Source organism: Paraliobacillus zengyii (assembly GCF_003268595.1).
GTDB classification, from domain to species: domain Bacteria; phylum Bacillota; class Bacilli; order Bacillales; family Amphibacillaceae; genus Paraliobacillus_A; species Paraliobacillus_A zengyii.
On sequence record NZ_CP029797.1, the window covers coordinates 2,684,579 to 2,742,249 of the forward strand.

Annotated in this window: 65 protein-coding genes and 2 riboswitches (2 of these 67 running past the window's edge); of the genes, 15 read left to right on the plus strand and 50 right to left on the minus strand. The window is 34.4% G+C overall.

Annotation, left to right across the window (positions count from 1 at the left end; all coding sequences use genetic code 11):
• From DM447_RS13630 to DM447_RS13650, 5 genes are all read right to left on the minus strand, one after another.
• Positions 1-83: the 5' end (the start) of a molybdenum cofactor biosynthesis protein MoaE gene (locus DM447_RS13630; protein ID WP_112181741.1), read on the minus strand. The gene continues 394 nt to the left of window position 1, outside the view; only the first 83 of its 477 coding nucleotides appear in the window; its start codon is at positions 81-83; the stop codon falls past the left edge of the window.
• Complete coding sequence (locus tag DM447_RS13635; protein WP_112181742.1) at positions 80-1,366, minus strand: molybdopterin molybdotransferase MoeA; 1,287 nt, start codon at positions 1,364-1,366, stop codon at positions 80-82. The genes DM447_RS13630 and DM447_RS13635 overlap by 4 nt, the downstream gene beginning before the upstream one ends.
• 13 nt (positions 1,367-1,379) lie before the next feature.
• Positions 1,380-2,390 carry a MoeB/ThiF family adenylyltransferase gene (locus tag DM447_RS13640; RefSeq protein ID WP_112181743.1) on the minus strand — a complete coding sequence of 337 codons (1,011 nt, stop codon included), beginning with the start codon at positions 2,388-2,390 and terminating at the stop codon, positions 1,380-1,382.
• Between the two features lie 4 nt (positions 2,391-2,394).
• On the minus strand, positions 2,395-3,411 hold the full coding sequence (gene moaA, locus DM447_RS13645) for a GTP 3',8-cyclase MoaA (protein WP_112181744.1): 1,017 nt from the start codon (positions 3,409-3,411) through the stop codon (positions 2,395-2,397).
• Between the two features lie 119 nt (positions 3,412-3,530).
• Positions 3,531-3,806 carry a YutD family protein gene (locus DM447_RS13650; protein ID WP_112181745.1) on the minus strand — a complete coding sequence of 92 codons (276 nt, stop codon included), beginning with the start codon at positions 3,804-3,806 and terminating at the stop codon, positions 3,531-3,533.
• Positions 3,807-4,034: 228 nt separating this feature from the next.
• Between DM447_RS13650 and DM447_RS13655 the strand changes: the two genes are divergently transcribed.
• Positions 4,035-4,997, plus strand: coding sequence for a M23 family metallopeptidase (locus tag DM447_RS13655; RefSeq protein ID WP_112181746.1), 963 nt, complete (start codon positions 4,035-4,037; stop codon positions 4,995-4,997).
• 163 nt (positions 4,998-5,160) lie between these two features.
• On the plus strand, positions 5,161-6,864 hold the full coding sequence (locus tag DM447_RS13660) for an IS1182 family transposase (protein WP_112181747.1): 1,704 nt from the start codon (positions 5,161-5,163) through the stop codon (positions 6,862-6,864).
• Here DM447_RS13660 and DM447_RS13665 read toward each other — a convergent pair.
• The 17 genes from DM447_RS13665 to DM447_RS13740 all read right to left on the minus strand — a co-directional run bounded on the left by DM447_RS13665 (position 6,848) and on the right by DM447_RS13740 (position 24,066).
• Entirely contained in the window at positions 6,848-6,946 is a 99-nt protein-coding gene (locus DM447_RS13665; protein WP_112181748.1) for a methionine/alanine import family NSS transporter small subunit, read from the minus strand. The two genes, DM447_RS13660 and DM447_RS13665, sit on opposite strands and share 17 nt — an antisense overlap.
• A 32-nt stretch (positions 6,947-6,978) precedes the next feature.
• Positions 6,979-8,448 (minus strand): sodium-dependent transporter, encoded by a 1,470-nt coding sequence (locus tag DM447_RS13670; RefSeq protein WP_112181749.1) that lies wholly within the window; start codon positions 8,446-8,448, stop codon positions 6,979-6,981.
• Positions 8,449-9,485: 1,037 nt separating this feature from the next.
• A complete protein-coding gene (locus DM447_RS13675) occupies positions 9,486-11,042 on the minus strand; it encodes a Na+/H+ antiporter NhaC family protein (RefSeq protein ID WP_112181750.1) in 1,557 nt (518 codons plus the stop codon).
• Between the two features lie 203 nt (positions 11,043-11,245).
• On the minus strand, positions 11,246-12,028 hold the full coding sequence (yunB, locus tag DM447_RS13680; RefSeq protein ID WP_241964526.1) for a sporulation protein YunB: 783 nt from the start codon (positions 12,026-12,028) through the stop codon (positions 11,246-11,248).
• Between the two features lie 59 nt (positions 12,029-12,087).
• Positions 12,088-13,167 carry an HD-GYP domain-containing protein gene (locus tag DM447_RS13685; RefSeq protein ID WP_112181751.1) on the minus strand — a complete coding sequence of 360 codons (1,080 nt, stop codon included), beginning with the start codon at positions 13,165-13,167 and terminating at the stop codon, positions 12,088-12,090.
• A gap of 96 nt (positions 13,168-13,263) precedes the next feature.
• Positions 13,264-14,655, minus strand: coding sequence for a bifunctional metallophosphatase/5'-nucleotidase (locus DM447_RS13690; RefSeq protein ID WP_112181752.1), 1,392 nt, complete (start codon positions 14,653-14,655; stop codon positions 13,264-13,266).
• An 11-nt stretch (positions 14,656-14,666) separates the two neighbouring features.
• A complete protein-coding gene (locus tag DM447_RS18570; RefSeq protein WP_232824110.1) occupies positions 14,667-14,948 on the minus strand; it encodes a sulfite exporter TauE/SafE family protein in 282 nt (93 codons plus the stop codon).
• Positions 14,949-14,992: 44 nt separating this feature from the next.
• A complete protein-coding gene (locus DM447_RS18575) occupies positions 14,993-15,484 on the minus strand; it encodes a sulfite exporter TauE/SafE family protein (protein ID WP_241964527.1) in 492 nt (163 codons plus the stop codon).
• A gap of 146 nt (positions 15,485-15,630) precedes the next feature.
• Positions 15,631-17,028: a Fe-S cluster assembly protein SufB gene (sufB, locus tag DM447_RS13700; RefSeq protein ID WP_112181753.1), complete on the minus strand. Its 1,398-nt coding sequence runs from the start codon at positions 17,026-17,028 to the stop codon at positions 15,631-15,633.
• 69 nt (positions 17,029-17,097) lie between these two features.
• Positions 17,098-17,541: a Fe-S cluster assembly sulfur transfer protein SufU gene (gene sufU / locus DM447_RS13705; protein WP_112181754.1), complete on the minus strand. Its 444-nt coding sequence runs from the start codon at positions 17,539-17,541 to the stop codon at positions 17,098-17,100.
• The gene (locus DM447_RS13710) at positions 17,531-18,751 is read right to left on the minus strand and encodes a cysteine desulfurase (RefSeq protein ID WP_112181755.1); all 1,221 of its coding nucleotides are present in this window, start codon (positions 18,749-18,751) and stop codon (positions 17,531-17,533) included. The genes sufU and DM447_RS13710 overlap by 11 nt, the downstream gene beginning before the upstream one ends.
• The gene (gene sufD / locus DM447_RS13715; RefSeq protein ID WP_112181756.1) at positions 18,751-20,058 is read right to left on the minus strand and encodes a Fe-S cluster assembly protein SufD; all 1,308 of its coding nucleotides are present in this window, start codon (positions 20,056-20,058) and stop codon (positions 18,751-18,753) included. The genes DM447_RS13710 and sufD overlap by 1 nt, the downstream gene beginning before the upstream one ends.
• Before the next feature lie 17 nt (positions 20,059-20,075).
• Positions 20,076-20,861, minus strand: coding sequence for a Fe-S cluster assembly ATPase SufC (gene sufC / locus DM447_RS13720; RefSeq protein ID WP_112181757.1), 786 nt, complete (start codon positions 20,859-20,861; stop codon positions 20,076-20,078).
• Positions 20,862-21,123: 262 nt separating this feature from the next.
• Positions 21,124-21,309, minus strand: coding sequence for a YuzK family famiily protein (locus DM447_RS13725; RefSeq protein WP_112181758.1), 186 nt, complete (start codon positions 21,307-21,309; stop codon positions 21,124-21,126).
• A 185-nt stretch (positions 21,310-21,494) separates the two neighbouring features.
• Entirely contained in the window at positions 21,495-22,316 is an 822-nt protein-coding gene (locus DM447_RS13730) for a MetQ/NlpA family ABC transporter substrate-binding protein (RefSeq protein WP_112181759.1), read from the minus strand.
• A gap of 63 nt (positions 22,317-22,379) precedes the next feature.
• A complete protein-coding gene (locus DM447_RS13735; RefSeq protein ID WP_112181760.1) occupies positions 22,380-23,048 on the minus strand; it encodes a methionine ABC transporter permease in 669 nt (222 codons plus the stop codon).
• On the minus strand, positions 23,038-24,066 hold the full coding sequence (locus DM447_RS13740) for a methionine ABC transporter ATP-binding protein (RefSeq protein WP_112181761.1): 1,029 nt from the start codon (positions 24,064-24,066) through the stop codon (positions 23,038-23,040). The genes DM447_RS13735 and DM447_RS13740 overlap by 11 nt, the downstream gene beginning before the upstream one ends.
• Before the next feature lie 95 nt (positions 24,067-24,161).
• Positions 24,162-24,276, minus strand: a riboswitch (SAM riboswitch).
• Between the two features lie 124 nt (positions 24,277-24,400).
• On the opposite strand from DM447_RS13740, the gene DM447_RS13745 reads away from it, so the two are divergent.
• On the plus strand, positions 24,401-24,820 hold the full coding sequence (locus DM447_RS13745) for a TlpA disulfide reductase family protein (RefSeq protein ID WP_112181762.1): 420 nt from the start codon (positions 24,401-24,403) through the stop codon (positions 24,818-24,820).
• Between the two features lie 5 nt (positions 24,821-24,825).
• On the opposite strand, the gene DM447_RS13750 is transcribed toward DM447_RS13745, so the two are convergent.
• The 4 genes from DM447_RS13750 to DM447_RS13765 all read right to left on the minus strand — a co-directional run bounded on the left by DM447_RS13750 (position 24,826) and on the right by DM447_RS13765 (position 26,403).
• Complete coding sequence (locus tag DM447_RS13750; RefSeq protein ID WP_112181763.1) at positions 24,826-25,128, minus strand: thioredoxin family protein; 303 nt, start codon at positions 25,126-25,128, stop codon at positions 24,826-24,828.
• Positions 25,129-25,138: 10 nt separating this feature from the next.
• Entirely contained in the window at positions 25,139-25,495 is a 357-nt protein-coding gene (locus DM447_RS13755) for a toprim domain-containing protein (protein WP_112181764.1), read from the minus strand.
• Between the two features lie 130 nt (positions 25,496-25,625).
• Positions 25,626-26,012, minus strand: a complete 387-nt coding sequence (gene gcvH, locus DM447_RS13760) for a glycine cleavage system protein GcvH (RefSeq protein ID WP_112181765.1) — start codon at positions 26,010-26,012, stop codon at positions 25,626-25,628.
• 34 nt (positions 26,013-26,046) lie between these two features.
• Positions 26,047-26,403, minus strand: a complete 357-nt coding sequence (locus DM447_RS13765; RefSeq protein WP_112181766.1) for an arsenate reductase family protein — start codon at positions 26,401-26,403, stop codon at positions 26,047-26,049.
• A gap of 189 nt (positions 26,404-26,592) precedes the next feature.
• Between DM447_RS13765 and DM447_RS13770 the strand changes: the two genes are divergently transcribed.
• The 5 genes from DM447_RS13770 (at position 26,593) to DM447_RS13790 (ending at position 29,409) form a co-directional block, all read left to right on the plus strand.
• Entirely contained in the window at positions 26,593-26,880 is a 288-nt protein-coding gene (locus DM447_RS13770; RefSeq protein ID WP_241964528.1) for a hypothetical protein, read from the plus strand.
• Positions 26,881-26,895: 15 nt separating this feature from the next.
• Positions 26,896-27,216, plus strand: coding sequence for a spore coat protein (locus DM447_RS13775; RefSeq protein ID WP_112181767.1), 321 nt, complete (start codon positions 26,896-26,898; stop codon positions 27,214-27,216).
• 157 nt (positions 27,217-27,373) lie between these two features.
• Entirely contained in the window at positions 27,374-28,129 is a 756-nt protein-coding gene (locus tag DM447_RS13780) for a metal ABC transporter ATP-binding protein (protein WP_199286607.1), read from the plus strand.
• Between the two features lie 21 nt (positions 28,130-28,150).
• Positions 28,151-29,005, plus strand: a complete 855-nt coding sequence (locus tag DM447_RS13785) for a metal ABC transporter permease (RefSeq protein WP_112181768.1) — start codon at positions 28,151-28,153, stop codon at positions 29,003-29,005.
• Complete coding sequence (locus DM447_RS13790; RefSeq protein WP_112181769.1) at positions 29,002-29,409, plus strand: Fur family transcriptional regulator; 408 nt, start codon at positions 29,002-29,004, stop codon at positions 29,407-29,409. Before DM447_RS13785 ends, DM447_RS13790 begins: the two co-directional genes overlap by 4 nt.
• 55 nt (positions 29,410-29,464) lie before the next feature.
• Here the strand turns inward: DM447_RS13790 and DM447_RS13795 are convergent, their stop codons facing one another.
• Positions 29,465-30,262 (minus strand): VLRF1 family aeRF1-type release factor, encoded by a 798-nt coding sequence (locus DM447_RS13795; protein ID WP_112181770.1) that lies wholly within the window; start codon positions 30,260-30,262, stop codon positions 29,465-29,467.
• Positions 30,263-30,373: 111 nt separating this feature from the next.
• Between DM447_RS13795 and DM447_RS13800 the strand changes: the two genes are divergently transcribed.
• Positions 30,374-30,823, plus strand: a complete 450-nt coding sequence (locus tag DM447_RS13800; RefSeq protein ID WP_112181771.1) for a GtrA family protein — start codon at positions 30,374-30,376, stop codon at positions 30,821-30,823.
• Positions 30,824-31,204: 381 nt separating this feature from the next.
• On the opposite strand, the gene DM447_RS13805 is transcribed toward DM447_RS13800, so the two are convergent.
• On the minus strand, positions 31,205-31,624 hold the full coding sequence (locus DM447_RS13805) for a universal stress protein (protein ID WP_112181772.1): 420 nt from the start codon (positions 31,622-31,624) through the stop codon (positions 31,205-31,207).
• Positions 31,625-31,730: 106 nt separating this feature from the next.
• The gene (locus tag DM447_RS13810; RefSeq protein ID WP_112182757.1) at positions 31,731-33,005 is read right to left on the minus strand and encodes a voltage-gated chloride channel family protein; all 1,275 of its coding nucleotides are present in this window, start codon (positions 33,003-33,005) and stop codon (positions 31,731-31,733) included.
• Between the two features lie 59 nt (positions 33,006-33,064).
• Positions 33,065-33,126: riboswitch (Fluoride riboswitch) on the minus strand.
• Between the two features lie 158 nt (positions 33,127-33,284).
• On the opposite strand from DM447_RS13810, the gene DM447_RS13815 reads away from it, so the two are divergent.
• On the plus strand, positions 33,285-34,430 hold the full coding sequence (locus DM447_RS13815) for a glycosyltransferase family 4 protein (protein ID WP_112181773.1): 1,146 nt from the start codon (positions 33,285-33,287) through the stop codon (positions 34,428-34,430).
• Position 34,431: 1 nt separating this feature from the next.
• Here DM447_RS13815 and DM447_RS13820 read toward each other — a convergent pair whose 3' ends face one another.
• From DM447_RS13820 to DM447_RS13865, 10 genes are all read right to left on the minus strand, one after another.
• Positions 34,432-35,349: a M14 family metallopeptidase gene (locus DM447_RS13820; protein ID WP_112181774.1), complete on the minus strand. Its 918-nt coding sequence runs from the start codon at positions 35,347-35,349 to the stop codon at positions 34,432-34,434.
• A 97-nt stretch (positions 35,350-35,446) separates the two neighbouring features.
• A complete protein-coding gene (locus DM447_RS13825) occupies positions 35,447-36,604 on the minus strand; it encodes an acyl-CoA dehydrogenase family protein (RefSeq protein WP_112181775.1) in 1,158 nt (385 codons plus the stop codon).
• Positions 36,605-36,716: 112 nt separating this feature from the next.
• Entirely contained in the window at positions 36,717-37,949 is a 1,233-nt protein-coding gene (locus tag DM447_RS13830; RefSeq protein ID WP_112181776.1) for a methyl-accepting chemotaxis protein, read from the minus strand.
• A 128-nt stretch (positions 37,950-38,077) separates the two neighbouring features.
• The gene (locus DM447_RS13835; protein WP_112181777.1) at positions 38,078-38,434 is read right to left on the minus strand and encodes a response regulator; all 357 of its coding nucleotides are present in this window, start codon (positions 38,432-38,434) and stop codon (positions 38,078-38,080) included.
• A 23-nt stretch (positions 38,435-38,457) separates the two neighbouring features.
• Entirely contained in the window at positions 38,458-38,925 is a 468-nt protein-coding gene (locus tag DM447_RS13840; RefSeq protein WP_112181778.1) for a chemotaxis protein CheW, read from the minus strand.
• A 201-nt stretch (positions 38,926-39,126) separates the two neighbouring features.
• Positions 39,127-39,663 (minus strand): chemotaxis protein CheX, encoded by a 537-nt coding sequence (locus tag DM447_RS13845; RefSeq protein WP_338418762.1) that lies wholly within the window; start codon positions 39,661-39,663, stop codon positions 39,127-39,129.
• Positions 39,664-39,802: 139 nt separating this feature from the next.
• A complete protein-coding gene (locus tag DM447_RS13850; RefSeq protein WP_112181780.1) occupies positions 39,803-40,780 on the minus strand; it encodes a siderophore ABC transporter substrate-binding protein in 978 nt (325 codons plus the stop codon).
• A 193-nt stretch (positions 40,781-40,973) separates the two neighbouring features.
• On the minus strand, positions 40,974-41,732 hold the full coding sequence (locus DM447_RS13855) for an iron ABC transporter ATP-binding protein (protein ID WP_112181781.1): 759 nt from the start codon (positions 41,730-41,732) through the stop codon (positions 40,974-40,976).
• Positions 41,726-42,673, minus strand: coding sequence for an iron chelate uptake ABC transporter family permease subunit (locus DM447_RS13860; protein ID WP_112181782.1), 948 nt, complete (start codon positions 42,671-42,673; stop codon positions 41,726-41,728). Before DM447_RS13860 ends, DM447_RS13855 begins: the two co-directional genes overlap by 7 nt.
• On the minus strand, positions 42,666-43,616 hold the full coding sequence (locus DM447_RS13865; RefSeq protein ID WP_112181783.1) for an ABC transporter permease: 951 nt from the start codon (positions 43,614-43,616) through the stop codon (positions 42,666-42,668). The genes DM447_RS13860 and DM447_RS13865 overlap by 8 nt, the downstream gene beginning before the upstream one ends.
• A gap of 201 nt (positions 43,617-43,817) precedes the next feature.
• Between DM447_RS13865 and DM447_RS13870 the strand changes: the two genes are divergently transcribed.
• A complete protein-coding gene (locus DM447_RS13870) occupies positions 43,818-44,246 on the plus strand; it encodes a BrxA/BrxB family bacilliredoxin (RefSeq protein ID WP_112181784.1) in 429 nt (142 codons plus the stop codon).
• A 48-nt stretch (positions 44,247-44,294) separates the two neighbouring features.
• On the opposite strand, the gene DM447_RS13875 is transcribed toward DM447_RS13870, so the two are convergent.
• From DM447_RS13875 to DM447_RS13900, 6 genes are all read right to left on the minus strand, one after another.
• A complete protein-coding gene (locus DM447_RS13875) occupies positions 44,295-44,597 on the minus strand; it encodes a hypothetical protein (protein WP_112181785.1) in 303 nt (100 codons plus the stop codon).
• Between the two features lie 141 nt (positions 44,598-44,738).
• Positions 44,739-45,986, minus strand: a complete 1,248-nt coding sequence (locus DM447_RS13880; RefSeq protein WP_422385902.1) for a coiled-coil domain-containing protein — start codon at positions 45,984-45,986, stop codon at positions 44,739-44,741.
• Between the two features lie 257 nt (positions 45,987-46,243).
• Positions 46,244-46,996: a type I 3-dehydroquinate dehydratase gene (gene aroD, locus DM447_RS13885; RefSeq protein WP_112181787.1), complete on the minus strand. Its 753-nt coding sequence runs from the start codon at positions 46,994-46,996 to the stop codon at positions 46,244-46,246.
• Between the two features lie 79 nt (positions 46,997-47,075).
• Complete coding sequence (locus DM447_RS13890) at positions 47,076-47,957, minus strand: DMT family transporter (protein WP_112181788.1); 882 nt, start codon at positions 47,955-47,957, stop codon at positions 47,076-47,078.
• 99 nt (positions 47,958-48,056) lie between these two features.
• Positions 48,057-48,473, minus strand: a complete 417-nt coding sequence (locus DM447_RS13895) for a universal stress protein (protein WP_112181789.1) — start codon at positions 48,471-48,473, stop codon at positions 48,057-48,059.
• Positions 48,474-48,512: 39 nt separating this feature from the next.
• Positions 48,513-49,973: a SulP family inorganic anion transporter gene (locus tag DM447_RS13900; protein ID WP_112181790.1), complete on the minus strand. Its 1,461-nt coding sequence runs from the start codon at positions 49,971-49,973 to the stop codon at positions 48,513-48,515.
• 283 nt (positions 49,974-50,256) lie between these two features.
• On the opposite strand from DM447_RS13900, the gene DM447_RS13905 reads away from it, so the two are divergent.
• The 4 genes from DM447_RS13905 (at position 50,257) to DM447_RS13920 (ending at position 53,413) form a co-directional block, all read left to right on the plus strand.
• Positions 50,257-50,439: a helix-turn-helix domain-containing protein gene (locus DM447_RS13905; protein WP_112181791.1), complete on the plus strand. Its 183-nt coding sequence runs from the start codon at positions 50,257-50,259 to the stop codon at positions 50,437-50,439.
• A gap of 171 nt (positions 50,440-50,610) precedes the next feature.
• Positions 50,611-51,282 (plus strand): haloacid dehalogenase type II, encoded by a 672-nt coding sequence (locus DM447_RS13910; protein ID WP_112181792.1) that lies wholly within the window; start codon positions 50,611-50,613, stop codon positions 51,280-51,282.
• A 70-nt stretch (positions 51,283-51,352) separates the two neighbouring features.
• Complete coding sequence (locus tag DM447_RS13915) at positions 51,353-51,856, plus strand: peroxiredoxin family protein (protein ID WP_112181793.1); 504 nt, start codon at positions 51,353-51,355, stop codon at positions 51,854-51,856.
• Between the two features lie 108 nt (positions 51,857-51,964).
• Complete coding sequence (locus tag DM447_RS13920; RefSeq protein ID WP_112181794.1) at positions 51,965-53,413, plus strand: aldehyde dehydrogenase family protein; 1,449 nt, start codon at positions 51,965-51,967, stop codon at positions 53,411-53,413.
• Between the two features lie 93 nt (positions 53,414-53,506).
• Here the strand turns inward: DM447_RS13920 and DM447_RS13925 are convergent, their stop codons facing one another.
• From DM447_RS13925 to DM447_RS13940, 5 genes are all read right to left on the minus strand, one after another.
• On the minus strand, positions 53,507-55,207 hold the full coding sequence (locus tag DM447_RS13925) for an aryl-sulfate sulfotransferase (RefSeq protein ID WP_241964529.1): 1,701 nt from the start codon (positions 55,205-55,207) through the stop codon (positions 53,507-53,509).
• 232 nt (positions 55,208-55,439) lie between these two features.
• Positions 55,440-55,844, minus strand: a complete 405-nt coding sequence (locus DM447_RS13930) for an Rrf2 family transcriptional regulator (protein ID WP_112181795.1) — start codon at positions 55,842-55,844, stop codon at positions 55,440-55,442.
• A 67-nt stretch (positions 55,845-55,911) separates the two neighbouring features.
• Positions 55,912-56,232, minus strand: coding sequence for a heme oxygenase (gene isdG, locus DM447_RS18580; protein ID WP_232824116.1), 321 nt, complete (start codon positions 56,230-56,232; stop codon positions 55,912-55,914).
• 15 nt (positions 56,233-56,247) lie between these two features.
• Entirely contained in the window at positions 56,248-57,021 is a 774-nt protein-coding gene (locus DM447_RS13935) for an ABC transporter ATP-binding protein (RefSeq protein ID WP_232824117.1), read from the minus strand.
• Positions 57,022-57,671, minus strand: partial view of a FecCD family ABC transporter permease gene (locus tag DM447_RS13940; protein ID WP_112181796.1) — the 3' portion only. 346 nt of this gene lie beyond the right edge of the window; the window shows 650 of its 996 coding nt (coding positions 347-996); the start codon falls outside the window, past its right edge; the stop codon is at positions 57,022-57,024. It abuts the gene before it with no gap.

Below are 57,671 nucleotides of genomic sequence, written 5' to 3' on the forward strand. Positions count from 1 at the left end.
CCAGCTTCTCTTCTTTCTACCTTATTAACAACGTCGTCTAATTGAATAGCCTGATCCGTTACCACGTACAATTCTGATGTCATTGGTAATCATCTCCTTCATCATCCTTTAAAAAGTCAACTGTACCTTCTTGATCATCTAATAGTAAGGCCTTAACTAGTTCACCTGCTTTATAGCCTACTTCATTACCAGGTAACACCGTAAGTGCGTCAGCCATTGCTAATGACGTTACTGCATTTGATTTATCTAGACCTGAAGGAACCACAGAAATAGAACCTTTTTTATACATTAATTTACTACGAACAAATCGATCAAATTTATTTGGATTTGCAAAATCTATTCCTAAATGAACAGTAACAACCTTTGGATATACATTGTCAGCATGTAAAAAACGACGAATTACTGGTTTGGTAAAGACTTCAAATCCAACAAAACAAGAGGATGGATTACCCGAAAGGCCAAATAATAATTTGCCATCAACTGCAGCAACTGTTGTAACACTGCCAGGACGCATACTTACTTTATTAAATAATACTTCTGCTTCAAGCATCTGATATATTTCAGGTAGATAATCATAATCACCAACCGATACTCCACCAGTTGTGAGTAAGAAATCTACTTTTCCAAGCCCCTCTTTTACTTGTTTAAAACAAAGCGCTAAATCATCACTAAACTGTCCTAGATTGATTGGCTCGCCACCAGCTCTTTTTATTTGCGCTTCTAACATAGTAGTATTACTGTTACGAATCTTACCTGGCTCCATTTCCTGATCTATCTCTAGTAATTCACTGCCTGTTGCAATAATACCAACTTTGGGCTTGATAATTACCGGGACAGTCTTATAACCAAAAGTAGCTAATAAGGCAACAACGCCCGGCGTAATATAGGTACCTTTTCTTACAAGTGTTTCTCCCTTTTTTGTATCTTCTCCTTGAAAAGAGACGTTCTCATCTTTATTTACCTTTTGACTTATAATGACGCGATCTTTTGTTTGATTCGTTGTAACATGTTCTAACATAATTATTGCATCACAGCCTATTGGAATGGCTGCACCCGTCATAATTCTAACTGCTTGCCCTGATTCAACTGATTGAGTAAAAACAGTACCAGCGCCTATTTCACCAATGACTTTCATTTCAATAGAATTTCCTGTCGATGCATCTGCCGTATCTGAAGCATTGATAGCATAGCCATCATATGGGGAACGATTAAATGGTGGTACATCATGATCAGCTACAATATCTTCTGCTACAAAACGCTGATAACTTTGTTCAATTGGAACCTGTTTCATAATTCCTTGTTTTTTCATAAAAGACATAATTCGATTTAAAGCAATAGATACTTTTATCGGGTTTCTGCTTTCCAATTTAATCGCCCCTTTAACCAACTAACTGGTAATAAATCTTTTTTGCTAACTCAATTGAATTTGTACCATGAATAAATGTTCTACCATCTTTAAAGAAGACAAGACGATACGATTGATAGTGTAAAACCAATAGAAAACCATTTTGACTAACATCTCCAACCTTTTCTAGATGTTTCGCTAAATCTTCTAGTGATATTTCCCGATTGTTTCGAATTTGAACGGTGTCACGACCACATAATATTTCGGTTTTTGTTTGCTTGTCATATTGTAAATAGGGATAACTTGGATTACTCCCACAAGTAGGACAATCTGGATCTTTAGCTCGATCCATTTTAATTGTTTGGAATTGATTGTGCCATAAATCAAATGTAACCAAATTAGATCGAAGTGTTTCTCTATCCTCGACGAGTAATTTCAAGACTTCCGTTGTTTGATGTGCAACAACCATTTGAACAGTAGGACCAATTATGCCAACCGCATCACATGTCGCACCCACAAGTGGAATCGCAGGTAATAAACAGTTTAAACATGGTGTTTCTCCAGGAATAACAGTAAAGCTCATCCCCGTACTACCAACGCATGCTCCAAATATCCATGGTATTCGTAACTGCTGTAGTAAATCATTTAAGATAAATCGGGTATCGAAGTTATCTGTCGCATCAATAACAATATCAACATTATCCAATAAGGGGCGTAATGTATTGCTAGTCGCATCCATCACATGGCTGTCAATATGAACTGTTGAATTGATTTGCGTTAATTTATTTTTGGCAGCTATTACTTTTGGCAAGCTGGAGCGTGCATCTTCTTCTGTAAATAACTGTTGGCGCTGCAAATTACTAAATTCGACATAGTCACGATCAATAATAGTTAAATGTCCTATTCCAGCACGTACTAAAGCTTCTGCATTTGCAGAACCTAGGGCACCACAACCAACTAATAAAATGTGTTTATTATTTATTTTTTCTTGACCTTCCATACCAATAGGCCGAAATAGGACTTGCCTGGAGTATCTATCATCCACGTTATCAACCACCTATATAGGACATTTCAATTTTTTTGCGATTCTTAACTGTTTCTTCTGTTCGTTCATCTGAATAGCGATCTGTTCTTTTTTCCCATGTAGGAACAATCGCTTCTGTTAGATCTTGATCTGTTACATTAGAGCGAATAATCTCTTTTAAATCTAAACCTTCAACAGCAAATAAACAGGTGAAAAATTTTCCATCAGCAGAAAGTCGTGCCCTTGTACATGTGGAGCAGAAAGATTCTGAAACAGATGTAATGAATCCGACTTCACTGTCTGTACCAGCATATTTATAGCGTTTAGCCACCTCACCTAAATAGTCAGGATCAACAGGTGTTAATTCGAAATATTTCGATAATTCATCATGTAATTCTTTCTTAGTAATTACTTGACTAAAATCCCAACCATTTGATTGACCTACATCCATAAATTCAATATAGCGTAAAGTAATTCCCTTATCTTTAAAGTACTTTGCCATCGGTACAATTTCTTGGTCGTTCATTCCTTTTTTAACAACCATGTTCACTTTCACACCTAAACCAGCTTCCAGTGCCTTATCAATGCCTTTTAATACTACTTTAGTAGGGACAGCTGTATCATTAATAGAATGAAAAACCTCATCATTTAAAGCATCTAAACTAACATTTACACGTTTTAATCCTGCATCTTTTAGATCTTTTGCCATCTTCCCTAAAAGTACGGCGTTTGTAGTTAAACCAATATCATCTAACCCATCAATAGCATTTAACTTTTTTATTAATTTCGGTAGATCACGTCTCAATAGAGGTTCTCCACCAGTTAATCGTATTTTTTTAACGCCTAATTGAACAAAAACGCGTGCTAATCGTTCTATTTCTTCAAAATTTAAAAGTTGATCTTTTTGCATAAAGACATAATCTTTTCCAAATATTTCTCTTGGCATACAGTAGCTGCAACGAAAATTGCAACGATCTGTTACTGAAATCCTCAAATCTTGCAGAGGTCGTCCAAATTTATCTTCTAATTGCTTGATTTTCATTAAACAATCACTCCTTAAGATTTTAAGTTATATTATACCAAGAAAACACCATTTATTAAAGTAACAAAATAATAATTTGGTTATATTTGTAAAATAAAAAACACATTATTCAGTTGGATTTACTGAACAATGCGTTTTGCAATAAAATAAGCACAACCAAAATTACAATATTCGTATAAGTAATCATCAATCGTACTTATTTTTGTATCAAAGGCAGCTTTTGGGTTTTGATCATCATAAAATCCTTTTAATCGAAGTTGTTCATAACCCCAATCACCAACTATAAAGTCGTATTTCGTTAGAATTTCACTGTAACGTTCTTCGAAAGCCTCTTGCTGAAAACCTTCTTTTACATCTTCTATAACTTCATATTGTTGTCCTGCTACTTCAATCATATTTATTCATTCTCCCTTTGTCATCAATCCTCTAACAATATTCAGTAAACCTGTTAATAGCTTGTTTATAGTTTATCATATTCTTACTTCTAAACACTAGACGCTCCTCACTAAAAAACAAACTTTTACTAATAAATTGATAATTGGTTAGTTTTTCATCTCATCTTTTACAAAAGGTCGTACAAACTATAGTTACTTGTATCCATCTATTTACAGGAGTTGAATGACATGTTTAAACGCGTATTAGTTGCCACTTTTCTACTACTATCTTTTTCGATCCCGCATACATTGGCAACGGATGCAACTGATCAAGAAGAGGATAACGAAAAAATGGCATTATTTAAAAAGACTGAAGCACTTACTCAGATCCCTTGGTATTACCTTGCAGCAATCAATCAATATGAAAAAAATATTGAGAAAGAAACGGATCCGAAAAAGCGCATTAAAATCAAGTTTTCTGAAGAAAGCTGGTTTGGCATTGCAAATCCAAGCAAAGATACAAATCCTAGTCTAATTAATCTATTTGAGGGTATTGGTAAAGATGGAAATGGAGATAATCAAGCAGACCGATCAAATGACGAAGACGTAATTTATTCAATGGCAAGTATGCTCGCAAAAGAAGGAAATACAAAGCAAGATATTAAGATTGCATTATGGAATTATTATCAACGGGCATTAACTGTTCAATCCATTATGCAAATAGCTTCTGTTTATAAAACATTTGAAACGATTAGTCTCAATGACAGCGATTTTCCTATTCCACTTCAATACAATTACAGTTATCGGAATACATGGGGAGATGCACGTGGATTTGGTGGTAGACGCATACATGAAGGAACAGATATCTTTGCAAATTACGGAACACCAGTCAAAGCAACAAGGTACGGTGTTGTTGAAATAATGGGTTGGAATAAATTCGGTGGATGGCGTGTAGGTATTCGTGACATTTATAATAACTACCATTACTATGCTCATTTAAATGGTTTTCAAGACGATTTAAAAGTTGGAGATGTAGTAAAACCAGGAGATGTGATTGCATCTGTTGGCGCAACAGGGTATGGTCCACCAGGAACATCTGGTAAGTTCCCCCCTCATCTTCATTATGGTATTTACAAAGATAATGGCTATAGTGAATGGTCTTTTGATCCCTATCCATACTTAAGTAGATGGGAAAAGGAAGCAAAAAAATAAAGTAAGAGGCGGGGACAAAACTCAGATAAACAATAAAAAGTTGCATCTTCCAACGGTAGTTGGAAGATGCAACTTTTTTATAAAACCGAAAATTTTAGTAAGTAAAAAAGGATACCTTCTGATAAAATTAAAGTACCACACAATAACAATCGGAGGTATCCTTATGTTTAAAGATTATAACATGAATAAAGTAATTTTGCCGTTAGATTTTGAAATGAAATTACAAAAAAATGATATTGCCTATACGATCCATGACTTAGTAGAACAAATACCTGATAAAGCATTTTCTGTTTTCTTACATGAAACAGGTTGTCCTGCTTATCATCCACGCATGATGATGAAGGTTATTTTATGTGCTTACACGCAATCTGTTTTCTCTGGAAGAAAAATTGAATCATTACTGAAAGATAGTGTACGTATGATGTGGTTAGCGCAAGGTTATGAGCCAAGCTATCGAACGATTAATCGTTTTCGAGTCAATGAAGAAGTACAAGAACTGTTACGCCAATGTTTTGTACAATTTCGATGCCAACTGGTGAAAGAAGAGCTGATTGACCAGGAAGCGATCTTTATTGATGGCACCAAAATAGAAGCAAATGCCAATAAATTTACGTTTGTTTGGCGAAAAGCGATTGAAAAATACAGTGCGAATTTGGTGGAGAAATCAAATCAACTGTACGATGAATTATTGGCAAACGAAATTATTCCAGAAATAGAACGCGAAAGTACGGAAGAACTATCCACTAAAGAACTCGAAAAAGTAGTTGAGAAACTAGAGAAGACCGTTGAAGGATACGACAAACAGATCGAAGAAAGTAAAGATGCCAGCAAACGGAAGCAGCTTCGCTCTGCAAGGAAAACACCAAAAAAATACCGCAAACAGTTTAAAGATTACGTAGCACGCAAACAAAAATACGAAAAGGATAGGCTTATATTTGAAGCGCGCAATAGTTATTCAAAGACAGACCATGATGCCACCTTTATGCGCATGAAAGACGATTATATGAATAATGGCCAATTAAAAGCAGGTTACAATGTACAAATTGCGACCGAAGGACAATATACACTCGCATATGACGTATTTCCCAATCCAACTGATGTACGCACATTCACTCCTTTTCTAGATAAAATCGAGGAAAGCTTCTTTGAACTTCCCACCTACATCGTAGCTGATGCAGGGTATGGAAGTGAACAGAATTATGAAGATGTCCGCATTAATCGGGAGCGCATCCCGCTGATTACATACAATATGTATCGAAAAGAGAAGACAAAGAAATATAAGCAAGACCCTTTTAACACAATGAACTGGGCGTATGATGAAGCGAGTGATTCTTTCCGTTGTCCAAATGATAAAAAAGTGGCTTTCCAGTATCTATCTAATCGAACAGATAAAGATAACTTCACCCGATCCTTTAAAGTCTATGAATGTGAAGACTGTTCGGATTGTCCGTTGCGTTCCCACTGTACAAAAGCAAAGGAAGGAAAGAATCGAAAAATTTATTATAATGAAAAATGGGAACAACAAAAAGCATACACAAAACAGCAGCTTTCAGAAAAAGAAACCGGTAAAATTTATGGCAAACGAAAAATAGATGTAGAACCAGTCTTCGGATTTTTGAAGGCTAATTTGCGTTTCACTCGTATGTCAGTAAGAGGCAAGAAGAAAGTGGAAAATGAATTAGGATTTGCATTCATGGCGGTGAACTTGAGAAAGTACACGGCTAAGCATGCGCATGGTGCAACAAATTCTGAAAATAATCCAACAAAAAAAGATTCCGACCATCTTCCTAAGATGATCGGAATCTTTTTCGTTATTTTGGCTAGTTATGTCCCAGCCTCTTACTTCTTTTTTATTTCGAAGCCCTAACAGCATGCATAATACTTGCTGCTAAACCTCCCCAAATAATGACTACACCTATAACAAACATTGTAATAGCAGCTCCAGACATGAGTCTTTCACTCCTTTCCTTTCATTATTTTACTATTCTTTCGGCCACTTTTTGGTTGTCATTAATGCACCAAAGAACATGGCACCAATCGCAACTACCCAACCAAAGTTAAATAAAAATTCGATTGGATATCCGCCATAAGCTTCTTTGATATCTGTTTGTAAGTTTTGTAACATCATATAACCAAGTACAATTGGCGTAATGACACTTAGACAAAATCTCCACCAAGCTCCAAGTCTTATATCTGATACATCATTTGCATATGCTTGTAAATCTTTCAGAGAACGCGCAAACCAAGCAATTGCAACAACTTCAAATAATCCAGCTAACGCTACTCCATAATTATTAATAAAGTAATCCACTGTATCAAGAAGATTTAAACCACCTTGATTAGCGTAGAATAACGATATAATTGCTGCAAGTCCCCCACCAATTGTTACTGCTAAACCACGTGAGATATTAAATTTTTCTTGGACACCTGCAATATATGTCTCCGAAATAGAAACGAGCGATGATAATCCCGCTAATACTAAAGAACCAAAGAATAAAATACCGAAAAATCCGGATGCTGGCATTTGACTAATGATTTCTGGAAAGACCATAAAAGCAAGACCAACGCCACCTGTAGCAACGTCAGAAACCAATTGACCTGTCTCATTTGCCATAAAACCTAATGCCGCAAAAACACCAATACCAGCTAACAATTCAAATGATGAGTTAGCAAAACCAGTAATAAATGCATTATTTGTAATATCTGCTTTTTTCGGTAAATAAGAAGCGTATGTGATCATAATTGCAAATGCAATTGATAAACTGAAGAATATCTGTCCATATGCCGCCACCCATACTGATCCATTGGTAATCATTGACCAATCTGGAGCGAAAAATGCTTCAAGACCATCCAAAGCGCCTGGTAATGTAATAGCGCGAATAACTATGATGATGAAAGTAACAGCTAATAACGGAATGAAAATTTTATTTGCAACTTCAATTCCCTTTTTAACACCCTTACCAAGAATGAGAAAAACAATTGCCCAAACCGCAATTAATGGAAATAGAACCGCTGGTACCATTGAACCAAAAGTACCTGCCTCTGCTACTTGTAAAAAATCTCCTACGAAAAAGCCTGTAGGATCATCTCCCCAACTTTGTCCAATTGAAAAATAAGCATACATGATTGCCCACGCAACAATAATTGGATAATACGTTGAGATAATGAATGAAATAGCAATTTGCCACCAACCTATCCATTCCATTCCTTTACTGATTCGTTTAAATGAACGTGGAGATGAACTACGATATTTATGGCCTATTGTGTACTCCATAATTAACAATGGAATACCTGCTGTTAATAAGGCGAATAAATATGGTATAAAAAAGGCTCCTCCTCCATTTTCATATGCTGTTGCAGGGAATCTCCAAATGTTTCCTAAACCAATTGCTGATCCCATTGCCGCAAGTAGGAAGCCTATACGAGTTCCCCACTGAGACCGATTTTCCATAAAAACTCTCCTCTCAAAATGAACACATCCCCATTAACAATAGAAAATTATAAAATTGCACTAAAATAATACATACTTTTTAAATATGTACGTTTTAAAATGGAATGTTTCAAATTTTTATTTTTTTCTGATATTTACTGATTATAACGAGACTGCTTGCTTCTGTCAAAGGAAGATTTATGAACATTTATTGAATTTAATTATCTAAACTTCCTCATCAAAAAAAAAAAGGGCTAATCGTCGACTCTTTTAAGTTTGGCTATACGTGATAAACTACATTACAGCCTCTAAAAAAGGCTGCATCCTTTTTTTATTACCGAATAAACATATACTCCGGCATAACATTACTTGCGTCGGAATTGTCATCAACTGTGACATAACAGAATCTCCTGACCCGCTACTCAAGTGAAATTGACTCCCTTTCCGCAGGCACGGCTTCAGCTAACTTGGAAGCAAAGAACGCTTCCAAGTGGATCTTCAGCCCGCGCTGTTCCTGCAGGAGTGTCGCCAATTTCATTTGATACGCTAGTTAGGAGAAATAAACAACAATATTCACTATGAAGAATTAGGTTATCTAGGGAATGAAGCAAGTTTGAAGAAAAACAGTAATTGTAATGTAGAATATAAACAATTGATAAGCTTGTCTAGCTAAAGTGTCATTATTCCATACTCAATCATCATGTAGATTCTGAACTAGCTTTGGAAATATACGTAGACTCCTGTGGGAACAGCGCGGGCTGAAGATCCACTTAGTAAAGCGCTATTTGCTTTACTAAGTTAGCTGAAGCCGTGCCCACGGAAAGCGAAGTATATTTCCAAAGCGGTATGTTATGTCGCAGTTTACCTCAAGTGAGTTAGATCAAACGCATTGATGATTACCCTAGAAGCGTGAAGTCAATTTTTTTTGGATTGCTAGACTTCCTTGTTATACAAAGGTTTAAGGGCCTGTTTTACACTGCAAAGGTTAAGTAATTATTAAAAAAATAGAAAAAACGGATCATTTCAATGAAATGATCCGTCCTACATCTTTTAACAGATTATGCTGTTTTCTTATTGTTTGAAATAACAACTAAAAAAGCAATGACTAAAATAGTTGCTAATGTAGCTACTAATCCAATACTTACTAGACCTGTTAAACCTAAAACAAGATAGCCAATACCAGCCGCAAATGCACTAATAAAAGCATAAGGTAGTTGTGTTAAGACGTGGTCAATATGATTTGAACCTGCTCCAGTCGATGACAAAATCGATGTATCAGAAATTGGTGAACAATGATCTCCAAAAACAGAACCAGCTAGTACAGCAGCCATTGCTGGCAGTATTAGATCCACATCAGTTACCACAGCAATCTGTGCGGCGATTGGAAGCATAATTCCGAATGTCCCCCAAGATGTACCTGTTGCTAAAGCCATAAATCCTGCCACTATAAATAGTAGTAATGCTAGATAATTTGGACTTATAGCAGCTTTTTCCACAAGTTCAGCTAAATAAGCTCCAGTATTTAGGCGGTCAATAATTGTGCCGATCATCCACGCTAAAATTAAGATATATATTGCTGGGAGCATTGAACGTATTCCCTCTTTATAAATAGAAAAGAAAGTTGTTTTTGGATGTTTTTGAAAGCCATAAAGAATGGATGCAAAAATTACTGCTAATAAACCACCAATAAAAAGTGATAAGTTAACATTCGTATACTCAAATAGTCTAAGAAGAGTAACTTGTCCCTGTATCTCTAAATATCCAGTCATTAGCATTGCAATGATCGTACCAATTACTAGTAATCCGATAGGTATAATCAAATGCATAATCTTACCACTTTCATGTGCACGTATATCCGATTTAAGATCCCCAGCAATATTCCCTTTGGCTTCATCAAATAATTCGCCAGTTTTAATAGCTCTCGTTTCATGCTTCTTCATAGACCCTACATTGATATTAAATAGTGCTACTAAAAAGACGAGTAAGATTGCAGCAAAAGCATACATATTCATCGGGACCATTTTCACAAATGCCTCTAAAGGTTGATATGTTGTTACATCATTTGCTATAAAGATTCCACCTATTGTTCCAATAATATAGGCACCCCAACTTGAAATTGGTGTAATGACAGTTATAGGTGCAGAAGTAGAATCAATAAAATATGCTAATTTAGCACGTGATACTTTATGACGGTCCGTTACAGGACGCGCAACTTGACCAACAGCTAGGCTATTAAAATAGTCATCAATAAATATTAAAATACCTAAAAATGAAGGAAGCAATTGTGCACCTCGACGTGATTTAACCTTCTGAATTGCCCAGTCGCCAAACGCTTTACTACCACCAGATGCGGTCATAAAGGCTGTAATGATTCCTAATAGTAGTAAGAATGATAATAAATATAAGTTCCCTACTTCAAAACCACTTTCTGCCTGATAGAAAATGTTTCGAAAAGCGATGCCCACTTCTTTGATTGTTTCAACTATATTAAAGTTTTGAAGCATTAGTGCTCCCACAATAATTCCTGCACCTAATGATAACAAAACTTTTCTAGTAACTAACACTAGTACTAACATTAACACTGCTGGAATTAAGGAATAAATTTCTCCTTCCATTTGTTAACCTCCCATTGTATTTGATTAAAAGAAGTAAAACCTAGTCTTGATATAGAAAACATAAAAAATCAGCAATAGCAACATTAACTATTACTGATTATAGGCAACAAATTTCTTTAGCGCTTTGTTGCCCTTCTATTTTTTTAAAAGGATAGGTTACTTTTTTCAATTCTTATCTACAATAGTTTACCAAGCAACAAACTTTATTGCAAGGGGTCAATTGGAACAGATAAATTAGTATTATCATCTTTGTTTGGACTGTAATATTGTGGAACGTCTCCATTATATCCACCACTACCTATTGGAATTTCTTGCTCAATTCTAGCGGTCTTTGTTCCAAATGGAATTATGGTACGAATTTCGACTTCAATATGTACAACCGGTTCAATATGTACGCTATTAATTTGCACGTCACTAACTTTTGTTTCAACTTCTGTGTTCACGTAACCAATTAACTCTAAATTAACAGGTATTTTGGGGCCTAAATTAGCTAGTAACGGCAAGCCTAATACCTGCCCAAGTGGAATCTCTATTAAATTTGATTTATCTTGTATTGCTTCAATTGTTGTTTGTTCCTCTGACTCAATGTCTACATCTAAAGGTGCACTTGTATCAGGCACAATACCTCTTTCAAGCTGGTGTATAAAATTCTCCACCCTATACTGGATATTCCTTTGTACTCTATTTTCCATAGCTGCATTTATTTGATAACTTACGACTTGACCACTATCGTCATATTGAAAGTCAATAAGGTTTTCAACTTCTAAATCTTCATTTAACTTTTTATTTACAGCGATCCCCATTGCCATATTCGCGTAATTCTCATTACGTGTTTCAGCAATTTCTAATAAAACGGGTTTAATGCCCCTATTAACAATTACAATACTGGCCAACGTTGCGATAACAAATAATATCGTAGTAATAAAAAGAAGATGTCTACTAGAAGGTGATATGTGTAATCTTTTATGGTTAGTTTTTCTTCGCACAAAAATCCCCCCTAGAAAACAATATGCTGTTCAATGGGAGGATAGTATTCAAAATGCATTTAAATATTATATTCAATAATCATAACATCCAATGCAACTGATAAATCAAGATCGTATGGTGTTACTTCTATGTTATTTTCTTTTAGTACCCGAACTATCGGTCGTTCTTGTAAAGGTGTATTTTGTTTAACGACAATTGCTGTCCGGTTGTCACTTAATTGTACTGTAACTCCATTGGGGTAAATAGCTATTGTTTCCCGAAAAGTTCGAACCATTTCTTGATCAAATAGCGTACCACTACCAGCATATAATATCTCTAAGCCTTCCTGAGGCAACATTGCATCGCGATACACTCTATTACTCGTTACAGCATCAAAAACATCTGCTACACCAAGAATTTTCCCGAACTGATGAATTTCATTGCCTTTTAATCCTCGGGGATATCCCGATCCGTCTAATCGTTCATGGTGTTGAAAAGCGCAATGAGCAACCAATAACGGCACTGAAGAAGATTGGCGTAAGAATTCAAACCCCATTTCTGGATGTGCTTGAATAATAGCAAATTCTTCTTCCGTTAACTTTCCAGTCTTATTTAAAACGCCTTCTGGAATAAATACTTTACCAACATCATGAAGCATAGCTCCAAGACCTAGGCTTTTAATTTTTTTATTATTCAGTTTCAATTCATTAGCAAGTGCCAACGAATAAATGGTCACATTAACGGAATGTGAAAATACATAATCGTCGCTAATAAATATGTCTGACATAATAGATAATACTTCGTCATTTCTCTGTATTTGATTGACCATTGTGTTAACCAAGTTGTCCATTTTTACATTTGTTTTTTCAAGAAGAAATGCATTCTTACCAAATCCCTGATTTCGATAACCTGCAAATGATTCTTTCACAGTTTGGATCGCTTCCAATCGTAATTCATCCGGAATCGGCGAGTTGATCATGATATCTTCAGTAAGGGCATCCTTGATATATACATATGTAATACCTAATTGCTTTAAACGTTGAATCATAGAGAATGTTAGCTTTACATTCTTTTGAATTAGGATTTTACTTTTACCATTATAAATAGGCTTAGCGAGTTCACTACCCTCTTGAATTGATCTTGTCGCGACTAGTCTCATTACGATCTCCTTACTCATTACGAAGTCTTTCGTTATTTAATCAAATACTATCAGACTTTCCAACAATTATCTACATAATATGATAAAAATTTTATATTAATTATTATCCCTTAGCGTCTTAACAAGTAAATCACGGATGAACTCAGGCATAAAGAATTTTTTTGACTTTGAACGCGCTATTTCTGGTGAAAGATGCCCAAAAGTAAACATATCTGCTGTAGCAAGCGTATACGTTTTCTTCGGGTCAATGGGACTATTCCCAAAGCTTACTTCGTTTAGTCTTTCTTCGCCATCCTCATCCATCCCTGTTTTTATCTCTAACCCTGCATAAATCATCTTACCTATTACTTTTCCACGAAATCCAAATCCCTGAACCTCTAATTCCTTGTAGGCTTTAGTTAAGTTTACACGGATTACTTCGATTAGTTGTTGTCCTTTTAATGTTACAACGCAAGGATTAATTGGATGAGGGCAAATGCGATGAATATCAGCATAAGTAACACGTCCCTCAGGTAGTGACTCTAATAATAAACCAGTATTTAACATTGCGATATCAGCTTTTGTCCAATCTAACAATGTTTTTGTCAAATCCTTAATTAAAGTGGTTTCTTGATCCCAATTTACGGCTAATGGTTTTGTTAGCGTGGTGATCGGCTGTTCTAAGCGTTTATTTGCAATTGTTGTCTGCTGATCAACAAGTTTTTGTGTATCGCTATCTTCTTCTAAATGGTCAATTTGAGTCGCATACGCTTGTTTATTAATCACCTGTTGCAATTGATGGTCCCATGTCAGGATAATCTCTCCTACATAGTGACCATACTTTCCAGCTGCGGTTAAGATCGATTTATTACGAGTGTATCCATCTCGAAATAAGTGGTGTGTATGCCCACCAATTATCACATCCACAGTTGGATAATGGTCAGCAATCCACTCATCTTCATTAATGCCTAAATGAGATAAAAGTATAATAATATCCGTTTCATCTTTTAATTTAATTAACTCCCTTTCTAATACCTCAAACGGATCCTCTACTTGCCAACCGAGCGGATTATAAAAGGCATGAAATGGAGCTGTTAGTCCAATAACACCTACTTTTACTCCGGAAAGTGTTTCAAATTGATCAGTCGCCTTAAGCCAGTTAGGATTTGCACCATCCAAACTAGACAAATTTGCACAAACAACAGAAAATTCGGCATCATCATATAGTTGAAATAAATCAGCATGCTCCAATGTAATGCCTTCATTATTACCTAGCGTTGCAAAATCATACTTTGCTTGATTTAATAACGCAACATTTCCTTGCCCAAGTAGAGCTTCCGATATGGGATGAAATCGATCCATATGATCTCCATTATCAAATAACCAATAGGATTGTTTTTCACGAATTCTTTCGGCTCTTTTATTGTTTAGAAAACGTGTTATTTTAGGCCAATTTTCGAAATGGCTATGTAAATCGCTTGTATAGTAGAAAAAAATATCTTCACTCATCTATAACCCCTCTATTCTATCCCTTGCCAAATCAATCGGATACTTATAATTAATAATAAGGCCCTTAACAGGAATTCAACTGTACCGCTCTTCATTTGTTGATTTACTTTTGCACCAAGTATACCACCAAACCACGCACCAGCTATAAACAACCAAACATATTCCCACATGATATTTCCTAACATTATATGTGCAACAGAACTTGAAATGCTTGTAAAAAGTATCATAAACATGGATGTTGCTGTTGCCGTATGAGCGGGAAAACGGAAGATTAATACCATAATTGGAACCATTAATGATCCCCCACCAATTCCAAACATACCAGAAAGCGTACCCACTATAAAAGCAGCAGAAAACCGGCAAAAATTGAAAATTGATATGTATATGTTTTCTGATAGACTTTTGTCGTTCGATTTATTTGCCAACGTTTATTTGTTGTCACTGGTTCTGTTGTTTTCCTAAAGAAGAATAAGCCAAACATACATAGCATAATTATTCCTAAATATATTGAAAATCTCTCCGAATCAAAGAATTGATTGGTCCAAGATCCAATAATTCCACCTGGAACACTACCCATAACGAAAAGAAACCCACTTCTAAAATCAATTCTTTCTTTTTTATAATATGTATAACTTGATGAAAAAGCCGTGAAAATCATAACTATTAGTGATATACCTACAATATGCTGTGGACTTGCCCATTCAAAGCTTAAGAGAAATTTATTTAATATTAGTAAAATTGGTACTAGTATTACACCACCACCAAGTCCTACAATACTACCAACAAAGGTAGCTACGAAACCAATTAGAATGCAAATAAGAAAAAACATTCGTTCACAACCGTTCTATTTAATATAATCTTTTTCCTATTTCAACACTATTTATAATCAATTAAGAATACATATCCTTATTCATTATATCTGAAAATTTTAAAAGAAAAAAGAGCCCGAATTAACGGACTCTCTAGCTATTACTATTAACCAATTGAGCCTTCCATTTCAAAGCTGATTAGACGGTTCATTTCTACGGCATATTCCATAGGCAATTCTTTCGTAAATGGTTCAATGAATCCCATTACGATCATCTCAGTCGCTTCTACTTCGGAAATACCACGACTCATTAGATAGAAAAGTTGTTCTTCTGATACTTTAGAAACTTTCGCTTCATGCTCTAATGAAATATTTTCATTAAGAATTTCATTATAAGGAATAGTATCAGATGTTGATTTATTATCCATGATTAACGTGTCACATTCAATGTTTGAACGTGCTCCGTGTGCTTTTCGTCCAAAATGAACAATACCACGATACGTCACTTTTCCACCTTGTTTTGAAATGGATTTCGAAACAATTGTTGATGACGTATTTGGAGCTAAGTGGTGCATTTTCGCTCCAGCATCTTGGTGTTGCCCTTTACCTGCAATAGCAATTGAAAGGGTCATACCACGAGAACCTTCACCTTTTAAAATAACAGCTGGGTACTTCATTGTTAATTTAGAACCAATGTTTCCATCTACCCACTCCATTGTTGCATTTTCATCACAAATTGCACGTTTTGTTACAAGATTATAAACATTATTAGCCCAGTTTTGAATCGTTGTATAACGGCAATACGCATCTTTTTTAATAAAGATTTCTACAACAGCACTGTGTAGTGAGTTAGTTGTATATGTTGGTGCTGTACAACCTTCTACATAGTGTACGGAAGCACCTTCATCTACGATAATAAGTGTACGTTCAAATTGACCCATATTTTCTGAGTTAATACGGAAGTATGCTTGTAATGGTGTATCGACCTTAATACCTTTAGGAACATATATAAATGATCCACCAGACCATACAGCAGAATTCAATGCTGAAAACTTATTATCTGCAGAAGGAATAACTTTACCAAAATATTGTTTAAACAGATCTTCATTTTCTTTCAATGCAGAATCCGTGTCTTTAAAAACAATACCTTTGTCAGTTAATTCTTGTTTCAAACTGTGATAAACCACTTCAGATTCATATTGAGCAGAAACACCAGAAAGATACTTCTGTTCTGCTTCTGGAATTCCTAATTTATCAAAAGTGTTTTTGATCTCTTCAGGTACTTCATCCCATGTTCTCTCAGAACGTTCTGATGGTTTTACGTAATACGTAATTTCATCAAAATTCAATTCAGCTAGATCTCCACCCCATTGTGGCATAGGCATTTTATAAAATTGTTTTAAAGCTTTCAAACGGTAGTCTAACATCCATTGGGGTTCTTCTTTCATGTTCGAAATTTCTTCCACAACTTTTTGTGTTAACCCTTTTTCAGTTCGGAAGATTGAAACATCACGATCATGAAACCCATATTTATATTCTCCGACTTCCGGTGCGTTTTTAGCCATTATTAAACCCCTCCTGTTCAAGTAGTTTGCTTAACTAAACTAGAAAATAAGCATTTGCTAGTTTCAACGTTATGCTTCCTCTTGTTCTTTAATACCTTTTTCCATTGCCTTCCAAGCTAATGTTGCGCATTTAATTCGTGCAGGAAACTTTGCAACACCTTGAAGGGCCTCTATATCACCAAATTCATGTTTCTCTGTGTCAACATCTTTTCCTAACATCATGTCAGAAAACATTTGTGACATTTCTAATGCTTCGTTTACTGTTCTTCCTTTAACCGCCTGTGTCATCATTGATGCAGATGATAAGCTAATAGAACAACCTTCTCCGTCAAATTTAGCATCTTTCACTTGATTGTCTTCTACTAAAAGATGCAATTGAATTCGATCACCGCAGGTAGGGTTATTCATATTAATTGTTAATGACTCTTCTTCAAATGAACCACGATTTCGCGGATTTTTATAATGATCCATAATTACCTGACGATATAATGTTTCCAGATTATCAAAAGACATCACCAAAAAACTCCTTCGCTTTATTTAACCCAGTAACGAAACGATCCACGTCATCAGTTGTATTATATAAATAAAAACTTGCACGAGCAGTTGCTGTGACTTCTAACCACTTCATTAGCGGTTGTGCACAATGATGCCCTGCACGTACTGCTATACCTTCAGCGTCTAATACTGTTGATGTATCGTGTGGATGAACATCATCTAGATTAAACGTAATTAATCCAGCACGTTCTTTTGGACCATATGTTGTTAAACCATCTATTGTGCGAATTTGTTCCATTGCATACGTAACAATTTTATTTTCATGTGCTGTAATTTCATTTAAACCAATATCTTGTAAGAAATCAATCGCTGCGCCTAAACCAATTGCACCTGCAATGATCGGTGTACCAGCCTCGAACTTCCAAGGCAAGTCCTTCCAGGTTGAATCGTAAAGATTAACAAAATCAATCATCTCTCCACCAAATTCTACTGGTTCCATTCTTTCAAGTAACGCTTTCTTACCATACAATACGCCTATACCTGTTGGACCACACATTTTATGACCTGAAAATGCATAAAAATCACAATTAATATCTGTAACGCTAACTTTCATATGTGGTACTGCCTGTGCACCATCTACAAGTATAACCGCACCATGTTCATGTGCAATTGTAGCAATTTCTTTAACTGGATTAACAGTTCCTAAAACGTTGGATACATGCATTACCGCCACTATTTTAGTCTTACTTGTTATAGTCTGGCGTACATCATCTAATGTGATTGTTCCATCAGACTGAAGTGGTATATATTTTAGTTTAGCACCTGTAGATTTAGCCAACTGTTGCCATGGAATGATATTACTATGATGTTCCATGTAAGTGATAACAATCTCATCACCTTCAGAAAGATTAGTACGACCATAACTGTTAGCAACTGTGTTAATTGATGTAGTCGTACCTCTTGTAAAGATAATTTCTTCTGTTGATTTTGCATCAATAAATCCTCTTACTTTTTCACGAGCGCCTTCATATTTATCAGTTGCACGCGTACCAAGGGTATGAACTCCTCGATGGACATTTGAATTATCTAGACGATAATAAGCATTAATTGCTTCAATTACCTGTAATGGCTTTTGCGATGTTGCAGCAGAATCAAGATATACTAAAGGACTTCCGTTAACGTTTTGATCTAAAATCGGAAATTGTGAACGGACAGCTTTTACATCCATCAGTATACTTTCCTCTCAATAACTTCAGTTAATTGTTCTCTAACTGCTGCAATTGGTATTGCATTAACAACAGGTGCTAAGAAGCCGTGAATTACTAAGCGTTCTGCTTCTCTTTGCGAGATACCTCTACTCATAAGATAATACAATTGAATCGGGTCAACACGACCTACTGATGCAGCATGGCCTGCTGTTACATCATCTTCATCAATTAATAAAATCGGGTTTGCATCTCCTCGTGCATCTTTGCTAAGCATTAAAACACGGGATTCTTGTTCAGCATTTGCTTTTGTACCACCATGTTCAATTTTTCCGATACCATTAAAAATGGCAGAGGCACTATCTTTCATTACTCCGTGCTGTAAGATAAGTCCTTCTGAACGTTTTCCATAATTGACAATTTTTGCAGTAAAGTTTTGGATTTGATCTCCGCGTCCAACTGATACTGCTTTAGCATAAGAGAAGGAATTATCTCCAATCAAATGCGTTATATTCTCTGAAACCGTATTACCATCATTCATTTGACCTAATGCCCATTCAATCTTCGCGTCACGATAAGCAATTCCACGTCGATTCATATAAACGGTAGTACCATGTGCAAAGTTATCAACAGAACCAAAAGAAATAGATGCATTGTCATGTGCAATTACTTCTGCTACAACATTTGCAACAGTTTCTTCATCTTTGTTAAAAGAAATATAGTTTTCTACATATGTTAGGGAACTATTTTCTTCTGCTACAACAATAACATGATTAAATAAAGCAAAATTATTATCTTCTTGCCAAAAAATTGCTTGAAGAGGTTCTTCAACAACAACATTTTTGGGTACATAAACAAAAATACCGCCATTCATTAATGCTGCATGTAGAGCTGTTAAACGATTTTCGTCAAATGCAACAGCATCTTTCATATAATATCTTTGAACTAGTTCCGGATATTTTTGTAGTGCAGTGAAAATGTCAGTTAAGATAACACCTTGATCTGCTAATTTATCTGAAATCATTTCATAAGCATTATATTGATTACGAAGGATGACTAAATTATGATCATCTTTATCCGTATCAACGAATACTTTGATATCATCTGGTAAATCTTTTAACGAATCAAGTTTATTTATTTCAGCTTCTAAATTAAATTTCGTAAAATTCCATTTAGATATATTCGTTTTATCAGGTCTTGGCATCTCCAAGTTCTTAGAAATTTCTAATGCTTGGGTGCGAAATACCTTCATCCATTCTGGTTCGTTTTGTTTTTCAGAAAACTGTTCGATATATTCTTTTTCATATGGTTGCTTCGTTTCAATAGCCATGTAATCCCTCCTTACTATTACGCGTTGTTACCAACGGTTTCTTCTTCAATGCCTAGCTCTTTTTTAATCCAATCATAACCTTCAGCCTCTAAGCGTTTAACTAATTCTGGTCCACCAGACTTAACAACACGTCCTTGCATCATTACATGTACATAATCAGGTGTAACATAGTCTAAAAGACGTTGATAATGTGTAATAATTAGGCAACCAAAGTTTTCATTGCGTAATTTATTAATTCCTTTTGATACAACTTTCAATGCATCGATATCTAATCCAGAATCAATTTCATCTAATATACCAATCGCAGGTTTTAACATCATTAATTGAAGAATTTCATTACGTTTCTTCTCTCCACCAGAAAAACCAGTGTTTAAATAACGTTGCGACATATTTTTATCCATCTCTAAGTAGTCCATTGAACTATCCATTTCTTTAATAAACTTCATTAAAGGAATTTCGTCTCCTTCTGCACGATGTGCATTAACAGAAGAACGTAGGAAATCAGATGTTGTAACACCGCTAATCTCACTTGGATACTGCATCGCTAGAAATAGTCCAGCTTTTGCACGTTCATCAACTTCCATTTCTAAAACATCTTCACCATCTAAATGTATACTACCACTAGTTATTTCATAATTAGGATGCCCCATGATTGCTGATGCCAACGTTGATTTACCAGTACCGTTCGGCCCCATTATCGCGTGGAATTCGCCACCTTTAATCGTTAAATTAACACCTTTTAATATTTCTTGATCTTCAATTTGAACGTGAAGATCTTTAATTTCTAGAATAGATCCTGCCATTTCGATACCCCCAAAAAAATTATTATTTATGTTGTGTGGAATGAACAATATAATTTTTATTCATTCTCAGTTTATTCTCATTACAATCTTATACTATTTCGAATCTATAATCAAGATTTTCACTCATAATTCCAACTTGTTTTCAAACTTTTTCTTATTAATTGTATTATAATGAAGAAACTAATTTACATGTTTCTATTCTATTATAACGCAAACATCCCTTGCAAATGTATTCGCAAGGGATCTTAATATTTTTCTTTTATTAACGATGCACTTTTCGTTTCATCTCTGTTACTGCTTTCAAGCCATTTCGATGACTTTTCTCTCGTGCTCTTTCAATTTCTAAACGTTGATTTAGTTTTCTTTCGTATTCAGCGAATCCTAAACCGTGATTTAATTGCATCGCCTTTTCCATTTCACTTGTATAAGTTAAAGCTAGATTATCCATGGTTTGTTAAAACCCATCCTTTCTTTATTTGAACAAATTTATTATATCATTTGTAAGATGATGTAACAAAAGAGTTGACAAATCGTTTGGACTAATAAATAACCTTTTCGCTTCACCTATAGAATTGAGTTTAAAATTAGTTAAAGTACATCAAATATTCTTTGAATTCATTTGAATTTCTCGAATTATTCTTCTGATCCACCAACAGCAATTACTTCTCCATTATAATTTTCTGTAATGAAATTTTGAATTTCCTCTGATTGCAAAACTTCTACTAATTTATTTAAGTTTTCATTATTCTCATCTTCTGCATTTGCAACCACAATATTCACATATAAAGAATCATCACTTTCAATAAACAAAGCATCGTCTACTGGTGATAAATCTGCTTCAATTGCATAGTTAGTATTAATTGCAACTAGTACATCTTCTTCACTTTGGTATGTTTCAATTAAAAATTCAGGATTTACATCTGCTGAAAAAGTTAAATTTAATGGATTATCAACAATATCATCAACAGTCGCTTCTGATTTTTTAACGTCATCAGCTAATGTTATTAGACCATTTGATTCAAATAAAGAAAGGATACGACCATGATCTGGTACATTACGACTAATAACTACTTCTGTTCCTTCTTCAATGTCATCAATACTTTCAATACTTTGAGAGTAAACACCCATTGGTTCTAAATGAACGCCACCTAAATTAACAATATCATAGCCCTTTTCTTCAATTTCAGTTTCCATGAATGGAACATGTTGGAAGTAGTTAGCATCAATTGTGCCATCCACTAAATCCTGGTTTGGTAAACTATAATCTGTATATTGTTCGATTTCTAATGTTATACCTTCTTCTTCTAATAATGGTTGAGCTTCCTCTAAAACTTCAGCATGTGGCACACTTGTTGCACCGACCTTAATCACATTGTCCTCTGAATCTCCGTTTCCACATGCCGCTAATATAATCCCAACAGATACTAACAATATTAATGTTACAAGTTTTTTCATTTTGCATTGCTCCCCTTTTTTTGTTTTATATATAATTCCCAACATAGTGGGTATTATTAACGGTTACCTTTTATCCATTTTATTGGTGATCGCATCACCAATAAATTGGAAGATGAATACAATTATTACAATTAAGACTGTACAAACAAAAACAACATCAAAGTCTCTACGCATAAATCCATGGAAATAAGCAAAGTCACCTAAACCACCTGCACCTATAACTCCGGCAACTGCGGTGTAACCAATTAAGGCTATAGCTGTTACCGTTAAACCTGAAACGAGTGCTGGAGTGGATTCCTTTAACAACACTTTATAAATAATTGTTGTTGTTTTTGCACCCATTGATTTAGCTGCTTCTACTACTCCCTTGTCCACTTCTCTTAAACCTATTTCCACCAACCTAGCATAAAATGGTGCTGATCCAATAATTAAAGCTGGCAAAGCCGCATTGGGACCACGTATCGTTCCAATTAGAAAATCAGTAAATGGAATAAGTAATAATATCAAAATAACAAATGGAATCGCGCGAAAAACGTTAACGATTGACGATACAATGAAATTCAATAGTTTATTTTCCCAAATGCCGTCATTCGCTGTAAGATATAATAATAACCCTAAAATAACACCAAAAATTAAGGTTCCAATTAAAGCAAGCATTGTCATATAGAATGTTTCACCCATTGCAAATAATAGATCCATCCAGTCAACGTTCGGAAATGGATTAGTTAGCATTATTTTTCACCTCCACTTCAACAGATGTAGAAGTAATAAATCTTAGTGCTTCTTCTATTACTTCTTCTTCACCTATTACATTCACAAATAAGGTACCGTAAGCCCCTGCCTGCGTTTGCTTAACGTTACCGTGCAAGATATTTACTTCCACATCAAACCTTTTAGCAACTTGACTTATAACAGCTTGATTTGCTGTTTCACCAACAAAGTGTAAACGTAAAACCTTTCCTTTTGTAACAGACTTTATTAATGTTTCTTCTGTAACTTCATCATCCGGTTTCCCCATAACTTGTTCAACAAATTTCTTCGTAACACCCTGTTTCGGATGCGAGAAAACCTCTACTACATCACCTTGTTCAACAATTCTACCTTCTTCCATTACTGCAACACGATGACAAATCTTTTGGATAACGTGCATTTCATGTGTAATAAGGATAATAGTTAAACCAAGTTTTTGATTAATATCTACTAATAAAGAAAGAATAGAGTCTGTTGTTTCTGGATCAAGTGCTGAGGTTGCTTCATCACACAAAAGTACTTTTGGATTGTTAGCTAGAGCTCTTGCTATGCCAACACGTTGCTTTTGACCACCGCTCAATTGCGATGGGAATGCATCTTCTCTGCCTGTCAAACCAACAAGTCCAATTAATTCATCAACACGCTTATAACGCTCTTGCCTTGATAAACCAGCTATTTCTAGTGGTAAGGCAATATTATCTCGAACTGTTCTTGACCATAACAAATTAAAATGTTGAAAAATCATTCCAATTTCTTGACGTGAAAGTCTTAATTCATTTTTAGATAATGACGTTATTTTTTGATTGTCAATAATTATATCGCCAGTTGATGGTTCCTCCAGTCGATTTATTAAACGGATAAAGGTACTTTTACCAGCTCCGCTATATCCAATTACACCAAATATTTCGCCTTTATCTATATTTAAACTTAAATCATCTACTGCTTGAATAGTTGAAGATTTGGTTTTATAAACTTTTGACAAGTGTTGAATTGATATCATACTATTCCTTCTTTCTACACAAATTAAAAAACACGACTTTCTGTTCAAGAGAACAGAAAGACGCGTTTTTGGCTGGCGAATATAACTTTCCTGTTCTCTCATCTGCCAAAGCAATTGCTCTGCAGGAATTGGCACCTTTTTAAACACAAATAAATGTTTAACGGTTGCCGGGTTTCATCGGGCCAGTCCCTCCACCTCTCTTGATAAGAGATAATGTATGTAATTATTTTAACTAAATGTAATTTTAGCATATGCTAATAATCAATGTCAACATATTTTAACGCCATAAAATGTGTTAGAATAATAGCAATATTCTATTAAAAGGATGATTTAAATGTTAGCACCAAATTTTGTATTACCCTATTTAAATAAAGAAGGTAATTATCATTTACACGATGACCTTGGCAGTATCATTATTCTTACTTTTTGGGCTTCATGGTGCCTAGATTGTAGCATCGACTTACCAAAGAAGGAACAACTTTACCGATCACTAGACAATCCAAAAGTGAAAATGTTGACTATTAATGTTACAGGTAGAGAACGCGATCAATCAGCAGCTGTAGATTTCACTAAAGAATTTTTGGAACAGCCAACTTTAATGGATAAAGGAACAGAAATATATAACTTATATCAATGTCAGGGTGTTCCAACTACTGTATTAATTGATTCAACCGGAACTATTTATAAACAATTTAATGATAAAGCCAATTTCTTAGATATCGTTACAGCAGTAGGTAATATCATGCCTAAATGATAGGTTCAGCGATTTGAATGTAATAAATTATTTAACTTACCTAACGATTCGAACGAGTATATTTTACTCGGCTCTCCATTATTGGTCATCAATAGACAAGGAACACTTTCTATTCTTTCTTGTTGCATCACCTCAGGAAATAAACCTGCATTTAGCTCATAAAATATAACAGCTCCATTTGAAGCTTCTTCAATTTCTTCTAGTATCCTTCTCGCTAAATGGCACGTTCCACAAAAAGGGGTATAAATAAAAATCATTTTATCTGGTTGCACTACTGTACGTATTGTTTCACGCGTTATTGGTATCATATTTCCCACCTTACATAAGATAACTAGGGTTTACAGTAATTCCTCTACTTAATAATGCTGTCGCTAGTTCTAATTCTGGGGTTGCTGCAACTTCTCTAAAAGTCTTGTCAATAAAAATGTGTATTGCGTGTGGTAATTCTATTGATAATTGCTTTCGTAATTTATTACCCGAATGGTCTTCATCAACCAAGATAAAAACGTCTCGATTGTCTAAGTCATAATCTAGTATTAACTCTTCCATCTTCTCAACACCCAGCGTCCCATTTGTACAAATTATCGTAACTGATTCGTCAATTAATTTTTCGATTTGTTTTTTATCTGTACGTCCTTCAACAATAATGATCTTTTTAGTATCATTTGAAGACATGAGCTTCACCTACTTTACTAATTAACGTTATTTACAAGTAATCCCTTGTTACTGCATTTGTAACAAGGGATTATAACTTATACTGTCTGTAATATTGTATGAAAAAGGAAAAAAAACATGCAATAATTAATTATTCGTCATCTTCAATCATTGCTTGGTATTCTTCTGGAGTCATTAATGCCTCAATCTGAGATGAATCACTTGGTTCTATTACAACCATCCACGCTTTATCATATGGAGATTCATTAACAAATTCAGGACTATCATCGAGTTCCTCGTTTACTTCAACCACTTTCCCGCTAATTGGAGCATATAACTCAGAAACAGTTTTAACAGATTCTACACTACCAAATGGCTCATCTGACTCTATATCGTCACCTTCTTCAGGTAATTCTACAAATACAATATCACCTAATTCGTCTTGCGCATGGTCTGTTATACCAATTCGTACTTTATTTCCTTCTACTTTAACCCACTCATGTTCTTCGGAATAACGCAAATCTTTTGGTAAACTCACTCTAACTACCTCCATAAATGTATTTTAAATTAACCTATTTCCAAGTCTGTTCAAATTCTTCTAGTTTAAATCCTAGTGTAACCTTTTCATTATCAGTTGTTAATGGTCGTTTTATAAGCATGCCATCAGAAGCTAACCAGTCCAATTTCTCTTCATCCGTTGCATCCAATAACTTATCCTTTAATCCAAGCTCTCGATACTTTAAACCACTTGTATTAAAAAACTTTTTAATTGGCATGTCACTTTTAGATATAATCGAACGTAATTGTTCTTTGGTTGGTGGGTTTTCTACTATATGTATTTCAGTATACGCAGCTTGTTCTTGTTCAAGCCATTTTTTTGCCTTTTGACACGTACCACACTTTGGATATGCATAAAAAGTAATCGTCATTGTATGTCACTCCTTTATTTCTAGTTTATCATAATAACCTCTTTTAATTGTTATAAACCCTGATTATTTCCTATTAGTATATAAGAAAAATGCACACCTGACTAGTAGTATGCCTCTAAATCATCACTGTATAATTTCATTAGTAATGGTGACATTACAAATGCACAAATTAAAAGGAGGACACCACATATGCAACAGCAACAGCAACAGCAACAACAAGCAACAAATATGAACCCTGCTCAAACTGGTCAAATTATGCAACAACCACCTACTGTTGTATCTTCAAAAGACTTATTATATTTAACTGACATGATGTCATGGAATTTAAATGCAACAAAAAAGGCACATTTTTTTGCTGAACAATGCACTATCCCTGAGCTCAAATCTGCTTTGGAACAAGTCTGTCAGATGCACCAAAAACATTATCAAAAGATTTTACAACATACAAATCAACAACCAAATTCAATGATGCAATAATAAGGAGGATAAGATATGAATCAGCAAAAGGTTCAGAACCCTGAAACACAAGTTAACAAAACACCTGAAATGAATGACCGCGACTTTATTAATGACATGTTATCTACAGAAAAATATATGACACAATCATACAGTATTGCATTAAACGAAGCCAGTAATCAAACGTTTTATCAGGATTTACTAGCTATTTTTAATGAAACGCAAGATTGTCAGAGAAATTTGTATAATTTGATGTTCAAAAATGGTTGGTATAGCATAGATAAAGCTGATCAACAAAAAATTCAGCAAGCAAATCAACAATATAGTGGTTACACTAATCAATTTCCAGTCCATTAATCTTAATAAAAACGTGCTTTTCCTAATGGAGAAGCACGTTTTTTAATTCGCCTAACTTACAGCATACTTAAAACGTAATTATTCTTATTTACAAAATGCAATCATTAAGATACAATAGGCTATAGTGAATTTTGTAAGAGAATCGGGGGTTCATAAATTGTCCAAACCACTTATAACAATGGAGAATGTTAGCTTTGCATATGATAATAAACATGCATTAAAAGATATTAATCTAGAAATTAATACAGGTGCTTTTTTAGGTCTTGTTGGACCAAATGGTGGTGGGAAAACGACACTTATAAAGCTATTGCTCGGTCTTGAAAAGCCACAACAAGGATCGATAAAACTTTTTGACAAAAATATTACCGACTTTAAACAGTGGAGTAGAATTGGATTCGTATCACAAAAAGCAAATAGTTTTAATCGAGGTTTTCCTGCAACAGTAAGAGAAGTTGTTTCTACAGGAATTACTGCTAAATTAGGTTATTTCCACTTCTTTAAAAAAGCAGATAAACAAAAGGTTGTAAATGCAATTAAAATGGTTGGGATGCAAGATTATATCAATAGAAACATTGGCGATCTTTCAGGTGGACAGCAACAGCGTATATTTATTGCGCGCTCTCTAGTAAGTGATCCTGCCTTATTGATTCTTGACGAGCCAACAGTAGGAATTGACACTGAAAATGTTCAAAAATTTTATGGCTTACTGCATCGTCTGAATGAAGAAAATAATATTACACTATTATTAGTCTCACATGACATAGGAACAATGACTGAGCATGCAGATGGTATTGCTTGTTTAAATAAATCCTTGCATTTTCACGGAGACACGAAATCATTCTCAAATTTGACTGATAGAGAATTATCGCACTTTTATGGTCATGATCTAAACCTTGTCACACATCAGCATTAAATTAGTTAAGGAAGTGTACTTATGCTCACGCAATTTTTTACGTATGAATTTTTACAAAACACCTTTTATACCGGCTTACTAATTGGCTTCATTGCCCCATTACTAGGAACATTTGTCGTTGTTCGGCGCCTATCGTTAATTGCTGATGCGTTATCTCATGTAACCTTAGGTGGCATTGCCTTTGGTTTACTAATGGAAAAGAAATATGGATTAGCCATTATCTCCCCATTTTATTCTGGGATGTTTTTTTCTGTTATAGGATCGATGTTTGTTGAACGCCTGCGCAGTGTTTACAAGGCATACCAAGAATTAGCAATACCTATTATTTTATCTGGTGGTGTTGGCCTTAGTGTCATTTTCATCTCCCTTGCAGATGGATTTAATACGGATTTATATAGTTATTTATTTGGGTCTGTATCAGCTGTTAGTCGTAACGACCTATGGAGTATTTTAACCATTACCATTATTGTTCTCTTCGTAATAATATTATTTTACAAAGAGCTTTTTATGCTTTCTTTTGATGAAGAGCATGCGGTAGTATCTGGAATTCATGCAAAACGAATCCATTTCATATTTATTGTATTAGTTGCACTTGTCATTTCAGCGTCTATACGAATTGTCGGTGTCTTACTCGTTTCAGCTTTAATGACCTTACCTGTTGCTGCGAGTATTAGAATTGCCAAAGGGTTTAAACAAACAATATTTTATTCTGTCATTTTTGGTGAATTATCTGTTATTATAGGATTAGTAACAGGATATTACTTTGAAATCCCGCCTGGTGGTACGATTGTTATGACTTCTATTTTTATTTTACTTATTACAATTGGTCTAAAAAAAGCATGGGATTATTTCACTAGAAGGAAGGCGATCATATGAAAGTACAAGAAGCGTTATCCGTGTTGAAAGAAAAAGGCTATAAATATACTGATAAACGTGAAGTTATATTAGATTATTTCTCCAATGAAGATCGATATCGTACAGCTAAAGATCTATTACAACATATGGAACCTAATTTCGTCGGTATTAGTTTTGACACGATATATCGTAACTTACATTTATTTGACCAGCTTGATATTCTTGAATCTACAGAGCTTGATGGTGAAAAGCTTTTTCGCATGAAATGTGATCAGCATCATCATCATCATTTTATTTGCAAAGAATGTGGTGTTACAAAGGAAATTCTAAGTTGTCCAATGGATGATATACAAGAAGAATTAAGTAACTTTATGATTGATGATCATAAGTTTGAGATATATGGAAGATGTCCTGAGTGTCAGTAACTGCATCACGTTGAAAGGGCTTCTCTTACATTTTTTGTAAGAGAAGCCCTTTTTGTTAAGCAAGTACTTTTTCCAATACCTGTGATTCTTCATGATCTAATATATTTTGATAAAAGATACTATCTACTTCTTTTTGCATGTAACTAGCCAAATCAAGTGCTTCTTCTTTTTCACCTGCTAAATAAATCTTTTTCCAGTTATGATTCTTAGCTACCTTGTCCAAGGTTGGTGCCAGGTTTTTATACCAACGTTTTTGATTAGCTTCAAATCGCTTATCAAACAGATCAGTTTGTAGATTCTTTCCGCTTGTGCTAGCTCGTGGACCAGCAAACTGTCGCCAATCTTCTGTGTCTAGATCTAACTCGAATAGTTCCGTATTTACTATTTTTCCTAGCTCTGCTTCAATAATCTTCACTTGGTTTTGCTGTGCTAAAACGATGCCCAGTTTTGGATATGATTGATTCAAATTCTTCAATTGATCTAATACTGGCGTTTCTTGCCAATAAAACATTGACTCAACGCGTAATTGTAAAATCTCAGCAAACCATGTTGATTGATCTGACGAGGCAAAGATAATCACACTTTTTTTGAGATTTTTTTGATTTTCGAACATAAAGTTTTCCACTTGTTTACGTACTTTTTTAAACTTATCTAGTTCTTCCTTATCGTCACTTTGCTTTAAGTAATTCTCAAAACTATTCATACTATTCTTCAGTTGGATTTTCCACTCTCCACCACTTTGTTCTGGGTCTGATGGATCTGTATTTAAATACATCGTTAAAATACCCTCTGGTTTTACCACTTGTAATGATTCTAATTCTTTTAGTTCTTTTAGTTCTTTATTCAATCGCATTTGCTATAATCCTCCTCTTATTAGATTTGAAATTATGCTTATTTATCTGTATCCTAATTAAAGAGTTATTAAACTTGTATAAAAAAAGTTTCTAGAAAGGCGATTATTCGAATGGCAAAGAAAGTTAAATGGCAAGCATTACAATTTAGTACTATAGGAATCAGCAATGCCGTTGTGGATATTGCACTTTTAAATATATTACTATGGATTTGGCCTACAACAGATTCCAATTTACTACTTATTTTTAATACTTTTGCATACACGTGCGCAATTATTAATAGCTATATTTGGAATACAAAATACACGTTTAGTCATCGTGCTTACTTCAACAAAAAGGAACTAAGCTGGTTTATCTTTCAGGCATTTATTGCATTGTTAATTAATAACGGAACATTTATTGGCTTAATGGATATATTTGCAATCCAAACTGTTATTACAATCCCGTCGCTTCTTGCTCGCAATATTGCTAAGGGAATGGCAATGTTTCTATCTTCAACCGCAAGCTTTTTTCTGATGCGCTACCTTGTTTTCAAAAAAGAAAAAGAGTCAGATGTACAATAAAAATACATCAGACTCTTTTTTAGTGCTTATCAAAAAAATGTTCAACCTCTACGTCAAAATAGAGTCAATTTCACTTCCTACGCTGGATAGGCGTTAAAATTAATACGTGGTCTACTGGTCATAAATTTTAATTGTGCTATGACAACAGCTATTCAGGTTAAGCTGATTGATTGTAGCGTAGGACAGTCGACTCCTGCGTGAAAAGCAACAGCTGAAAATCCCGCAGGAAGCGTATTTTGCTTCCGAGGAAGTTGAAGCGTTGCCCGCGGAAAGCGACTGACCGAAGCGAAAATCAACATGGCGGTTTATGTCACAGTTGATGTTATTACGACGAAAGGTAATGTGAATTTTATAAGATTAGGATCTTATCCTTATGAGTTATTATTTAACAATTAAGACTGGGCATTCGGCTCGTTTGGCTACTTTATGACTTACACCGCCAAGAACCATTTCCTGTAAACCATTTAATCCCCTACTACCAATTACACAAATATCAACCTGCTGCGCATTTGCATATTTCACAATTGACGGCCCTGGATCACCGTGCAAAATTTTAATTTCATAATCAATACCTTTTTCTTTAATCTTTCTCTCTGAAATTTGCAACTTAGCTTTTCGACTTTGATCTAAATCAATGGAGTTCCACTGGTGTAACACATCTGTTTTTGAAGTGGTACCATCTACAACATACGCTATAATTATCTTTGCTTGTGGATTATTCTCTGCTAAAACAAGTGCTTTTTCACAAGCTCTAATTGCATGTTCAGATCCATCTGAAGCTAGTAAGATTTGATTAAACATAGCATTTCTCCTCATTGATTATTTTCTTCTCTATATTATACCAATTATTCACTTGTTTTGTATACGTTTTCATTTAAAGTCATTCTTCATTTTTTACTTTATTTTGTTACAAATCAGAAAGTATCCGCTTTTCATCTTTAATAAGCTGACGACTTTTTGAAGTTCCTATTTGTTGAGATGAATAAATGCCCGTATGTCCTGAAAAAAGATAGCTAATGATACATGCAAGAAATAAATATATTGCAGCATCTGCCCCAAATAATTCTATACCCATAATAAAACAAGCTAAAGGCGTATTAGTTGCCCCACTAAAAACCGCAATGAATCCTAAAGCAGCTAAAAATCCTAATGGAAGGTTTAGTATACCTGCTAACATATTGCCGAGTGTTGCACCAATTGCAAACAATGGGGTTACTTCACCACCCTGAAATCCAGCACCTAGTGTAATAGATGTATAGATAATCTTCCACAAAAATGCTAGTGGGTTTACTTCGCTATTAAAGGAATCCTCAATTAGAGGTAGACCTAAACCAAGATAATCTCTTGTGCCCATTATGTATACAAGTATTATAATGACTGTACCACCTACAAAACTTTTTAACATTGGGTTTTTAAACGTATTACTAAATGTTTTCTTAAAGAAACCAGTTAATCTACTAAATAACCCTGCAGCTAAACCAAATAGAATTGACGCAATAATCACTTTCAATACCACTATGATTGAAAATGCTGGTATGCTATCAATGATATAATGTGCATGCGGAACATTAAATCCTCTTGTAACTTGATCACCAACGATACTAGCTAAAAATGCTGGTATTAATGCTTGATAGCTAACTAAACCTAATGCAAGTACTTCTATACCGAAAACCGTACCAGCTAATGGTGTCCCGAATAAAGAACTAAATCCAGCACTTATCCCAGCTATTAAAATAATCTTTCGGTCTATTCTGTCTAAACGAAATATTTTCCCTGTGAAATCAGCAAACGTACTCCCCATTTGCACAGCTGTACCCTCTCGACCAGCTGAACCACCAAACAGATGTGTCATTATTGTACCAAATAAAACAAGTGGTGCCATACGTAGTGGAATACCCTCTTTACGATCTCTTATTTCTTCTAAAATTAAATTATTTCCTTTAATTGCGCTACCACCAAATCTCATATATAAAAAACTAACGAACGCACCCGCAAAAGGTAAGAAAAATAAAAGATAAGTATATGATTCACGCGTTGTCGCTGCCCAATTTAAGCTAACAAGGAAAAATGCAGAGGCAGCTCCAGCTAAAGTTCCAACTATACTAGCTAAGCATATCCATTTAATTAAATAAATTAATGAAACAAAATGAAAGCTATTTTTAAATCGCTCTATGTAATGCAGTGTACTGTTTCTCACTTACATTTCCTCCTCAAATAAACAGACTCCTACCAGTAGAACTTATACTGGTAGGAGTCATTAGCATTTTGCGGTTTATTTGGTGAACTCCATCACCTATTTTAATATTTCACTCATTATATAACAGTAGAAGTAATTGGTCAAATAGCTTCATTCACTCTAAGTGATAAAATTTTTACTTATTTTTTACAAAAAACGCATCGTATTTTGTATGAAATTTGTATATCTTTACAGTAGAGCTATTAAGATAAAAGGAGGGAAAATATGCGTATCGCTATTTTTACTGACACCTTTTCTCCAGATGTAAATGGGGTTGCGACAACACTAACTAACTTTATTAGCTATTTAGACCAAAGCGAGCACACGTATCATATCTTTAAACCTAGTCTTGATCAAAGCCAACCCCTATATATTCATCCTCTCTTAAGTATGCGTTTTTTCTTGTATCCCGAATATCAAATTCATCTTCCTAACTACGCACAAATTAAGCAATCATTAAAAGCATTCAAACCGGATATTATTCATGTTGTAACACCTTTTTCAATTGGTTTATATGGAATAAGATATGCGTTAAAAAATCAAATTCCTTTAGTTGGTTCTTATCATACTAATTTTGATCAATATTTAAGATACTATCATTTACGCTTTTTATCGCAAGCTGTATGGAAGTATTTACATCGTGTACATGAACCAATGCAAAGGATTTTCGTTCCCTCGCCTGATACAATGCAACAATTAAAACGGAAAGGATTTACCAACTTACGATTGTGGCAACGTGGTGTAGATACCAATGCCTTCAAGCCAAGTATTCATAATGAGACATTTAGAGAAAAATATAACATTACAACTCCATTCATATTGAGCTACGTCGGACGATTGTCTCCAGAAAAAAATATTGATTCTCTCATACAAATTATTAGCGGTTTACAAACTTCATTTTCAAACAAAATACATTGGTTAATTGCTGGAGATGGTCCTGAACGCCAACGCTTAATTGAACTTAATATCCCGAATATAACTTTTACTGGCTACGTACATGGTCAAGAATTAACTGATGTCTATGCTAATTCTGACTTATTCGTCTTTCCATCTGCCACCGAAACATTTGGAAATGTTGTTTTAGAATCGCTAGCATCTGGAACTCCAGTTATTGGTGCCAACACAGGAGGAGTAAAGTATCTATTAGAAAAGCACACATACGCTCATGGAATAGCATGTGACCCTAATAAACCTGATCAATTTGTTAAGGCGATCACTGAACTCCTAACAAATCGTTTAAAGAGAAAACAAATGGAGACTTCTGCTAGAGTTTTTGCCAAAACAAAAAGTTGGAAAAAAATATTTGACCAACTTTTAGATGATTATGCTGAAGTATTACAAGAGAAAATTGACCAGATGAAACAGGCATAAGTTAGATTATTAAATGGTTTGCAAGTTCTAAGGGTACTTCTTTATTTTCATGCCATATTTTTTCATAATAATTTAATGGAACTGGCCTAGGACCAATCAAAGGAGCTATTTCAACCGTAAGACTTGGTCGTTTAAAATAGCTAATAAACCAGTCAGTAAAGCCACCTCCACTCGGGTTATCAGTTGGATAAATCAACTGATAACCTGTTTTATTACTAGCTAATTCCGCGATTTTCTTTGCATATTCTTCTTGTTGACCTGTGCTTTTATACTTCCAGAAGATTTCTTCCCCGGATGAATGGTAAGCTACAGCTATCTTGAAATCATGTTCCAGTACCAAATCATAAACTGCTTTCACTTCTGGTTCACTAAGGACTGCGTACCCTTTAAAATTCATTGCAGCTGGTTGGCCTGGATCATGCTGAATTTGTTCCCAGTCAGCCGGGTACTGTCGGTTTAAATCTACGCCATGGATATTTGCCTTCCAATCCATAAAGTCATCTTTATTTTCATTCCACTCACGTAATTCTTTACTGTTGGGAAATAAATCTGGACCTTGCTGTACCAGTGTCACACCATCTGGATTAACCATTGGAATAAAGTAGATCGTTACTAGCTTTAGAATATCTTTTACCTGATAAGTACTAATACACTGATTGGTTGAGGCTGCTAGACAATACGTTTCAACCATATCCATAAGTAGCGTTGTTGTTAGCCATTCTCTTGCATGATGCGCACCATTTATGAGAATCTTTTGCTCGCCGCTTCCAAGCTTTATCGAATAAATAGAGCGATTATTCACAGACTTACCAATAATATCAACAGCGAGTAGATCCGGATATGTTTTGATTAATTGCTCTATGTCTGCCGTTAACTGTTGGTAGGTATATACTCTTTTTGGATTTATTATTTGTCCCATCACATTCACTCCTTCCTATTATGGATATGAAGGAAAGGAAGGATTATAACAACTAATAAGCATCATTTTTCAAAACACAAGCAAAAAAGGCAGTCATTTAATTAACTGCTCTTTTAGCGAGTATACTTATTACCATATCGTCCATTGGTGGATTATGAAGGCCGGCTCTAACATCTCGATAATATTGTTCAAATCGATTCTCTTTAGATAGTCCTCGTCCTCCAACTATGCGCATTGCTAGATCTACTACTTCATTTGCACTATTTGTTGCAACTGTCTTTACAGCGGCTAGCTCCGCACCTAATTGTCCTCTTTCTTCAGGATTGTTATCCCATCGCTCTGCAATACTATACATAAAGTAGCGTGCTTGCATGAGCTTTAAATCCATTTCACCAATCTTTTGTTGAATATGGGCCACTTCTGAAATTGGTGTATTTAAGCTATTCGGCTGAAAATTCTTAGCAAATACAATTGCATCGTTACGTGCTGCAATTGCAATCCCTAGATAACAAGCTGGAATATGCAAAAGCCATCCCTTAGGAGTAGGTTTTTTACCCTTTTGATGTAATTCAACAAGCATATTTTCTGCAACTGTAACATCTTTTAAAATAACATCATCACTTCCTGTTCCGCGCATTCCAAGTGTATCCCAAGTATGTTCTATGCTAATTCCTGGTGTATCTTTAGCAATAAGAAATGAACCGACTGTTTCTTGATCTTCAATATATGCGGTGACAATATAATAGTCTAGTACACTAGCCATTGATGCAAATGTTTTTCTACCATTTAATAGGTAAGAATTTCCTAAACGTTTTGCTTTTGTTTCCGGTATTCCTCCTCTCGTTGGACTTCCTGTTGCTGGTTCTGTTGCTAAACGATTTACTAACAATTGCTTCTCAGCAAGTTCTTTCGCAAATGGTTGATAAATAGCATCATTCCATAAATGATCCTCACTCAGTTCTTTGACAACTCCTAAATGCCAACCAACTGATAAAGCAGTGGCACCATCACCAGCAGCTAGTCTTTCTTGCATTAATAAGAATTCATATAACGATAAAGCTTCTCCACCATAAGATTTAGGTAATGTGAGAGACATATAGTTTACCGCTCTTAGATCTTCTACATTTCCAATTGGCATTGATGCAGTTTCTTCAGCAATTTTAACCCTTTTTTCTACTTTTTGTGCTATTTGAGCTGCTTTTTCTAACAATCTCACTTGTCTTTCACTTTTTACAAAGGTTTTAAATAAATCCATTTTAATCTCCTCCATATCTACTAATACTATTATTTTATGCTACCCTTTGGATTTTTACAAAAAAAAGAAGAGCGGTTAGCCTTTTTCAGCTATTACCTCTCTTCTTTACATACTAGAAATTCAATTTACTAATACCTGTTTCTAGCTCTTCTTGTCCTACGCGAATATTTTCAACAGATCCACTCAAACGTTCTGATGCAGATTCTGCTTCTTGAATACCTGCTGCTGATTCTTCTGACACACTTGCAATGTTAGTAATCGAGTCATTAATAACCTTAGTATTATCAAGTACATCATACAAGTTATTTGAGACATCCTCGATCTCTTTACCTATATTCGTTATAATAGTATTTAACTTGTCAAATGTAGAGCCAGTCGTTTGAATTTGTGTTGATCCTTCATTAACTGCTTGGTATCCACGTTCCAATGCTTCTACAGCTTCTTTGGACTCGTCTTGAATGCCACTTGTTGTCTCCGTAATATCGGTAACAGATAAGCTTACTTGTTCTGCAAGTTTCCTAACCTCATCTGCTACAACTGCAAAGCCTTTTCCATGTTCGCCAGCACGCGCTGCTTCAATCGCTGCATTTAACGCTAGTAAATTAGTTTGTTCTGCAACTTCTTTAATGACAGTTACTACCTTGGTTATTTTTAATGTCATAGCATCAAGTCCTCTTACTTTATCTAACGATTGTTTAATCGTATCATCAATAACCGACATTTTATCAACCGATTGATGCATCAGTTGACTACCCTCATCTGTGATTGATAACATAGATTTGGACTCTTCTTTTATATTTTCACCATTTAATACAACACTCATTATTGTATTGGAGAATTTCTGCATCGTTTCTGTTAAAGAGGAAGCAGAATTTGCTTGTTCTTCAGCACCGCTTGATATTTCTTGCATCGTAGCAGTAATATAACTACTATCCTTCTCTAAATCATCTGTATATTGATGTAATGTGCTACTTTGTTTATTCATATGCTCTGTTATCGTCGAGATAAACTGTAATGAATTTTTAGTTTTCTCAAATAGATGGTCAATTTCTTCATTTAATAAAATAAACTCTTCATTATTCATATTTGATTCAGGCAGATCTTCTACTTTATCACTTGCTAATATTTCTATTCGTTCACTAGTTTGTTTTAATTGCTTCACAATTTTCAGACTTGAGAAGTGAGCAATTGCAAAGCTCGCGATCAAAACAACACCGAAAACAATAATTATTGGTAATGAAAACGCGTCCACTTTTACCAACGCAAATATACTATAGCCAATAACTGCAGTATGTAATAAAATAACTAGCAAAAAACTAACAAATAGACTTAATCTGATTTTCATGATCGGATGACACCCCTTACTATTATTTTAATCTTCCCTTTTATTATCGGCTCTGTTTTGAAAATATTAACTATTATTTTGTAGTAATGAAAAAACGTAAAAGATTTTCTTTTACGTTTTTAAATACTTTAAAAGATTTTAGATAAAGCTTGCTGAATACGATCTTGGTCAAATGGCTTTACAATAAAGTCTTTTGCACCTGATTGAATTGCTTCTAACACCATTTGCTGTTGTCCCATAGCAGAACACATAACAACTGTAGCATCCGGATGATTTTTCTTGATTTCTTTAAGAGCCTCAACACCATTCATTTCAGGCATTGTAATATCCATTGATACAAGATCAGGCTTCAACTCATTATAAAGATCTATAGCCATCTTTCCGTTCTCTGCTTCTCCTACTACTTCGTGACCTAAAGAAGTAAAAATATTTTTTAATTGCATGCGCATAAATGCGGCATCATCTGTTACTAAAATTCTAGCCATACTATTTCCTCCTACATCAAGTCTTATTTCTCTTCAACAACTTGTTTTAATTCATTTAATTCTTCATAGTTCAACACATATTCTAGATCGACCAACAATAATAATCGATCCTCTAATTTTGCCACACCATGCAAAAAATTCGCATTGACACCTTTGATTGTTGTTGGTGCATCTTCAATATCAGATTGATCAATATCAATTACGTCGGATGCTGCGTCTACTACAAAACCAACATTTACTTCACCTTCATTGACTTTAGAAACAAGCATTCTTGATTGTTCTGTTTCATCAGACCGCTCTAAATGCATTCGAGTTTTTAAATCAATGACAGGAATAACTTCGCCACGCATTTTCGTAATACCCTCAATAAAATCTGAAACTTGCGGCAGTGCAACAACATCTTGTAAACGTTCAATTGAGATAATTTGTTGAATACTTGCCCCGTATTCTTGACCGTTTAATTGAAAGATAATATATTTTTCAGTACTCATTTGCTTTCCCCTTTATAAATAAAATATGTCATTCACTAGTATAAAATAATAATAGTATGATAAGTTACGTAACGAATGATCTTATAGACACATTTCATCTAGTATTTTCAAAATAAAAGATAGTATCAGAATACCTGTTTTATACGTATAAATCAATATCGGTTAAAGTACTTTCATTTATATACACAAATCTATTTCAGACTATTGATTTAACAGTATGAAAACCTCTAGTTCTTTTCCTTGTCCATAGTCTACTTTAACTCGTAATGCTCGCTTAAATCCAGTTAATTTAGTGCTACCATTTAATACAGTGGGATGTGTAATATCCGTTTGAACTTTAACTTCTGCTAGATAAGTAGATAAACTTCCTGCAACCATATTTCCTAATTCACCTGCAAAAGAATCAAGCATCTCTTCTGATAACGGCATACCAAACATCGCTTCACCAATCTCACTAAACAATTCTTGGCTAGCTTGTAAAAGTAACTCTCCTTTTAAATCTCCTGTAAAGCCAATTAAAACACCAAATTTAACCACTAATGGTGGAGCTATAAGCTCTGGAGAACCCATTACTGGCTCCATTGGTATAACCTTTTTAACCGTATGGATGGTACCATTATATAAATCTTTAATCATTTCATTGATGTTCTTACTCTCCGTTGTCAATAGATTATCCTCCCTTTTTCTTAATGTATCTTTTATTTTTAACGCTAAACCCAATGCCTTTATTTTTTTCAAAGCGATAGCTTTTTAGCACTACTTCTATTTTCGACATAAACCACCAAATAATTAAGTACTTTTTCCTATAAATTTTTAAAATAAAAGAGATGGTTATATTAACCACCTCTTTTACTATTAATCTACTTATTTATAAAGCTTATTCTATTCCTGCAGCAATTTCATTAACCATTTCAGCTACAGATATTAGACCGCCACCAGAAAGATACCAATAATCAGGGCTTAGAAGAACAATATGGTCTTCTTGTGCTGCGTTAGTTGAATTAACCAATTCATTATCTAGCGCACTTTCAGCAGTGTAATCGCCACCGGTAACTTGGTTTCGATCTACAGCAAATATATAATCTGGATTTGTTTCAGAAACATACTCAAAACTTATATTTTGACCGTGTGTTGAACTTTCAATTTCTTCATCAGCAGGAGTAACACCAAATACATCATGAATTATTCCAAAACGTGAACCAGGTCCATATGCATTAAGACTACCATCATTTGTTAGAACAATAAGTCCTGTCTTATCTGTTGGAATGGATTCTTTTAAATCTGCTATTTCTGTTTCAATTTCTTCAAATGCAGCACTAGCTTCTTCTTGTTTCGTGAAAATTTCACCTAATAGTGTAACATTTTCTTCAAATGACTCCATATAGCGTGTAGTATCTACACCCATATAAATCGTTGGAGCTAATTCTGATAAATCATCATATACTTCTGATGTACGACCAGAAATTATAATTAAATCTGGATCAATTTCAGCTAGTTTTTCAAAATCCGGTTCAAATAGTGTACCAGCATTTTCATAAGCACTATCTTCATAGCTTGATAGATATGACGGTAAGCTTTCTTGTGCCACTGCTGTAACATCTACACCTAACTTGTCAAGGCTATCTAATGTACCAAAATCAAATACAACAACCTTTTCTGGATTTACAGGGACAGTAGTAGTGCCAAGTTCATGCTCAACCTCTATCTCAGTGGGAGCCTCAACTTCTTCTACCTCTTCTTCTGTTTGTTCTTCTTCTATATCATCTGTTGCTGTTGCTTCGTCGCTCTCAGAACCACAAGCTACTGCAACTAGTGCGAAAAGCAACATAAGTAATAACAATGCAAGTTTTTTCATTTCTTCACTCCTATTTTCTTAAAATTTATTTAAACAGATGATAATTGGTCTAACTATCTGTGATTGCTTCCTATTAAGATTTGCTTATTTCTTGGGCCCAGCTATCCAAATAGAAATCCAGACTCCCAGCATTATAGACACAACTTCACCATGATTTAAAACATATTAGCTAAGATTGCGTGGACGTCACTACTCACGCAAAATAAAGGCAGATACGACATTGATCAATATCTTGAATTTGAATATCCATGTCATAAACCTCTTTTAAAACACTTTGCTTAATAATTTCATTTTTTGCACCTTGTTTAACGACTTTTCCGTCTTTTAAGGCAACTATATAATCCGAATAAACGGAAGCGAAATTAACATCATGAATAACTATAATAACTGTTTTACCTAATTCATCTGCTAATCTTCGTAATACTTTCATAATTTGAACAGAGTGTTTCATATCAAGATTATTTAAAGGTTCATCTAATAAGATATAGTCAGTGTCCTGGGCAATAATCATGGCAATATATGCACGTTGCTGCTGCCCACCACTTAATTCATCAATGAATTTATTTTCCATCGTTTCCAATTCCATATAAGCGATTGATTCATTAATCATAATGGTATCTTCCTTCGTCAATCTTCCTTGTGAGTAAGGAAAACGGCCAAAGCTTACTAGTTCTCTGACTGTTAAGCGAACAGTTATATGATTAGATTGTTTTAAAATAGATATTTTTTTCGCTAACTCATTATTTTTCGTCTGCGTGATTTCTTCATCATCGACTAAAACTTCACCGTGATCTTTAGCAATTAGACGACTCATCATTGATAAAAGTGTACTTTTTCCTGCCCCATTCGGACCAATAAAGGAGGTGATTTTCCCTTTAGGGATATTCATAGAAACATGATCAACAACAAACGAATCGCCATATTTTTTTGCAACTTCTTTTATTTCTACCATGTTTTATTCTCCTTTAATATAAGATATAGAAAATAGATTCCACCTATAAAATTAATGATTACACTTAATGTTGTAGAGAATGTAAAGATTCTATCAACTATTAATTGCCCGCCAACTAATGCAATAATACTAACTAAAATGGAACCAGGGATTAGATAGGTATGTCGGTAGGTTTTGAACATCTCTTTCGTAACATTCGCAACTAAGATACCGAGAAACATGATTGGTCCGACAAGTGCGGTTGCTACTGACACTAAAATTGCAATTACAATCATTAGGCGTTTGACAATAAAATCATAGTCTAATCCTAAGTTAATCGCTTGTTCTTTACCAAGAGATAAAACATCTAGATATTTCACATATTTGGCTAGATAAAGGCAAGTGATAAAAAGTATTCCAATAGATAAATATAATAGATCTGTATCGACATTATTAAAACTTGCAAACATTTTATTTTGCACAATAAAGAATTCATTCGGATCTATTAATACTTGCATAAACGATGATAAACTTTGAAAAAAAGTACCAAATATTAAACCTATTAAAAGTAGAAGATATATATTACGGCCTTTCTTAAATAATATTTGGAATAGAAACAGTGCAAAAGCAATCATAAATCCAATTGCGATAAAGAAATTCAAATTTTTATCTAGAGCCGTAACACTAGTAGAACCATAAACAAAAATAATAAATGTCTGAATTAATAGATACAATGAATCCAAACCGATTAAACTAGGTGTTAAGATTCGGTTATTTGTGATTGTTTGAAATATTATAGTTGACAAGGCGATCACAGCACCTGTAATAACAATTGCTAAAATGCGAGTTGCTCTTCTCGGTAAAATATAATCCCAGTTTCCTGTTATACCAATAAATATGTAAATGAGCACAAGTACTACTGCGCCTGAAGCTAAAAGAAGCATTTTAATTTTATTACTCATAAACCTTTCTCCTCATTACCAAATAAAGAAATAGTCCACTACCAATAACGCCTACGGTGACACCAATTGCAATTTCATAAGGGAAGATAATAGTTCTTCCAATAATGTCACAAACCAATACAAATATGGCACCTAATAATGCAGTATGTGGCAAGCTATTCTTCAGATTATCACCTTTATATAGCGTTACAATATTCGGTACGATCAAACCTAAGAATGGAATCATTCCAACCGTTATGATAACAACAGAGGTCATTAACGCTACAATTACAAGCCCTATATTCACAATTTTCTTATGATTCATTCCGAGATTCGTAGAAAAGTCTTCGCCCATTCCTGCTATTGTAAAACGATTTGCATAGATATATGCGAGAACAACCAATGGTATACTTATGTAGAGCATTTCATAACTCCCTTGAATGATCAGCGCAAAATTACCTTGTAACCAAGAAGACATATTTTGAATTAAATCATTTTTATAAGCAAAAAACGTCGTTATTGAACTTATGACACTACCAAACATCAATCCCACTAAAGGAATAAATATCGGGTCTTTGAATTTCACCTTATCTAAAATTTTCATAAAGATAAATGTTCCAGCTAATGCAAAAACAAATGCAACTAACATTTTTTGAATAGGTGATGCAGTTGAAAATAACAACATAGATACTAAAATACCAAATCTTGCAGAGTCCATTGTTCCAGCAGTTGTTGGTGAAACAAATTTATTTCGACTCAATTGTTGCATGATTAATCCACAAATACTCATGCTAACTCCTGCAATTATAATACTGATTAATCGTGGAAATCGGCTAATCCATATTATTTGTGACTGACTTTCTGTTAAGTGAAACAAATCTCCTGGCGTTAAATTAACTACTCCAATAAATAAGGATAGAATAGATAATAGAATTAGTAGAATAATCAAGTATCTTTTTTTCATAAAAAATTCCTTTACAGAAGAATTAAACAATAATGATATTCATTATCAATTAGATTACTTACTATCTTAACATGTTACACTTCGCTGTCAATATCTTTTTCATATTTTAAGCCATTATTTGTTATTCTGATTTTTGGATTTGGTTTAACTGTGCTAAAATAAATGAAGTGTTACTTAAACTTTTAGTAAGGAGTGCATAGAATGAATGCATATGAAGAATATATGAAAGAAATTACACAACCAATGCGAAGTGAATTAACATCTGCTGGGTTTATGGAACTTACAACTCCAGAGGAAGTAGATACATTTGTAAAGACTTCGACAGGTACAAGTTTAGTAGTTGTCAACTCTGTTTGTGGTTGTGCTGCAGGATTAGCTAGACCTGCTGTGATAGATGCCTTGTCACATGGTGTAGAGCCTGACCACCTTGTCACTGTTTTTGCTGGACAGGATAAAGAAGCAACCGAAAAAATGCGTGAATACTTTACAGGTATCCAGCCATCTTCTCCTTCTATTGCTCTAATGAAAGATGGAAAAGTTGCTCATTTTATTCCGAGGGACGAAATTGAAGGTTATGAACTAGAAGAAATTACAAATAATTTAACTAAAGCTTATCACACACATAATTAAGCAATCATAAAGCCAGAAAGCACTTACAAGTGCCTTCTGGCTTTACTTTTATTTCTGATAAAGTTTTATTTGACTTTCAAAAAATGAAAGTAACACTTCTTTTTGTTCTTTTAAAAACTTACACCATTGATGACCAATAGGTGTAGGTAATATTATTCTTGAACATAGTTTGCATGCAGCTTTTTCTTCAAATACATGTTTAATATTAAGAACAAACAGACGTTCACCAGCCCCCACTAACAATTGGAATTTCTGATCGTTGATCGTAAAATAAACATGATATCCACTAAATTCAGCAGCATTTTTCACTTCTATATTTTTAATTAAATTAGTATCGAATGATTGTTCCACCAAATTGTTTCTCCTTTCTTATATATCTATCCATAATATAGACATAATTGACATAATATAAGAAAAAAGCCCGATGTAAGGTTATGAACGTTACATCGAACTTTTGATAAAGTGAGCTTCTATGCCACTTAAATGAATGTATTAATTAACTCTGCGAACATGACCACTGAATTTATCTGCCCAGTATCCGCTACCCATATTTGCCACTGCAACACCTGTAGATGACTGTGAACCAATAAATTGATTACCACCTAGATATATTCCGACATGACCGTTTGTCTTGTATGTATTGAAAAACACAAGATCTCCAGGTTGCATGTCACTAGTTGAAACCTTTTGTCCAACTCCGCTTAATCCACTAGTACTAGCTGGTACACTTATTCCACCTTGTGCAAAAGCCCATGAAACAAATCCTGAACAATCAAACAAACCATTTGCTATATCAGAAGAAGTACGTCCTCCACCAAATTTATATGCAGAGTTTCCGATATATTTATAACCAGCAGACATGATGCTACTTGCATTTCCACTAGATTTAACAGTTACTGTTGACGACGTTGTAGATGTTGAAGAATTTGAACTGCTTGAACTACTAGAAGTACTTGTTGTCGCTGCGTACTGTTCAATTACTTGACTGTTTGCTTCTTCTGCTTGTGCTTTAGCTTGTTCCTCTAACTGTGCCAATTCACTGTCTTCTAATTCTAGTTCAGCAATTATAGATTGACTAGCCTTTTCTTTTTCATTTAAAGTCTCTTTTTTTGCTTCATTTTCTTCTTTTTGTTCTAAAATCTGTGCTTGCATTAATGTTAATTCTTCTTGCATTGCAGATAATTCTGCTAACTCTTCTTCAACTTTAGCTTTTTGTACCTCTAATTCTTCTTTGTCCGCTTCAAACTGATCAATTAAATTACTGTCGGCTTTAGCGATTTTACTTACTAATGAAACACGATCAATAAAATCAGTGAAACTTTCTGAACCAAAAATCACTTCAAGATAACCAGCAGAACCTCCAGATTTTTGTAAAGATGATGCACGATCCTTCAAGATTTCAAAACGTTTGTCAATATCTTCTTCTAATTCCTTCACTTCTTGTTCTTTTATCTTTAATTCTTCTTGTTTTGTTTCTATCTCAACTTCTGTTTCTTTAATTTTGTTTTCATTCTCTTCTATTGTTTCATCAACACGTGCAATATCTTCATTTAAAGCTATTAATTCAGCTTGCACATCTTGTAAATCTTGTTTCTTATCTTCTAATTCAGATTGAATTTCCGCACGATTTTCTTCAATCACATTTTGTGTTTCAGCATAGACCAATTCTTTTTCTACTGGAAAGGATATTATTAAACCAAATGTTAATGTCATACCAACTAAGATTTTTTTATTATTCAATGCTTCCACACTCTCTTTCTATTTACAATTTTTTTTAGTATTTATGTTTACTATTCTTCTATGTAGGTTATAGGTATATATATAGTTTTAAAGACTTAAATTTGCGCTGTGAATTTTCCAGCAACGTCAGTATAACATCTTGAAGTAACAGTAGTGTTATATGAACATTACAATTATATTTCAATTTGTGTCATTTTTGCTAGATTCATAAATTATAGTAATCAAAAAAGAGATCTAATAGATCTCTTTTTTGATTACTATAATTTATTTAAGATTTGTACCAAGTCTGAAACAGCTAGTTGGCCAGGGGCTGATGCTTGCTCTGCAGCAGCAAAAGTAACTGCCGAACCAAAAATCCCACCAGCCATACGGCTAATAACACCTATACTCCCCATTGACATCGTGATAATTGGCCCTTTTGCATATGACCGATACATTGTTTCTGTTGCGTCTAACAATGTTATAACATCTCTAGGACTACGTGGCATGACAGCAATCTTCGCTACATCAGCATTTATTTCTTCTGCAAGACATAATCGAGAGATAATTTCATCCTTCGAAGGCGTCTTATCAAAGTCATGATTAGATACAATTACAGATATATGATTAGCATGTGCACATTCTATAAGTGCTTGTCTTTTTTCTTTGTTTGTAGAAAGTTCAATATCTATCATATCTAACATATTTGTTTCGATGATTTCTTTATTTAGCTGAAAATAATCAACTAATTGATCTTGCTTTTCTCCCCCTTCACTTTCTGTGCGAAAAGTGAAAATTAATGGTGTATTTGGGAGAACGTGACGAATTTCTTCAAGCGCTTCTTTTACTAACTTTACATTACCAACATCTTTGAAAAAGTCAACACGCCACTCAACTAAATCAATTTCAAGTGTGCGCAAAGCCTTTGCTTCCTCAACCAATCTATCCGCTGAATTTTCTATTAATGACACACAAATCTTTGGATTACCTGAACCAATTGTTACACCTTTTACATGAATTTCTTTTTTCACATGCTTCCCTTCCCTTTTATAATAATAATCTTATTATAGCAATAATTGTGCTATGAAAGAAGCTATGCATCTCTTTTTCTTAAACGGATTTGTAGTTTACTTGTGTTGTAATAATTACACCTACTATTACAAGCAATGCACCACCTATTTGTATGAGCGTAATCGATTCACCTAACCAAAGATACGCACCGAGCATTGTAATGACTGGTAAGAAATTTAGAAATAATGACGCCTTAGATGCGCCTAATTTTTGTACGGCATGATTATATAATAGTAACGCAATTAAACTTGGGAATATACCTAAATATAATAAACTAACGACATACTCACTTTGGAATAGATCTGGTACACCTAAGAATAACCACTCCATCATGACCAGAGGAAATAATACTATAAGTGAAATACTTGTCATCACAAGCAGTCCAGCAATGGAAGGAAAAAAGTGCATGTATTGCTTTACATAGATCGAATATACCGCCCAACAAAGGATAGCCCCAACCATAATAAAATCACCGATATTCCAATTAATCGTCGTTATTTGCAAGACTTCTCCATTAAGTACAACCCAAACTGCTCCAAAAACAGATAAAATAACACCTGCCCACTGTATTTTTCGCAATCTTTCTTTTAACAACCAAGCACTTAATAAAATGGTTATCACCGGAATAACCGTCTCTAACACAGACACATTAGAAGCAGTGGTAAACTGTAACGAAGCATAGATAAACATATTAAAAAACGTTACACCTGTCAAACTCATTATAATGAAAGGTTTTTTATATTTTAAAAATAGTTCCCTGTTGTTCCACGCTGATTTTAAACCAACTGGCAAAACAACTAAAAATGCCACAAATAACCGAAAGAAAGCAATCGTAAACGGTGCTAAGTCATTAATTGCTTTCCCTATTAAAATATTTCCCGCAAAAAATATAACTACAAAAATAAGGAAAATATAAGGAATACTATCACTCCTAACTAAAAGTTCTTTTTATATACTCTATAAGCCTAACAAGTACACACAAAAAAACAAGATGTTCGCCTTTCTGCGAACACCTTGTTTTTATTTAATGATCAACACTGGGCAATGTGCATGTTTTGCGACTTTGTGACTGACACTACCTAGAATCATTGTTTGTACTTTATTACGTCCTCTACTTCCCACGATAACACAATCTGATTGATTACTTTCAGCAAACTCAATAATACTTGGTGCTGGTTCTCCATGAGTAAAGTGAACTTCATAGTCAATTTTCTCTTTATCCAAAAGTGCTAATACAGGCTTTATTTTCTCTTGTCTTTCTATTTTCAGTTCATACTTATCGACATGGTGAAGAACATCTGATTTTGATTTTTTTTCGTCAATTACATAAACAACATCTACAGTTGCATTAAACTGTTGCGCAAGTTGTACCGCGTAATCAGCTGAACGAATAGAATGCTCTGAACCATCTGTTGCAAGTAGTAGTTTAGAAAACAATATAGCCACCTCTTCACATTTAATTTGTTGAATAATCTTTTAATGTCCGGAAGCTTTTGACAAGCCACCAATTTTATTTTTAAGCGATTCGCTTTCTTCATTTAAACCTGAATAAATCACTTTAACATGGTTTTGTTCAAATTTTGTCTCTATCTTATCTAAAGCACCTATTGCTGAATCATCCCAAAGATGTGAGTTAGATAAATCAATTTCAATCTCTTCTATATCATCTGTATAATCAAACTTGTCGATTAGATCATTTACAGAAGCAAAAAAGATTTGGCCATAAATTTTATACACATGTTTTGTGCCTTCTACTTCTACGATTTTCTTCACTTTCACCTTAGAAATTTTTGCAGCAAAGAAAATAGCACTTAATAATACACCCGCCATAACACCAATAGATAAATCATGGGTTATAACAACAGTTACAACAGTTACAACCATAACTAATGCATCTGTTCTCGGTATCTTATGAATATTTTGTAATGAGGACCAATCGAATGTACTAATAGAGACCATGATCATGACACCAGCTAATGCTGCCATTGGGATTTGTACAACGACCCCACCAAGTACAATAATCAAGAACATTAAGAATACACCAGCAACAAGGGAAGATAATCTACCACTTCCACCTGATTTGACATTGATAACAGACTGTCCAATCATTGCGCAACCTGCCATTCCACCAAAGAATCCCGTTACGATATTGGCAATTCCCTGTCCACGACTTTCTTTATTTTTATTACTTGGTGTGTCTGTCATGTCATCGACAATATTTGCAGTTAATAATGACTCAAGTAAACCGACAATTGCAAGTGACAATGAATAAGGAAATATAATCATTAATGTTTCAAAATTAAGCGGTATAGATGGAATTAAGAAAACTGGCAATTGGCGTGTTAGATTTCCTAAATCACCTACTGCTCTAATATCAACATTCATAAAGACAACAAATGCTGTAACAGCAATAATTGCCACCAGAGTTGATGGCACTACATTTGTAATTCGCGGAAATAAATAAATAATAGCTAACGTAACTGCAACGAGCGTGTACATAACCCACGTTTCACCTTCGAAATGTTGAAACTGTGCGGTGAAAATCATAATAGCAAGTGCATTAACAAACCCAACCATAACAGAACGAGGCACAAATTTTATAAAACTCGCTAGTTTAAAAACACCAAATAAGATTTGGAGTACTCCTGTTAAAATTGTAGCAGCAAATAAATATTGTAAACCGTGATCTGCGACTAATGTAATCATTAGTAAAGCCATCGCACCAGTAGCACCAGAAATCATTCCTGGACGGCCACCGATAAATGCAATTACTACTGCAATACAAAATGCGGCATAAAGTCCAACCATTGGATCTACACCAGCAATAATAGAGAAGGCAATCGCTTCTGGTATAAGTGCTAACGCAACAACAATACCAGCTAGCACATCACCTCTTACATTACCAAACCATTCTTGTTTTATTTTTTGAATGTTCAATTTAACACCTCTTTTAGTAATTATATTTTGTCCGATTTGAACAATCCGATTCGTTTTGAACAAAATGAATCATATCATATTCTTTTAAATGCTCAAAATCTCAATAAAACGCATACATTATTAATATACTTCTATATTCTTAGTTTTTCTTCATATATATAGTTTTTAAACAAATACGTTTAAATATATTTGAGTATAATTGAGTATAATTAAATACCGTTATTTTCAAAACTAAACATTATTATGATATGATAGCTTTATGTTGATTAATGGGGGCGGCCATATGGAGAAAGAAATCATGACAATCGCACAAGTTGCAGAATACTTGCAACTGAGTGAAATGACTACATATAAACTTGTACAAGAAGGAAAACTCCCTGGCTTTAAAATTGGTAGACATTGGCGCATTAAAAGGGATGATTTAGACGAATTTATTGAAAAACTAAAAAAAGGTGAAAGACTATAATAAGTAGAAGTCAGATTAAACTGGCTTCTACTTATTTTTATTTCATCATTCTTAGAAGTTAGAAAACAATTGAATTAGGGAATAGTAAGTGATGGGTGCACAGAGAAAATATTCATTTCATTAGTCGTTACTAAATTTCATTCAATTATAATTCATAAGGAGAGATTATAGATGCCACAACAATCTATTAAAGCGTTCGTCTTCGATGTCTACGGTACACTGTTTGATGTTCATTCAGTTGGCGACAATTGCGAAAAAATGTATCCTGGAAAAGGTACTGAAATCAGTAAAACTTGGAGAGAAAAGCAAATACAATATTCAAACTTACACCAATTAATGGGGAATTATCAAACTTTCCTCACCGTTACAAAAGAAGCACTACGTTATGCAGTAAAGCAACACGGTGAACAACTTGATCAAAACTCAGAAAAAGAATTAATTAATAGCTACTTACATCTTGTAACCTATCCAGAAGTAAAAGAGATACTATCACAAATACAAAATAAAAAAATTGCCGTTTTCTCAAATGGTTCGCACGATATGTTAGACCCGTTAATTAAGGAATCGGAAATCTCCAGTCTTATTCATCAACTCATCAGTGTAGATGAGATAAAACAATTTAAGCCTACGGTTGCTTCCTATGATTATGCTTTACAACAACTTGGTGTACAACGTGAAGAAGTATTATTTATGTCTTCTAATGGTTGGGACATTTCTGGAGCGAAAAACTATGGATTCCAGACAGCCTGGATAAATCGCAAGAATTTACCTGTAGAAGAATTAAACCTTGAACCAAATAGTATTTATCAAAATTTACAAGGCATTCTAGAATGGAAAGATTAATGAAAATTCCAAAATAAACTTTTAGCTTTCCCTTTTTCAGGGAAGGAATTTAATAAAGGAGGAGTATTCAATGTCAGAATTTGAACTTGGAAAAACTGTTCCTAATCTAATTCTTCCTACTGCAACAGGTGAGGAATATAATTTTGAGGAACAGCGCAAACAAAAAGAAGATTGGTATTTAATTATCTTTTTCCGTGGCTCATGGTGTCCAGCATGTATGAGTGAGTTGGATGCATTAGAAGAAGGAAAAGATTACTTTAACAAAAAAGACATTCATATCATTACGATCTCAACTGACAATTTAAATGCTTTAACAGACATGACAAAAGAACATAAATTCAGCTTTACAGTACTTTCAGATGAACAGCATCAGGCAATCAAAGATTATCAGGTTCACTATCACAAGGAAAATGCACCATATGAAGATCACGGTGCACACGGAGAACCCGCTTACTTTTTAGTTGATGAAAACGGTCGTTTGCTTTATCAACAAAGACAGACAAGTCCATTCGGAAGGCCATCTGTAACAGAACTAAGAAAGATCACAACTTATATCCATAAAAATATGAAATAAGAAAGGGCTAGAGGGTAAATCTTCTAGCCTTTTCTATATTAAAATGTTTAATACTGACAATTACAGTGAAATACTACTATATAATCTATTACACTAGGAGGCTTATAATTGGTTAACGAAAATTTCACAAAACAATTTATTAACGGACAATGGATTAAGGGTTCAAGTGATGCGGTTGTTGAAAATTATAATCCATATACAGAAAAAGAAATCATGACGATCCCTTCAGCAGATGAGTCGGATGTAAATAAAGCGTATCAAGCGGCTGAAAGCGCACAAAAAAGTTGGCAAGAGGTTACACCTGCTGAAAAACAATCACACTTTTTAAACCTATTACAATTAGTGGAGAAACGTAAAGATGAAATTATTGACTGGTTAGTAGAAGAATCCGGTAGTACTCGAGTTAAAGCAAATGTGGAATATGGCATTTGTTACGAAGTGATTAAAGAAGCTCTCTCTTTTCCAACACGAATGACAGGTACGATACTACCATCTAATACACCTGGAAAGGAGAATTTCGTTTATCGGAATCCCAAAGGCGTAATTGGTATTATTGGTCCATGGAATTTCCCATTATATTTAACATTACGTTCTGTTGCGCCAGCAATTGCAGCAGGTAACACCGTAGTAATCAAACCAGCATCTGATACACCAATTACATCAGGTCTTCTAATCGCTTCCTTATTTGAAGAAGCAGGATTTCCAAAAGGTGTCGTAAACGTTGTTGTTGGAAGAGGTTCAGTGATTGGTGATTCAGTTGTAACAAATCCTATTCCATCAACTATTTCCTTCACAGGTTCTACTGAAGTAGGTAGTCATTTGGCACAATTAGCAGGTAAGGACCTGAAAGATACTGCTTTAGAACTTGGTGGTAATAACGCAATGATGGTTTTGGATGATGCGAATATTGACGAAGCTGTAAAAGCAGCTGTCTTTGGTAAGTTTCTTCATCAAGGTCAGATTTGTATGGCAATCAATCGAATCATTGTTGATGAAAATGTTCACGATGAATTTGTTGAAAAGTTCACTGCAGCAGTCAAACAACTTAAAACAGGTGATCCGAATGAAGAAGATACATTTATCGGACCACTAATTAATAATGGTCAAGTAAGTCGTATTCTAGAAGATGTTGCAAAAACCAAAGAAGAAGGCGCAACAGTTATGACCTCTGGTGAAGTAAATGGTAATTTAATGGAACCAATTGTACTTGCAAACGTAACAAATGAAATGACAATGGCAAAAAATGAAATTTTTGGCCCTGTTGCTGTAATCATTAAAGTAGAGAATGAAAAAGCAGCAATTCAGGTTGCAAACGGTACACCATATGGTTTAAGCGGCTCTGTCTTTACTAGTGATCGCTGGCGCGGTCTTGAAGTAGCAAAAAAAGTCCATACAGGAATGATCCACGTAAATGATCAATCTGTTAATGATGAACCACATGTAGCATTTGGTGGTGAAAAGCACTCTGGACTAGGAAGATTTGGCGGAAGCTGGGCATTAGATAAATTTACAACAGAGAAATGGATCAGTGTCCAAAGTGAATATAGAAAATTTTAAACCTTACTAGATAATAAAACGCGTTTCGAGATGATAAGATTCATTTCGAAACGCGTTTTATAGTTTTAATTGAACCTAACTGGCTACTCTTAATTAATTACTTAATGAATACTCCCAATTATTATATAGATCAAGCCGTTCAGCACGATAAGCACGAGCCCCTTCAGGAAATTCAGACACTTCAGCATGCCAAACGATTTCTCCATTCTGATTTACTTCAAAGATTCCACTTCTTTCATCTTCATTAACATATCCAAAATCAATTAGATAGTTTCCTGTTACTTCCATATAACGCGCACTACCAACAATATAAGTGAAGTATTCTTCTCCTAGTTCTTCGCCAAAGCTCCACATTTCTTCAGCCGTCTTTCCATTTTCATCAATACGATACACCACGCCACGGCTATATTTATCTGATAGTTCTTCATTACCACGCGTGACAACTACATTATTGTCGTAAAGTAAAACATCTATTGTATTAGATTGATTATCTTGATCTGGTAATATTTCTGGTGCATGTTGACCCGCACTATATTTAAAATCATCACCTATACCTTCAATTAATACATCTTGATATTCCTCTGGCCAACCTTCTTCATCGGCAAGAATCCAAACAATTTGATCCTTTGTGAATGTTTGTGCAGTATAATCAATTTTCATTATCAAATCTTGATTGCGACTTGAAACAATAATTGAATCATCTGATTCATCATAAACTACAGCATTTTGATGAAACCAGTCAATTTTACCATCATCACGTTCTGTGGCGTCATATTCTTCATAAAACGATTCAGGTAATAGATCCTTTAAATCAATTGATTTAACTATTTCACCTGTTTCACTATCTAACTCAACCATAACATCTTCAATATAATTACTATCCCCATTAATGGTTAAAAGATAGTTCCCATTTGGTAATTCAATTGCGTCATGATGGATCATAGTTGACTCATCACTACCTGCTTCCCCAATAACCGTTTCTGAATTTAAGTAAAAAGCCTTATAATATTTTCCGAGATAGTCCATTTCAACTAATTCATTATATGTACTAGAGCTATTATCTTCTTTAGTTAGGTATAAAATGTGCCCATTTTCTAGTTCATGAAGAACATGACTATTATAACGCGTATTATACCAACGAACATCACCATTTGAATCAAATGCATAAGAATATTTAGTACTTGCTATGAAAAAGGTTAAGGAACTATCGCCCAACTCCATCTGTTCTGTATCTGCTTCTTCAATATCGACTGTTCCAATATAATCAGGTAATACTTCTGTTTCAATAGAAACCATTTGTTCAGTTACTTTCCCTGTTTCTGTTTCTACAGATACCTTTACTTCATTTATACTGTCTGGTAGCAAACCTAATATAGGAATCTCATGTTTCGTTTCATACGTATCATAAGTATGTGTGATGGTTGTTGCATCTGTTGATCCTGGAACTGTGACCGTTATTTTAGATGGTTCTTCTGTTTGAAATAACGCTAAGGCTGTTAATGGCGAATTCTCGTAAGGGTCTTTCACCACATACATGTTCTCTTCGGTATATGCCTCATTTTCTAGTATTTCTAAATAGGATTCCTCTAGCACTTCTTGTTCTTCAATCCCATCTTCTAAGACACTTACAACAAGACCCTCTGTATCTACAGCTTTATTTTGTTCTACTAAATCGCCTCTTTCTGCGTTAGTCATATTACTAACTTTTTCATTGTTACCATTCACTACTATGTAAGCAATCGCTACTACTACTACTACTAGAATTAGTAGTGATAACCTAGATATCTTTTTCAATTTAATGCTCCTCTTTTTTAAATATTAACTAGTATAATACTTTTAAAATGTGTCAGTCTAATGTCAATCTATTAATAGATTATTAAGTTCCCGTTTTTATTTAACTTAAAACAAATACTATTGGTACAAAAACTAATATGAATAGAATGACTATTATAATAGTCTGTTAATTATCTAAGTATTAGTTAAATCCGTCTCTTTTATTATCAAGTACACTAAAAAGATGATCTCTTTATATAAAGAGATCATCCATAACTGCTTGAAGCGTTTTATTATTTAGTTCGTTTTCCATTGCCAATTGAACATTTTTAAACGTAACATCTAAAGTTCCTTGGATTTTTTTACCGACAGGACATGCGGGGTTAGGTTTTTCATGAATCGAAAATAATTCTTTTTCTATATTAACAGCCTTATAAATGTCTAATAAGGTAATATCCTTAGGGTCCCTCGTTAAAGAAAAACCAGAAATTCCGACTTGTGCGGTTACTAAAGCAGCTTTTTTCAACTCACTGCTTATTCGTCTTATTACTACTGGATTTGTTGTCACACTAGTTGCAATCTCTGTAGAAGATATCCTTGGATACGTTGCAATTAAAGACATAATATGGATTGCAACAGAAAGACGCGTATTAATCACATTATTCACCTCTTTGTAACATTCTTAGTTACAAATGAACATTTGTCAAGAATAATGTAAAAACCTTTTATCCAACATTAATAGGTTGTCTCGTAACCTTAACCTCATAAAACGCGGTCTTATTCTTTATTATGAAATCCGGAACCCCTCCACGGTGTGCATGTGATTCTCTAAACGCATCGCTCTTCATCCATCCTTGAAACCCTTTTTTATTTTCCCATCTTGTGAAAATCGTGATCTCTTCATATTCTTTTGTGTTTTCTGTTACTAATACCTCTAACCCAACGAATCCCTCCATTGTTTCGACCTTACCAACTTTGTTGAAACGTTCTACAAACGCCTCTGCGTGACCATTTTTCAACTGAACAGTATTTGTTGCAATAAACATAATAAACATCCTCCTCTATTCTATTTTTGATAGTGGTACTATAATAGGATAATTATCCTCAAATCTTATTTTTGCATGGATATGATAAACATCTCGAAAAAATTTCTGATTAATTACATTTTTTGGTGAACCAAACCGAATTACTTCACCTTCTTTCATCGCAATGATATGACTACAATAGGCCGCTGCATACTGTATCTCATGAAGTACCATTACAATGGTTATCTTATGCGTAGTGTTAATACGTACAAGTAGTTCCATTAATTCTAATTGATGCGCAATATCAAGATATGTTGTCGGTTCATCTAATAATAGAATATCCGTTTTTTGCGCTAGTGCCATTGCGATACGAGCACGCTGTTGTTCTCCACCAGATAACGTATGAAATAGTCTGTCTTCCAGTTTAGTTAATCCCGTTTCTTCCAATGCCCATTTTATAATAGACAAATCATCTGTTTTTTCAGATCTGTAACCTTGATAAGGAGAGCGACCGTATGCTACCAGCTCATGAACAGTTAAATTTGGTAAAGTCTCTTTAACTTGTAATAACATAGCCACATTTTTTGCATACATTTTTCGCTTATAAGTAGTAACTGATAGTTGATCAAGAAGAACCTCACCCTCATTAGCGTTATACAGTTTTGCTAATATTTTTAATAAAGTTGACTTACCTGATCCATTAGGACCAACAATTGCCGTCATCTTACCTTTTGGAAAGGTGACATTAATATCATTTAAAACAAAACTACCTTGTTTAAAGCGCAGTTGTTTTGTTTCCAACGACTTCAATTACATCACCCGCTTTCGACGTAATAAGAATAGAAAGAACGGTGCACCGATACAAGCTAATAAAATGCCCACGGGTAACTCAATTGGTTCAAACATGGTTCGAGCTATCGTATCAGCAAATACCACTAGTATGGCCCCACCTAACATTGATAAAGGTAGTAACATTCGATAATCTTCACCTATTAATAAGCGGATGAAGTGTGGAACAACCAATCCTACAAAGCCAATTAATCCGGAAACACTCACAGCTATGCCCGCTAAAAAAGAAGCTAATAGAATTAATAATAATCGCATTAATTCTACATTTTGACCAAGTAGTTTAGCAGACTCATCACCTAGTAAGATTATATTTATTGGCTTTATTGCAAAAAAGCTAAGCAAAAGACCTACAATTGCATAAGGATACATAAATTCTAAATGATACCAACTCCTTCCATTCAATCCACCTGAAAGCCATGAAATAACAGACTGAACACGATCACTATAAATAACCATCACACCATTCATAACAGCTCCGAGTAATGCATTCATTGCAACTCCAGCCAAAATGATTTTGATAGTAGAAGCGCCATTTTCCCATGCTAATAAATAGATTACAATCGTAGTAGCAAAGGCTCCTATAAACGCCATTACCGGTAATAAATAACTAT

Bases quoted from the DNA above. Each gene is read 5' to 3' on its own strand.
- DM447_RS13800 (WP_112181771.1), top strand. From the start codon at position 30,374: ATGGCAAAGAAAGTTAAATGGCAAGCATTACAATTTAGTACTATAGGA.
- DM447_RS13825 (WP_112181775.1), bottom strand. From the start codon at position 36,604: ATGGATTTATTTAAAACCTTTGTAAAAAGTGAAAGACAAGTGAGATTG.
- DM447_RS13710 (WP_112181755.1), bottom strand. From the start codon at position 18,751: ATGGATGTAAAAGCTGTCCGTTCACAATTTCCGATTTTAGATCAAAAC.
- DM447_RS13910 (WP_112181792.1), top strand. From the start codon at position 50,611: ATGCCACAACAATCTATTAAAGCGTTCGTCTTCGATGTCTACGGTACA.
- DM447_RS13860 (WP_112181782.1), bottom strand. From the start codon at position 42,673: ATGAGTAATAAAATTAAAATGCTTCTTTTAGCTTCAGGCGCAGTAGTA.
- DM447_RS13740 (WP_112181761.1), bottom strand. From the start codon at position 24,066: ATGATATCAATTCAACACTTGTCAAAAGTTTATAAAACCAAATCTTCA.
- DM447_RS13735 (WP_112181760.1), bottom strand. From the start codon at position 23,048: ATGCTAACTAATCCATTTCCGAACGTTGACTGGATGGATCTATTATTT.
- DM447_RS13755 (WP_112181764.1), bottom strand. From the start codon at position 25,495: ATGTCTTCAAATGATACTAAAAAGATCATTATTGTTGAAGGACGTACA.
- DM447_RS13840 (WP_112181778.1), bottom strand. From the start codon at position 38,925: ATGAGTACTGAAAAATATATTATCTTTCAATTAAACGGTCAAGAATAC.
- sufB (WP_112181753.1), bottom strand. From the start codon at position 17,028: ATGGCTAAAAACGCACCGGAAGTCGGAGAATATAAATATGGGTTTCAT.
- DM447_RS13790 (WP_112181769.1), top strand. From the start codon at position 29,002: ATGAAAGTACAAGAAGCGTTATCCGTGTTGAAAGAAAAAGGCTATAAA.
- DM447_RS13675 (WP_112181750.1), bottom strand. From the start codon at position 11,042: ATGGAAGGAGAAATTTATTCCTTAATTCCAGCAGTGTTAATGTTAGTA.
- sufD (WP_112181756.1), bottom strand. From the start codon at position 20,058: ATGGCTATTGAAACGAAGCAACCATATGAAAAAGAATATATCGAACAG.
- DM447_RS13665 (WP_112181748.1), bottom strand. From the start codon at position 6,946: ATGTCTGGAGCTGCTATTACAATGTTTGTTATAGGTGTAGTCATTATT.
- DM447_RS13730 (WP_112181759.1), bottom strand. From the start codon at position 22,316: ATGAAAAAACTTGTAACATTAATATTGTTAGTATCTGTTGGGATTATA.
- DM447_RS13690 (WP_112181752.1), bottom strand. From the start codon at position 14,655: ATGAGTGAAGATATTTTTTTCTACTATACAAGCGATTTACATAGCCAT.
- DM447_RS18570 (WP_232824110.1), bottom strand. From the start codon at position 14,948: ATGGTTCCAATTATGGTATTAATCTTCCGTTTTCCCGCTCATACGGCA.
- DM447_RS13785 (WP_112181768.1), top strand. From the start codon at position 28,151: ATGCTCACGCAATTTTTTACGTATGAATTTTTACAAAACACCTTTTAT.
- DM447_RS13745 (WP_112181762.1), top strand. From the start codon at position 24,401: ATGTTAGCACCAAATTTTGTATTACCCTATTTAAATAAAGAAGGTAAT.
- DM447_RS13915 (WP_112181793.1), top strand. From the start codon at position 51,353: ATGTCAGAATTTGAACTTGGAAAAACTGTTCCTAATCTAATTCTTCCT.
- DM447_RS13670 (WP_112181749.1), bottom strand. From the start codon at position 8,448: ATGGAAAATCGGTCTCAGTGGGGAACTCGTATAGGCTTCCTACTTGCG.
- DM447_RS13660 (WP_112181747.1), top strand. From the start codon at position 5,161: ATGTTTAAAGATTATAACATGAATAAAGTAATTTTGCCGTTAGATTTT.
- DM447_RS13820 (WP_112181774.1), bottom strand. From the start codon at position 35,349: ATGGGACAAATAATAAATCCAAAAAGAGTATATACCTACCAACAGTTA.
- DM447_RS13750 (WP_112181763.1), bottom strand. From the start codon at position 25,128: ATGATACCAATAACGCGTGAAACAATACGTACAGTAGTGCAACCAGAT.
- DM447_RS18575 (WP_241964527.1), bottom strand. From the start codon at position 15,484: ATGTTTTTTCTTATTTGCATTCTAATTGGTTTCGTAGCTACCTTTGTT.
- DM447_RS13835 (WP_112181777.1), bottom strand. From the start codon at position 38,434: ATGGCTAGAATTTTAGTAACAGATGATGCCGCATTTATGCGCATGCAA.
- DM447_RS13870 (WP_112181784.1), top strand. From the start codon at position 43,818: ATGAATGCATATGAAGAATATATGAAAGAAATTACACAACCAATGCGA.
- DM447_RS13795 (WP_112181770.1), bottom strand. From the start codon at position 30,262: ATGCGATTGAATAAAGAACTAAAAGAACTAAAAGAATTAGAATCATTA.
- sufC (WP_112181757.1), bottom strand. From the start codon at position 20,861: ATGGCAGGATCTATTCTAGAAATTAAAGATCTTCACGTTCAAATTGAA.
- DM447_RS13655 (WP_112181746.1), top strand. From the start codon at position 4,035: ATGTTTAAACGCGTATTAGTTGCCACTTTTCTACTACTATCTTTTTCG.
- DM447_RS13805 (WP_112181772.1), bottom strand. From the start codon at position 31,624: ATGTTTAATCAAATCTTACTAGCTTCAGATGGATCTGAACATGCAATT.
- DM447_RS13830 (WP_112181776.1), bottom strand. From the start codon at position 37,949: ATGAAAATCAGATTAAGTCTATTTGTTAGTTTTTTGCTAGTTATTTTA.
- moaA (WP_112181744.1), bottom strand. From the start codon at position 3,411: ATGAAAATCAAGCAATTAGAAGATAAATTTGGACGACCTCTGCAAGAT.
- DM447_RS13775 (WP_112181767.1), top strand. From the start codon at position 26,896: ATGAATCAGCAAAAGGTTCAGAACCCTGAAACACAAGTTAACAAAACA.
- sufU (WP_112181754.1), bottom strand. From the start codon at position 17,541: ATGTCTTTTGATAATCTGGAAACATTATATCGTCAGGTAATTATGGAT.
- DM447_RS13725 (WP_112181758.1), bottom strand. From the start codon at position 21,309: ATGGATAATCTAGCTTTAACTTATACAAGTGAAATGGAAAAGGCGATG.
- DM447_RS13765 (WP_112181766.1), bottom strand. From the start codon at position 26,403: ATGACGATTACTTTTTATGCATATCCAAAGTGTGGTACGTGTCAAAAG.
- DM447_RS13865 (WP_112181783.1), bottom strand. From the start codon at position 43,616: ATGAAAAAAAGATACTTGATTATTCTACTAATTCTATTATCTATTCTA.
- DM447_RS13855 (WP_112181781.1), bottom strand. From the start codon at position 41,732: ATGGTAGAAATAAAAGAAGTTGCAAAAAAATATGGCGATTCGTTTGTT.
- DM447_RS13905 (WP_112181791.1), top strand. From the start codon at position 50,257: ATGGAGAAAGAAATCATGACAATCGCACAAGTTGCAGAATACTTGCAA.
- isdG (WP_232824116.1), bottom strand. From the start codon at position 56,232: ATGTTTATTGCAACAAATACTGTTCAGTTGAAAAATGGTCACGCAGAG.
- DM447_RS13770 (WP_241964528.1), top strand. From the start codon at position 26,593: ATGCAACAGCAACAGCAACAGCAACAACAAGCAACAAATATGAACCCT.
- DM447_RS13685 (WP_112181751.1), bottom strand. From the start codon at position 13,167: ATGAGACTAGTCGCGACAAGATCAATTCAAGAGGGTAGTGAACTCGCT.
- DM447_RS13850 (WP_112181780.1), bottom strand. From the start codon at position 40,780: ATGAAAAAACTTGCATTGTTATTACTTATGTTGCTTTTCGCACTAGTT.
- DM447_RS13650 (WP_112181745.1), bottom strand. From the start codon at position 3,806: ATGATTGAAGTAGCAGGACAACAATATGAAGTTATAGAAGATGTAAAA.
- DM447_RS13815 (WP_112181773.1), top strand. From the start codon at position 33,285: ATGCGTATCGCTATTTTTACTGACACCTTTTCTCCAGATGTAAATGGG.